A 57671-nucleotide genomic window follows, 5' to 3' on the forward strand; every position below is an offset into this window, starting at 1 on the left:
CGAAAAGCGGTAGAGCACACACGGACGCGTAGAAGGATCGTTGAAGTTCGCTCCCCGGCTTGGGTCCATGAATTTTTTCAATGCAGGGAAAATACCATTGTTCCACAGGCTCGGCGGCACTACAATGCCCTTGAAGGGCCTGCTGCCGATAAACTGCGGTGCGCCCGGCACTTCGTAATCAGGCAGCCATACGGCCGTGTCCCGGCCCACCACGGTCGTGTAGCCGATGCCCCGGGTGTTATTGGCAGCGTCGGCCGCATTGGTAATGGCGGTATTTGAAATGTAAACGGTGTAAAACGAATTGGCAAAACGGGAATCGACGTCACGCGTGGTAAAGGCCTGGTCGAGGAAATAGTTTTTGCCCGCGCGCGGCCCGGTAGGCCATTTGTCGGAGTTCGGGCGCATGCGGATGTACGGGCGGCCATAGTACGAATCGCGGATCATACCCGAAGTACCGTTGTTGACGAATGCACCGGCGGCGTTTTTGATGGAGTTGATACCGCTGTTATTGGGGTAATTCCAGTTGGTAAACCAGGGCGAAAGGTTCTGCGCCGCGCCACCGCCTGCTGCGGCACCCACGCTGTAATAGCCATATTTCGGATCGAGCACGTGATCGCTCACGAACATCGTTTCCTTACCATAATCATTCGCCGGTACGAATGCATCGCCGTAATCCTGCCACAGATCCAGCCCATGAGCCGACTTATTGGCGATAATATCGTCGCACAATGCGGCCGCCTGGGTAAAATCGGCCGCGGTATTGTTCAGCCAGCCGCGGGTAAGATAGGCTTTCGCGAGCAGGAATTGCGCCACCGGTTTGGTAGCCGCCTTGCCCAGGAAAGGAGCCGTCGGCTGGTTGGGCAGATCGGCCGCAGCTTCGGTTAAATCTTTAATAATCAACTCATAAACCTGCGCCGCAGGCTGCCGCGATGCTGCCTGCGAGGGCACGGTGATAAACTCGGTATGCAAAGGCACATCGCCCCAGGTTTGCACGAGGTAGAAATACCAGAACGCCCGCAGGAACTTCGCCTGCGCCAAATATTGCTTCCGGGTCGCATCGGGGAGATCGATGGTCTGGCCGTATTGCAGCACGCCATTCAAGGTATTAATGTCCTGAAATGCAATGCCCCAGGCCGAGCCGAAGTTACTGCCGTTCAACCCGTTGTAAGTGTAAGGAATGGGCGTGCCGGCGCTGAGGCCCTGGATAAACTCGTCGGTACCGGCCTGCATTTCCACGGTGAAGCCCTCGGTGCCCCATTGGCTGCGAATGTCGTTGTACACCCCGGCGATGCCGCCGAGCACACCCGACGGGCTGTTGAAATACGACGGAACGATCTGGGATTGAGGATGTTCTTCGAGTACTTTTTCACAACCGGAGCTTAGCAATGCGATAATACCGGCTGTCGCGAATATTTTGATGGATTTCATAGTCGGGTCAGAATTTAAGGTTTACGCCCACGGTGAATTGCCTTACCGGCGGGTTATTGAGGTTTACGGCGATCTGCCGCTCCGGCGCGCCGCGCTCGCTGGCCCCCTGCGGGTTGAGGGTCGACTGCCCGCTCGCGTAACTGTTCCCTTCAGGGTCCACAGCCAGGTTATCCCGCACCAGCGGCGAATAAATAATGAACGGGTTGGTCAGGTTCACGTAAATGCGGGCCGACGTGGCGCCGATTTTCGTAATAATGTCGCTCGCGAAGGTGTAACCGAGGTTAATGCTCCGGCATTTGATGAACGAGCCGTCGTAATACCCGAGCGTGGAGCCGAAGTTGGCGACTGCGCTGCTGGCGTCCGGTGCGGGGAATGCATTGGTCGGGTTGGTATCGGTCCAGTAATCCACTTTCACCTGGTTGACCCGGCTCTGGTTGAAGAATGCAAACCCGCCCGAACCGGTGGAATTGCCTGTCAGGTACGGCACAATCACCTTCATACCCATCCGTGCGTAAGTGACGATCGAGGCATCGAAGTTTTTGAAACTGAAACGGTTGGTAAGCCCTCCCTCCCATCTAGGCTGGAAATTACCCAGGATCTGCCGGTCGTTCGCATCGATTTTACCATCGGCATTCAAGTCCTCCACGCGGATCTGCCCCGGGTATTGCACCGGCGAAGTTTGTTTAGCCAAAGTACCATTCTCGGCGTCGCTCAACTGCCAGATACCCAGTTTTTTGTAATCATAAATCACCGAAAGCGGCTGCCCTACAAACCATCCCGCGCCGAGATTGGCCTTTTCCTGCGGGGTGGTCAGCTGGGTGATTTTCTCGCGGTTGAAGAAATAGGTCGCATCCACGCTCCAATTAAAGCCTTTTGGTTTACGCGCTATTTCAAAAGTGACAGCTACTTCCAGACCCTTACCCTCAGTTTTACCCAAGTTTTTCAATGTCGAACCGGCGCCATTGCTCGGCGGAAGCGGTACGGAGAGCAGAATGTCCTTGGTTTTCTGATGGTACCAGTCCACGGAACCGGTAATGCGGTTGTTGAGGAAGCCGAAATCGATACCGATGTCGATTTGCGAGGTGGATTGCCAGCTCAAATTGCTTGCCGGAAGGCTGGTAACAGTGTAAGCGAGCTGCTGCCCTGCCGTACCGGTGCCAAAATTGTAATAACCCGCCGACAATGCACCCAGCGTCGAGTACGCGCCCACGTTCCGGTTACCGGATATACCCCAGCCGCCGCGCAGTTTCAGGTTAGAAACAAAGGCAATGCTTTTCATAAAACCCTCCTCAATCGCATTCCAGCCGAGGCCGATGGCCGGGTAGTTGAAATACTGATTACCGGGCGACAAGGTCGAAGAACCGTCGCGGCGTAACGTCAAAGTGAGCAAATAGCGGTCGTCGTAGCTGTAATTGAGCCTTCCCATGTAGGACAGCAGGCCCAGTTCTGAAAATGAATTGCCAAAATCGGAGTTGGCGACGGGCTGGCCCGATGCGAGCGAGAAGTTCGAGGTCTTGATGTAGTCCGCCGGCACGCCCGTCACAGTGAAGCGGCTGCCCAGCGAATGGTTTTTGGTGTATTCATACAATGCCGTAAAACCCAGCTTGTGCTTGTCTGCAAATGTTTTGTCGTAGTAAAGCAAATGTTGCAGGTTCACGTCCCAGTACTCGGTATTGCTGATCTCGGCAGTGGACGAAGACTGTACCGTGGCCGAATTGAAGTACGTCAGCGGCCCGTTGTAACCATTGTAATTAGACTGGCTGAAATTCAAACCTGCATTAAAGCGGTATTTCAAGCCCGGCAGAATGTTCACCTCCGCGTACAGGCTGTTGAATGTGCGCACCGAGCGCGTACGTCCGAGGTACGAATCCTTTTTGGTCAGAATCGTGAGCGGGCTCACGCCGGCCGCATCGATAGAGCCTTCGGAGGGGAATATATTCACGCTGCCATCGGCATTGTAGGGCGACGCGAGCGGTGTCAGTCGCACCAGGCCACCCGGTACGCCGCCCCCGCCGGGCGTATTCTGATACGTAAGCGTATTCAGTGTGTTCAATCCTATTTTAATGTTCTTTCCAATGCGCTGATCGATCGTCGCGCGGAGGTTGAAGCGCTGGAAGTTCTGGTTCGGGATAATGCCGGTTTCATTAAAATACCCCAACCCGAGCGAATACTGCGTGTTTTCTACGCCGCCCTGCATGCCCAGCTGGTGGTTGGACATAAATCCGGGCTTGTAGATCAGATCCTGCCAGTCGGTGGAAACACCGTTGGCGAGCGCTTCCTGCTCTTTCGGCGTGAGCAGATAACCCGAAGTACCGGGGCTCGTGCGGTTGTATTTGGCGGCATCGGTTTTGAACTGGGCATATTCGGGGCCATTCATAACGTTGAATTTACCCATGATGCGGGTCTCGCCGTGGTAGCCGTCGTAGCTGAATACCGGCTTGCCGATTTTCCCCCTTTTCGTAGTCACGAGTATCACGCCGCCTGCACCGCGCGAACCGTAAATGGCCGTCGCCGAAGCGTCTTTGAGCACTTCCAGGCTGAGGATGTCGTCGGGGTTGATGTCGTTCAGGCCGCCGAACGGGATACCGTCCACGACTACTAGCGGGCCGTCGAGGCCGTCGCTCGACCCTGAACTGGTCGTGAGCGTGCGGTTACCCCGGATGCGGATCTGCCCTTGCGAGCCCGGCGTGCTGCCATTGCTGATAATGGATACCCCGGCTGCCCGGCCTTTGAGCTGGCTCACCAGGTTGGGCGCCGGTACTTCTTTGAGCGTCGACTCGCTCACCGACACCACCGAGCCGGTCACGTCGCGCTTGCGTTGTGTCCCGTACCCGACCACCACCACCTCTTCCAGCACCTTGTGATCCGGCGCCAGCGTTACATTGATGATCTTCTGATTGCCCACTACCACTTCTTTGGAAGCATAACCCACCAGCGAAAACACGAGTACCGTACTCTCGTTATCGGCGACAGAAATTTTGAAATTACCATTCTCATCGGCGCTCGTGCCGCGCGTGGTGCCTTTCACGAGGATACTCGCGCCGGGCAGCCCGTCACCGGTTTCTCCCGTAACCTTTCCGGTTACCTCCACATCGGCGGCGATGTGCCGTCCGTTCAAACGCGTTTCCGATGCACGGACGACGCCGGCGTGGCCCAGCGTCGTGATCAGCACGAGCGACCATCGCAACGCACCGAGCCGGGTTCTGTTGTTCAGTAAAAAGTAGCGCATAGGCTTGCAGGGTTTTTGTTGAAAATTTTTATTTGTCATTTTGACAATATATTTTTAGAACATAATGATTCCAATAATTTATGGTAACCTGACAATGGACAAAAGTAGCATAGCCGCCACGCCGACCGTGAGCACATTTGTTCAAACTATGGGAACAAATGTTCAAAAAGGCGCTAAAATGACGGATTCATGGACAAAGTTGCATTTAACCCATTCCTGACAGAGGAGAAAAACAGCTTTCCCTCGTCTTAGTAAATGACCGCATTGAAAACATTCGCATTGAAACCGTCCCGGCTGTTCCTGCTCTTCCAGATTTGCCTGCTGCTGCATTTTGCCGGCCCGGCAACGACGGCCTTTGCCCAAAACGAGCCGCCCCGGTTTACCGCCATTACTTCGATGGACGGGCTTTCTGCGAACACCGTAACTGCCATTCTGAAAGACCGGTACGGCCTGCTCTGGTTCGCGACCGACGACGGGCTCAACAAATTCGACGGAACGGGTTTCACCGTGTACAGGCACCAGAAAAAAGACTCGACTTCCCTCAAATCGAACGACGTGTCGGCATTGTATGAAGACCGCGCCGGCCGCATCTGGGTCGGGACGATCATCGGCTCCCTGCATTTGTACGACCGCCGGAAAGATTCATTTGTCAGGATCAAAACCCATCACAGTATCAACACGATCTGCGAGGACGGGCAGGGTAAAATGTGGGTCGGCACCACGCAGGGCCTTGTTATCGTCGATCCAAAGACATTGCATATCAGCACATTTGCCTCCATCGCAGGGAAGCACATTCACCGCGTATTCCGCGACCGGAAGCAGCAGATGTGGGTCGGTACGGGCAATGGTCTTTTCAAATATTTGGCTAAACAAAACCGGCTTCTCCCCGTCGATTACCGGGGCACATCAGGCTATCAGAATGGTTCCGAATTTGTAACGGCCATGGACGAGGACAGTTCGGGAAGCTTGTGGATCGGTACACAGAATGGGCTGTTCGTACTTTCCGCGACCGGCAAACCAATCCGGCATTACAGTTACCAGCCGGGCAGCGCCCAGTCAATCAGCAACAATATGATATTCGCGGTCCGCCCGCAAGGCCGCGACGAGGTATGGGTAGGAACCGACGGCGGCCTGAACATCGTACACACGCGCACGGGACGCATCACGCATCATGCGCCCGACCCGCGCATGCCGTTCAGCATTACCAACAAGTCTATACGCAGCATCCTTACCGACGCTTCGGGCATTACCTGGATGGGAACTTACAAAGGCGGCGTGAACAAATATGACCGGAACCTGACGCTTTTCGGCCTCAAACGCTGCGATCCTTACGACCCGTTCGGCCTCAGCGCACCATTCGTAACCTCTTTTGCAGAGCACCCCGACGGACGCATTTTCGTAGGTACCGACGATGGCGGCGTGAACCTCTACGACCGGAAGACCAACCTTTTCCGCAAATACCCCATTCAGCCGAAGCAAAAATCGGCCTCTGCCGGGCTGGCCGTATTATCGCTCAAACTGACGGCACCGGACGCGCTCTGGATCGGGACTTTCCAGGACGGGCTTTTCCGCCTGAACCCCGCTACCGGCCGGTACGAGCAGTTTTTGCAGGGCCCGGATGCCGGTTCGCTCGGCAACAACAACATTTTTGCGCTAACCCAGGACAAAAAGGGGCAGCTGTGGATCGGTACCAACGGCGGGGGCGTGAATGTGCTGGACCCCAAAACCGGGCATTTCGAAAGGCTTTTCAACCAGAACGTTACCCTGCTCAACCGCATTATTCCCCTGAATGCCTACATCCGCGACATTGTGGAAGACCGGCACGGAAAAATGTGGATCGCGTCGCACGGCACCGGCATCGCTATTTTTGACCCGGAAAAACGTACCTCCATCCTGCTCGACCGGGAAAGGTCCGCATTGCCAAGCAACAATGTGCTCTCGCTGCTGGAAGACAGCCGCGGCAACATCTGGGCCGGTACCGGTGGCGAAGGCCTCGCATTATACGACCCGAAAACGCAAAAGTTCGTCACTTTCGGGGTTAATGAAGGACTTGCGAGCGGGATGATCAATAAGGTTTTGGAGGATGCGCAGGGGCGTATCTGGGTGAGTACCAATGATGGGATCAGCTATTTTGATTTACACAAAAAGAAATTCACCAACTACACCACCCATAACGGCCTGCAAAACAACACTTTCGCATTGGGCGCGGGACTGCGGGCGTCCGACAATATGCTTTTTTTCGGCGGTATCGCGGGTTTTAACTACATCGATACCCGCAGCCTGAAACGCAACCAGGGGCATACGCCGGTGATCCTGCGGGAGCTGAAAGTGGGAAACCGCACCATTACCTCCGCCGATTCGGGCATGATCGATGCGGATATTTCCGTCGCCCGATCGATCCGGCTGGATTACAAGCAGAATTTTTCGATCGGCTACGGCGCGCTCAATTACACCAGTCCCGAACAAACGGCCTACCGGTACCGCCTCGTGGGCCTGCAACATGAGTGGCAGCAGGCAGGCAATGCCACCACGGCCAGTTACACCAACCTCAGCCCCGGTGATTACCGCTTCGAGGTGCAGGCCAGCAGCGACGATAGCGATTGGAGCTCTCCGCCCGCGACGGTCGCCGTAACCGTGAAACCGCCATTTTACCTCACCATTTACGCCTACATTTTTTACGTGCTCGCACCCATTGCGGTGGTGTTCCTCATGCGGCGGCGTGGTATCCGGCGGCTCCACCGCAAATTCAGGGAAGAACAAGCCCGCCGTGAAACCGAGCGCACGCAGGAGCTGAACCGGCTGAAAATCAAGTTTTTGACCAATCTCAGCCACGAATTCCGAACCCCTATTTCGCTCATTCTCGCACCCGTGGAAAACCTGCTCGGCCAGGAATACCAGCCGCAGATCGCGGCCATACGGCGCAATGCGAAACGCCTGCTGAACCTGGTGGACCAGCTGCTGGATTTCAAAAACTTGCAGGAACAGGAGCTCAAAGCCGATCTCCGCCGTGCCGACATCGTGCCGTTCATCCGCGACGCCTGCGATTCTTTCAGCGACCTTTCGCAGCGCAAACGCATTCGGTTCACCTTCGATAGCGCCATTGCGCATTTGCTGATCGATTTCGACGCAGGTAAAATGGAGCGCATTCTGTTCAATTTACTTTCCAACGCATTCAAATTCACACCCGAAGGCGGAGAAGTGGCATTGCAACTGACCTGCGGCACCGACGATGCGCAGCAAAACTGGCTGTACATCAAGGTATCCGACACGGGTATCGGCATTGCACCCGAACATTACGAAAGGATTTTCGACCGGTTCTTCCAGGACGAGGGCGATGCTTCGGTACTCAATCAGGGCAGCGGGATCGGCCTGTCAATCGTCCGGGAATTCGTGCAAATGCACGGCGGGTTCATTACCGTCGGCAGCAATGGCGGCAACGGCAGCATTTTCACGGTAGGGCTGCCTTGCGAAACACTGCTGTTCAACCCCGTTGAAATCGCGCCTTCACCCGCATTTGACGACATTCCGCAACGTGAAACCGTAAACACGAACCAGGCCAACGGCGACGCCTCGCCGGGTGACGATCTGCTGCGCAACGCCTCGCCGGGCAACGATTTGCCGGGTGACGCTTTGCCGCGCATACTGATCGTGGAGGACAATGCGGAGTTCAGACATTACCTCAAAGAAAACCTGGAAGCGCATTACCGCGTGCTGGAAGCAGCCGATGGCCGGGAAGGCTGGCAAAAGGTGTTGAGCTGCCACCCCGAGCTGATTGTGAGCGACATCGCGATGCCCGAAATGGATGGGCTTGCGATGAGCGAAAAGATCCGGTCCGACAAACGCACGAGCCACATCCCGATCATCCTCCTCACGGCGTCGAGCGGCGAAGAGCAGCAATTGAAGGGCCTGAGTTCCGGCGCGAACGACTACCTGACCAAACCCTTCAATTTTGAAATACTGAATGTTAAAATCAATAACCTGCTGCTGCTCAACCGGCTGCTTAAAGATGTGTATTCGAGGCAGATACAGATGACCGGCCGCGACGAGGCGATCGAATCCGGCGATGTGAAACTGCTCCGGGATATCCTTTCCTACATTGACGATAATCTCAATTCCACACAACTTAGCGTCGAAAACCTCGCGCGGCACGTGGGTATGAGCCGCGGGACGCTGTACACCCGGGTGCTGGAACTCAGCGGGCAGTCGCCCATTGAGTTCATCCGGTCGATCAAGCTGGAAAAGGCGGCATTACTGCTCGAAAAAAGCGATATGAACGTTTCGCAGATCTCCTATACCGCCGGTTTTGCCACGCCCAACTATTTCACGAAGTCGTTCAAGGCGAAGTTCAACATGCTGCCTTCGGAGTACAAGACGATGAAACGCAAGCCATTTTTACATACATCACATTGAATTACAATTATTTTAATATGATCGGATTGACCCGGATGAAGATTTCACATTTGCTAACCTTACTCTTCTTCTGCACCGCTATGCCGGCGGTCGCACAGATCCGCCTGCCGAAGCTGATTTCCGATCATATGGTGTTGCAGCGCGATCAGCCGCTCAAAATCTGTGGTTGGGCGTCGCCGAAAGAGCAGGTTACCCTTCAATTTGACCGCAAAACCCATAAAACAACAGCAACCGCCGCTGGAAAATGGGAACTCACCCTTCCCGCACATGCGGCAGGCACGGGTTATGAAATGGTTTTGAAGGGTAAAAATGAAATCCGCATTACCGACGTCGCGTTCGGCGACGTGTGGCTTTGCAGCGGGCAGAGCAATATGGTGATCAACATGGAGCGTGTGAAGGAGCGGTACCCGGCGGATATCGCATCGGCAAACTATCCTGATATCCGCAATTTTTTCATACCCACACGCACCAACCTTGGCGGGCCGACAGCCGATTTTCCCACGGGCGAATGGAAAACGGCCAGCCCCGGTAATGTGCTCGCTTTCGGCGCGGTAGCCTACTTTTTTGCCCGTGAAATTTATGAAAAGCACAAGATACCGATCGGCATTATCAACAGTTCCGTGGGTGGTACGCCTATCGAGGCGTGGATCAGCGAGGGTGGTTTCAGGGATTTTGAGCAAATCCGAAAGACCATCGCGCAAAACCAGGATACCAGCTATGTGAATGCATTCGCCCGCATACCCGCGGCCGTTCCGCAGGAGCGCACGGTAACCGATGCCGGCCGTACGGAAAATTGGGAGAGCAATGCTTACCAGCCAAAAGGATGGCGCAATATCAATATCCCCGGCTTCTGGGAAGATCAGGGATTGAAGGCGCTGGATGGGGTGGTGTGGTTCCGAAAAACGATTGAAATACCTCAGAATTGGGTAGGAAAGGCGGTGAAACTCTACATGGGACGCATTGTGGATGCCGATGAAATGTATGTCAATGGCCGGAAAATAGGGAACATCACCTATCAATATCCGCCGCGCAGGTACGAAATCCCCGCCGATCTGCTCAAACCGGGTCGGAATACTTTTGTGGTGAGGGTTACCAACTCATCGGGAAAAGGCGGTTTCGTGCCCGACAAGCCCTATTTCATGACCACCGGCGGCGATACCATCGATTTGAAAGGCACCTGGCAATACAAAGTAGGCGCAGTATTCCCGCCCATGCAAAATCCCGACCGTTCGCGCCTCGTACACCAGGACCAGCCGACGGCATTGTACAATGCGATGATCGCACCCGTTTTGCCACTAAATATCAAAGGTTTCCTCTGGTACCAGGGCGAATCCAACACCGGTAACCCGGAACCTTACAATGCATTGCTCCCCGCGCTCATCCGCGACTTGCGGACGCGCTGGCGCGACGACCGCCTGCCATTTCTCGTAGCGCAGCTGCCCAATTTCCAGGACATCGATTACACGCCGGCCGAAAGCAATATCGCATTACTCCGCGAGGCGCAGAACAAGGCGCTTACCCTACCCAACACTGCCGTGGCCGTCACCATCGACCTCGGTGAATGGAACGACATTCACCCGCTCAACAAGAAGGATATCGGCAAACGGCTCGCACTGGCGGCGCGAAACCTGGCCTATGGCGAGAAAGACATTACTTACTCCGGCCCTGCCCTCAAATCACAAATCACTGACAATGAAAAGATTATTTTAACCTTCGATCACGTCGCCGACGGCATTGTCGCTTCCGATAGCGAGGCATTGCGCTGGTTTGCGTTGGCCGGCGACGATGGAAAGTTCTATTGGGCCAAAGCGGAAATTCTCGGGAAAGACCGGGTTGCATTGCACAGCGAACAGGTCAAATCGCCCAGATACGTGCGCTACGCCTGGCAGGATAATCCCGAGGGCGTCAATTTTTACAATTCGGCCGGGTTGCCGGCGTCGCCATTCCGGACGGATGGGCAGAAGCCCGGCAGCCTGGAAGCGGAAAAACGCTAAACTCAGCTATCAGACATTTTTTAACCATTGAAATAAATGAAAACCTTGCCCCTGCTTTTACTCTTCATCGCCTTTTCCCTTACCTCCGCCGCCGACGACGGTTACCGCCTCTGGCTCCGCTACGAACGCATCACCGACCCGGCCGTGCGCACGGCTTACAACAAGACATTCAGCTTTATAGCCGTTTCCGACACAAGCGATATCAGTCATAATGCGGCGAAAGAACTGCAAGCCGGCATTGGTGCGATGACGGGCAAGCACATTCCGATCGTCAAAACTATGCCGAAAAGCGGCCGGGGTATCCGGCTCAGCCTGTCCGGTGCCACCGATGTCACAGCGGTCAAGGCCGATAGCTACGTCATCAGCCTCGAGGGCGGGAATGTGGTCATCAAAAGCGCCGGAAACACGGGGTTGCTGTACGGCAGTTTTGCATTACTAAGGCATTTGCAGCAGCATTTGCCGATCGAAAAAGCCGTTTCGCAAAGCAAACCGAAGATCCAGCTGCGGATGCTCAACCATTGGGATAACCCCGAGGGCACCATCGAGCGCGGGTATGCGGGCTCGTCGTTGTGGAAATGGTATGAGTTGCCCGAGACCGTCGATCCGCGGTATACCGATTATGCCCGTGCGAATGCTTCGATCGGGATTAATGGTACGGTGGTCAATAATGTGAATGCGAGCGCGCGCTTTCTGACGGCGGAATATTTGCACAAAGTGGCCGCATTGGCAGGTGTTTTCAGGAAATATGGTATTAAAACCTATCTATCCATTCACTTCGCCGCACCCAAAACGCTGGGCGGGCTGAAAACTTCCGACCCGCTCGACCCGGAGGTCCGGAAATGGTGGATGGAAAAAACAAAGGAGGTTTACAGCATCATCCCCGACTTCGGAGGTTTTCTCGTGAAAGCCAATTCCGAAGGCGAACCGGGTCCGCAGGATTACGGCCGTACCCACGCCGACGGCGCCAATATGCTTGCCGAAGCACTCGCCCCTTTCAACGGCGTGGTAATCTGGCGGGCATTCGTGTACAAAGCCGATCCCAATGCCGACCGTTTCAAAGCGGCTTACGATGAATTTGCGAGCCTCGACGGAAAGTTTGCGAAAAATGTGATTGTACAGGTCAAAAACGGCCCGATCGATTTCCAGCCCCGCGAGCCATTTTCGCCGCTGTTCGGTAATATGCCCAAAACGCCGCTTGGAATGGAATTTCAGCTCACGCAGGAATACCTGGGCTTTGCCACACACTGGGTTTACGAAGCCCCGATTTTCAAGGAATGCCTCGATGCCGATACTTATGTGAAAGGCAAAGGCTCCACCGTCGCCAGCATTGTGGACGGTTCACTGCACAATTACCCGCTCACCTGCATGGCCGGCGTGGCCAATACCGGCTCCGACCGCAGCTGGACAGGCCATCCGATGGCGCAGGCCAACTGGTACGCATTCGGCCGCCTGGCCTGGGACCATACGCTGAGCGCCCAAGCCATCGCACGCGAGTGGGCGCAACTCACATTGACCACCCAGCCAAAGCCCGTAGCGGCCATTACCGACATTATGCTGCGTTCACGGGATATTTACGTGGATTACAACACGCCGCTCGGCCTCTCGCGCCCGTGGACAGGTGCCCATTACGCACCCGAGCCCTGGCAAAACCGCAGCTCCCGCCCCGACTGGACCGCCATCTACTACCACCGCGCCGACAGCCTCGGCCTGGGCTTCGACCGGACCGCTACCGGCAGCAACGCATTACAGCAGTACCGCCCCGAAGTAACCCGCGCCTGGGCCAACCCCGAAACCTGCCCGCTCCCCTACCTGCTTTGGTTCCATCACATTTCGTGGTCTCAAAAACTCAGCTCGGGCAGAACGCTATGGGACGAACTCTGCCACCGCTTCTACACCGGCGCCGAGTCGGTAGTATGGATGCAAAAACAATGGGCAAGCGTGCAATCGTCCATCGATCCAACGCTTCACGCAGATGTGACAGGACGGCTTTTGAAGCAGCACAAGGAAGCAATTTGGTGGCGTGATGCCTGGATGTTGTATTTGCAGACGTTTTCCAAACAGGCCATTCCAGCTATTTACCGGAGACCGGAAAGGACTTTGGAGGAGGTTAAGGAGGGTGTTAACGTTTATTTGATGCGGTAAGGCTAACCGGAAGTGCCGAGTTTTTTCAGCATTTTACACCAGTTGATCCGATCTTTCGTAAATTTATCGTAGGTTCTTACTATCTACTATAAATATTTAGCAATAAGTGAGAAGGCACGAACTATGGTTACCATTGAGCAAATATCAGACTATGTTATATTCAGATGCAAGTCTGAGGGGAACACCGACCTGAGTGTCTTGAAACATCAAAAATTGCTGTACTATATTCAAGCCTGGTATCTGGCGTTCTACCATGTTCCACTTTTTAATGGAAGTTTTGAAGCGTGGATACATGGGCCTGTCAACCGAACTATTTATGACAGATATAAGGACAGCAAATATATTTATAGCGAAATGGATTTGGCAGATATTACGGATCTGACCATTGTCAATCGTCTGGATCACCATGTAAAACTTCATGTGGATGCTGTGCTAGATGCTTATGCCGGATTTTCGGCCACTCAATTAGAGGTTATGACTCATCAAGAGCAGCCTTGGGTTGAGGCAAGGAAGGGATATGCACCTTACGAAAGGTGTGAAACAGTGATTGACAACTATACGATGCAAGATTATTACTCCGCTCGACTATCGTCATGAAAAAATCGCCTGTAGTCGGGCAAAACGTACCGATTAATAAGCCAAAACTAGCAAACATTCCAGACCAACACCGTTGGTCTTTTTCTTTTCAATATTTTCAGCAAATCGAATTCTTTGGTTTAGGAGATTTGGGTGGAAATTGGTTTGTGTCCCTGCTTGAAAAGCTCCGTGATTTGTCGAAAATGAGCATAGACAGTTTCATAAAGGATCGAGTTACAACCAACAGGCATCGATATCATCGGATAAATTGGGAAGCAACAAATATTCCCATTCAAAGAAAGGATGTTAGTTGGGTTGATAGACGATATTTAGATAATGAAGATGAATATCCGTTTGTACAGTTTCAAATTTCAAAAGCATTGGGTAGAGTCATTGGCTTTTGGGACGAAACCCATCAACATTTCTACATAGTTTTACTCGATCCAAAGCATAATATGCAACCATCGAAGGACTATGAATACAAAGTTGATGAAACATCAATTGAGCATTGTGAATTTTTGTCGTTATTGGCTGATATAGACCGCATAAAAGGGATCAAATGTACTGACGAAAATTGCGTATGTAAAGCAAAACTAAATGAGCTCCCAACCAATCTCAATCGAGGTAGATTTGTCTATTTTCAACTTGATGATGAATACTACGATGACTTTCTTGAAAAAACCCAAAGCAAGAGCGTCAAACAAATTATCGAACTGGGCCTGCTAAGCCACTAGAATCAACCATTTTAGTGCAAATTTCTACAACTTGCCTAGTATTTAGCCCGCATCCCCATACTTCAACAAACTCTTATCCGGCACCAGCGGGCCCATGAGGAACAGCATAATCAGCAACCCCACGAGCGCCACCAGCCCGAAACCCAGGAACAGAATATTGTAGGCATAATGGTAGCCCATTTCTGCGGCATTGTTTTTAAGTATAATCCCTGAAACCGACTGAAAAACGGCGCCGCCCAGCCCTGTACCCACGCACGCCATGCCCCAGACGGACGCAGCCGAGTTTTTAGGCACCACATCGGCCGGAAATGTGAGCGTGTTGGCGGTGTATGCGGTGTAGCCAAAACCCGCCAATCCGAATACGATCAATGCGGAAAGCGGCGTCGAGATCACAAATGGCCCGATTAGCAGCGGTAATATCATAATGAGGCTGGCAATGGTGACAGCCACTTTCCGCGCTCTTGGAATGGGCATTCCTCTTTTGATAATGTATTGGGTAAAATACCCGCCGGCAATGTTACCGACGTCGGCGATGATGAACGGGATCATGGCCAGCCAGCCGATCTGCTTCATTTCCAAATGGTGTACATCCACGAGGTAACGGCCGATCCAGAACGTGACGAAGTACCAAACGGGGTCCATGAAGGTTTTGGATAAGGTAAACATCCGCACAAACCTTGTTTTCAGCAGCGCCGTTACCGGTACACGCATTACCTCCTTTTTTTCTTCTTTGTTTTCTTTCGGTGTGTAATAAATAAACCAGAATATCGCCAGCCACAAATAGCCGCACAATGCGAGGATCACGAACGTGGCCTGCCAGCCGTAGTTGACGCCCAGTAATGCCACCAATGGCGGCACGATCACCGCGCCCAGCGCCGAGCCGCTGTTGAAAATACCCGACGCCGTCGACCGCTCGTGCGGCGGAAACCATTCCGTGGTAAGACGGATGGCCGCGGGCCAGTTACCAGCTTCGCCGATACCGAGCATAAACCTGCATATGCCGAATTGTAAAGGCGTGGCGGCGAACGCGTGGACGAGCCCCGCGGTGGTCCAGAATGCCATGCAAAGGGAGTAGCCTATCCGGGTACCGAGGCGGTCGATCACAAAACCCGAAAATGCATTCGAGATCATGTAGGCGGCGAAGAATGCGGTACCGATGTAGCCAAATGCATCGTCCGGGATCAGCCTCCGCAGCTCGCCCTCGGCGCTCAGGTAGTTGAACGACAGCCTGTGTACGTAGTTGAGCACCGTCGCCAGGAAGGCCATACCGACCATGACCCATCGCATCCCCGACATTTTGATCGCCGGGGACACGGGTATTTGATTTTCTACCATTCAAATGCAGGTTTTAAGAATGTAAATGGAATCTCAGAGCTGGGAGAGCGGCGTAAGCCTCGGGGTATCTGCTGAAACCGAAAGCCGGTTTTGCAGCGGCCTGCCTTGCCCTTCCCAATGCACGGTCATGAGGTCGTCGTTTTCGAGCAGCAGCTTGCTGCCGAAACTGAATGCGTCGGCGCCGAAGAAATGCACGTGGGCTTGGAGCGGCAGCCGGTGGCCGGGGTATTTGAAATGGTGGTATTCGAGGTTTTCGAGGCTTTGGGCCATGTTCTGCTCACCGGTGCGGATGTCGGCGCTCCATTTGACGTGCGCACCTTTCGATACTTTTACATTTCCACGAATGTCCCTGAAATCACCCCCTACTACAAGTTCCGGGCCGATGGCGCATTGCCTGAGCTTGGACGGCGCGAGGTAGAGGTAATTCTTTTTCTCCATCACATGGTCCGAAAACTCGTTGCCGGTGGCGAAGCCGATGCGGTAAGGCACGCCTTGCCGGTCGACAATGTAAATGCCCGCGATTTCCGGTTCTTCTCCCCCGTCGTCGCCAAAGTCGGGTACTTCGAGCGTCTCGCCGTGCGCCCGCAGGACGGAGCCGTTGCCTTTGTAAAACCATTCCGGCTGCACACCGATTTCGCCGGCTGCCGGAAAGCCGTTTGCTACGCCCCATTCATACATGATAATGCTGTCGGTGGGCTTGGTACCTTCCGTGGCGGCGTGCATGGCCTGGCGGTTGAGGGCGCTGTTTTTGTGGGTGAGCCCGGTACCGGCTACAAGGCAGCGGAACGGGTCGCCGGGGCAGTCGAATGCCGGGAGCAGCGTCCATTCGCTGCTACCATTGTAGACGTCGTCATAATGCAGCTTCGTGTCCGTACGCGCGGCCAGAAGCAGGTCCGCGAGCGGCTTTTTTTGATCGATGGCTGCCAACGCGGCTTCGTAAACCGATTTCGGTCCATTTAAAAGCACCAAAGAAGGCTCTTCCACGATGGCCACGGCCCTACCCTGCTGCGGGTGTGCGATCTGTACGACTCTTGTCATGTTTTGCATTAATATCATTTAAAAATCACACATCCTACTGCGTCACCCAGCCGCCGTCGATCGAAAAGCAGCCGCCGGTGGAATAGCTCGAAGCCTTGCTGGCCAAATACAATGCAATGCCGCCAATCTCGTGCAGTTCGCCCCATCGGCCCATCGGGATCTTGGAAATGAACGCTTTGTATTTTTCGGGATCGTTGATGAGCGGCAAGTTAAGGTCCGTCGCGAACGGGCCGGGCAGGATCGCATTCACGGTAATGCCGTCGAGCGCTACTTCCATGGCCAGCGAGCGGGTAAGCTGCAAAATGGCACCTTTGCTCGTCGCGTAGGGCGTGCGCTCGGGGATAGCCGTGAGCGCTAGCATGGAGCCGATGTTGATGATCCGGCCGTAACCGTTTTCCTTCATCACGGGCACCACTTCGCGGCAAGCGAGCCAGGTACCGGTCACATTCACGCTTTGTACTTTGTTGAAATCGTCCAGCGAAAGCGCCTCGATAGGCCCGCGGATATTGATACCGGCCGAATTGACCAGGATATCTATTTTTCCAAAAGCCGCGACGGCCGTTTTGACCGTTGATTGAATACTGGCCTCGGACGTCACGTCGCACCCGACACTAATGCAGCTGACGTCGTAAGTATCTTTGAGCAGCTGCTCCGATTCCCTGTTCACGGCCTCGTCGCGCGCCGCGATGACGATATTGGCACCAGCTTCGGCCAGGGCTTTGGCCATTGCCAGTCCCAGCCCGCGGTTACCGCCTACCACGAGCGCGGTTTGCCCGTGCAGTTTGAAAAGGTCCAGAATGCTCTGTTGCATAGTTAGCGTTTCCATATTGCCTATTCAGTAATGATGAAATGTTCGAGACCTTCGGTTTTCAGGGTTAAACCTACCCCCGGCAATGTGTCGCTCAGCTGCACCCGCCCGTTTTCGGCAATCGCCTCGCCGTCGAAAATGTACCAGAACATTTCATTGCCCACCTCGATCTCCGTTTGCGGGAAATATTCGGCCATCGGGCTCGCGAACGAGCTCAGTACCACGTGCAGGTTATGCATTTGCCCGCCGTGCGGGATCACCTCTATGCCGTGTGCGAGGGCCATATTACAGATTTTCTGTGCCTCGGTGAAGCCGCCCACCCGGTTGGTATCAAACTGGAAAATATCCAGGGCACCGGTTTGAAGCAGGTCGTGGAAGCCGTAGCGGGTGTATTCGTGCTCGCCGCCGGAGAGCGGGATGTCGGTGTACTGCCGGAGTTTGGCAAAATTGTGGATCTCGTCCGGCAGGAGCAGTTCCTCGGCCCAGCGGAGGTTGTACGGTTCCAGCGCTTTCAAGAACTGCTTCGCATAGGCGAGGTTGAAACCCATATAACCTTCCAGCATTACGTTAATGTCGTCACCAACGGCTTCGCGCACCACTTTCGCCATTTCTACATTCTTCCGCATGCCCGCTACGCCTTCGGTCAATGGATAGCCGCAGCGCAGTTTCATACCCGAAAAACCCTGCTCCTTGTAATGCACGGCCTCTGCTTGGAGGCTGTCGAGGTCGCGGGTGTAGAGGCGGCTGTAATAGGTTTCGATGTCGGGGGTCGTACGCCCGCCCATGAGCATGAACACGGGCTGGTTCATCACCTTTCCTTTGATATCCCAAAGGGCAATATCGATGGCGCTGATGGCCGCGATAACGGTGCCTTTCCTGCCGAATGCGACCGTGGAGCGGTACATTTTTTCGAACAGATACTCGGTATTCAAAGGATTTTCCCCTAGCAGGATCGGCGTCAGTTTACTGTCTATCACAGCCTTGGTCACGTCCGGGCTCAGCCCCGCATTGCCGTAGCCGATATGCCCCTCGTCGGTTTCCACTTCCACCACCAGCCAGCTGAAAAACCGGAAGGCCGCCTGTGAATCGGTTTGGGAATGAATAGGACTGAGCGGCGTGGCAAACACTGTATTGGTCGTCAGCACGGGCCCTGTCCATTTATATAATTTCGCTGTTACTCTTTTGATTTTCATTGAAATGTATTTTAAAACAATATCACTTTTCAACCGGGGCGATCGCCTTGCCTACCACTTGAAATGCAGGAATGAAACACCCTGGCGTGGCAACTGCATTTCGATGGTCGTATTGCCGTTTTTAGGTTCGATCCATTGCGGCGAGGTCAGTAATGCTAGCTGGCCGGCCTTTTCGAGCTGCTTAATCTGCTCGGCGGTGGGCTGTTTGGGCGAGCCCATTGCTTTCCACACTTCGTAGGAGTTGCTGTTTTCCTTATCGATGCGGTAGTGGTACAGCATCATTTTCTGCTGCGGCAAGCCTTGCACATTCACTTTTACGGTCGCGTCGGGCTCGGGCACATTGTCGTCGTGGTAGTTCCACACCATCACCGCCGCCGAATTGGCGCTTTTGGAAGCAATACCATTGATATCCGCCTCCTTACGCACGCTTTCATCCCTTACCCTTTTGAAATCGTATGCCAGATCCTGCTTCACTTCCACGCGGTTGCCTTCCATCATGCCAAACATCCGGAACACGTTCAGTACCGGCTTGTCGACCCCGTTGGTAGCCAGGTCTCGGAAGCCGCGGAACCAGGCCTGGTCCTCGAACTCGAACGACCAGCTCACCGCCCCGAGCAAATTCACGCCCCTCGCCTCGGCCAGTTCATATTTCCGCGCAAATGAAGCCGCTGTATAGCTCGAATACATGGTACCATTGCGGTACGCGTTCTGCGGGCTCACATCTTCCGAGCATGCCGCGCAGCCCTCGGGATCGGATTCACCGATGATGATCGGCAGCTTTTTGAGTGCCGGGTAAGAAGCCACTATCTCGAAACCTTTGTCCAGGTCGCGCAGCTGCGTACCCATGTTCATCTGTACGTGCCCGTCCACGATCTTGGGCGCGCCTTTGGCATGGTAGGTAATGAAATCGATGGGCGTGCCGGTTTTGCCGGTGACGTAGTTTTTGCCGGCGGTGACGTGGTCGAGGAATTTCGTCATAAACACCTGGGACTTGTCCCACGATGGCCCCGTTACTTCCGGGCCGCCTATTTTAGCAGTAGGCAATGCGCGTTTTACCGCATCCGCCGTATAATCATACAGTTTAATATATTCATCCACAGTGCCTTTCCAGTAGCTGATATTCGGTTCGTTCCAAAGCTCCCAGTACCAGCTTTCCACTTCCTTCTTGCCATAGCGGGCCACCGAATGCTTCACCCACTGAAATACCAGTTCCGCCCATTTGTTGTAGTCGTTGGGCGGGTAAGCCCAGCCGAGGTAAATATCATTGTAATTATCCCCCGGCTTCCAGTGGTGACGGTACGGCTCGGGTTTTGAAGAAAGCGCCTGCGGCATGAAGCCGATCTGGGCAATGGGTTTCATGCCCCTTTCGATATAAGTATCGAAAATCCTGTCGACGATCTTCCAGTCGTACACCGGTTTACCCTGTGCGTCTTCGGTATAGGCATTGGTGGAACCCCATTTGAGCGCCGCCTCGCCATCGCCCGTCACGAGCAGGCTGTGCGCCCTTACGTACACGGGAACTTTGCTGAACTGCGCGATTTCGGTCAGCAGTTTTTTACCGTCCTTCATATAGGTGTAATTCGGCTCGTCGTAGCCAAAAAACGCCCAGATCGGCTGCATAGGGGCTTTTACCTTCGCCAGGTTGACCTCGATACTGACAGGCTGCTGCTGACTGAAAACAGGAGTGGACAATGCCGCGCCCAGGGTGGCTGCGTGGAGCAGGGCAAGTTTGGTTTTTTTGAAAAACATGAGACTCTGGTTAAGCGTAAAAATTAATATCCGGGATTCTGTTTGATCTGACTGTTCCGGCTGATCTGCTGGGTCGGTATGGGAAAAAGGTTATGCTTTTCGGCTGCGGCCGTCACGCCGTTGGCCTGCGCGGTACTGACCAGGCGGTTGTGCCGGATCAGGTCCCAGCGGAAATGCCCCTCTCCCACAAACTCCTGCGCACGTTCTTTGAGCACGGCATCACGGAACTGTTCCTTCGTCAACCCTTTCAGATCGGGGTAAACCGTCGCGGGCTGCTCGAATGCGGTACCTGCTGCCCTGGCACGCCGGCGCACCTGGTTGAGCGCCTCGAAAGCGGCAGCGGTGGGTCCGTCGGTTTCGTTGATGGCCTCGGCGTAGGTTAGCAGCATATCGGCGTAGCGGATCAGCGGATAGTTTACGCCTTCTTTAAGGTAGCCGGTGGCAAAATCTATCCGGTGAAACTTGGTCAAAAATGGCGCGTACATCGTAACGGTGTCGCGGACGAGCTCTTTCGTGCCGTTTTTGTAATAATAAGGCATCTTTTGGCGCACCGACTGCCACTTTCGGTAGGTGTCGGGGGTTTCGGCAAAAAATGCTTTGCGTGCCTGAAAAATGACCAGGTCTTTGAGTACGTGAAACTGCACATTCGTCCCGTTGATCGTCTGCGCGGGCGGCCCGAAAAGATAGATCATCCGCGTCTGGTACATTTGCGAGGTGCTGTTGGCATTCCCCCCGTGCTGAATGGAGAAAATGTGCTCCTTCGTGTTCTGGAAGTCGGGGTTATTGATGTTTTCATAATCTTCGAAAAGATTGAAAACCCCGCTATCCATTACTTTTTTGGCCTCGGCAGCAGCCTCTTTCCATTTCCGCTGCTGCAAGTAAACCTTGGAAAGCAATGCGGTAGCCGAAATGGCGGTAGCCCTGCCGGCGGTAATATCGGCGCGATTAAGCGGGCTCAGCAATTCCACCGACGCATTGAGGTCGGCCACGATCTGCGCATATACTTCCTCCTCCGAACTTCTCGGCTTCTCCACCTCGCTCAGGTCGGTGGTGGCTTTGATGTGCAGCGGCACGCCGCCGAACATTCTCACGAGGTTGAAGTAAAAGAATGCACGCAGGAATTTCGCTTCGCCGAGCACTTTATCTTTCCCCTGAAATTCAGCCGCTTCCATCTTGTCGATCAGCGTGTTGGCGCGGTTGATCACCTGGTAGAAGTAATCCCAGGCCGTTACAAGCTCCACGGCATCGGGTGTCCACGAGTAGGTATTCCATTCGTTCTGAATGCCGGAGCGGTCGCCGGAGCCATTGGCGGAGCCGCCGCCGATGAGCGTAAATGCGGTGACGTCGCCCAGGGTAACCCATTGTCCGTCACGGTAGTTGTCGTTCCAGAGATAGTTATAAACCCCGTTGAGCCCCAGTTGCGCCTGGTCGAGGGTTTTGTAAAAATCATCGGTTGCCACCTGGCTGTACACTTTCTCTTGCAGGGAGTTTTCGCAACCGCTTCCACCAAGCAGCGCCAATGCGGCCATGGCTGCGGAAAAAGCCTTTTGTTTAGTTATTTTAATAGATCGGATCATGTCGATTCAAATGATTTGCATTAAAACCCTAGCTTGATTTCCACCCGGTAGGTCCGCGACGACGGGTACCCGAACCGGTCCATTCCTTTGGTAGTATTGCTGCTGCCGAACGAGTTCACTTCCGGATCATACCCCGAATATTTCGTGATCAGCGCCAGGTTATCGACGCCGATACCCACCCGCGCATTCTTGACAAAACTTACAAAACCGGGGATTTTGCAGCTCAGCGACACATTCTGCACGCGCAGGAACGAGCCGTCTTCCACCAGGAACGAGCTTACGCGCTGCGGGTGCGATGCGCTCGCGGCGGGAAGCGTACCATTCGGGTTCTCGGGCGACCAGCGGTCCAGCCGCTTCGCCGATACGCCGATGCCGTCCTGCACATATTGCTGCGCCGCGAGGTTGAGCACCTTGTTGCCCTGCATACCGTACACGAACACGTGCAAACTCAGCGGGCCGAACGACAGGTCGTTCGTAAGCCCGTAACTGAACTTGGGCAACGGGCTGCCGAGGAATACATCGTCCTTTTCGGTATCGTAAATGCCGTCGCCGTTCACGTCCTTGTACCGGATATCGCCCGGCTTGGCCGCCGGCATGGTTCCAACTTCCTTGATCTCTTCCTTAGAACGCCAGATTCCTTCCGATACCGAGCCATAAAACTCACCTACGCTGTGCCCTGGTTGGAGCCGGACCGTGTTTTTGGCATGCGGGTTCACATTCGCCCCGCCTACCCAGCCCGAGTACAGGTATTCGGCGCCTCCGAGCGAGAGGATTTCGTTTTTGTTGAATGAAATATTAAAATTCGTCGTCCAGTTAAGCTTACCCTGCGTGTTCACCGTATTGATACCGAACTCCCAGCCTTTGTTGAGCATCGCCCCCGTATTTTTGAGCACGCTTCCGTAGCCCGTTTGAGAGGGAATCGGCACGTCGAGGAGCAGGTCGGTCGTCTTTTTGTGGTAATAATCCACCGAGAAACTGAGGCGGCCATTCAGTACCGCGGCGTCCAGCCCTACATTGAACTCGCCGGTCTTTTCCCAGCTCAGGTCGGGGTTCGCGATGTTCGACGGGAACGCTATCGGGAAGCGGGCACCGCCGAAAATGTACGAACTGCGCGTGCCAAACGAAGTACCGAGCAACGAAAGCGACCGGTACACGCCAATAGCCTCGTTACCCGTTTTGCCGTAACTCGCCCGGAATTTCAGCTGATCGAACACATCCAGGTCGCGGATGAATTTCTCCTCACCGAGCTGCCAGCCGAACGCGACCGCCGGAAATACGCCGTACTTGTTGTTGACGCCGAATTTGGAAGAACCATCCGCCCGCACCGAGGCGGTAAAGAGGTATTTGTCCTTCAAGGAGTAGTTCAACCGCCCCAGGTACGAAATGAGCGTCCATTCACTCATATTACTGCCCGGCGCCTGCGGACTGCTGCCGAGGCCGAGGTTATAGTATTCAAAAATATCACTCGGAAACCCGAACGACGACGCGTCCATGGTTTCGCTGGTTTCTTTCTGGTAGGTAAAGCCGCCCAGAATCTTCACATTATGGATGTCCGCGAAAGTTTTGGAATAGGTCAATGTGTTCGCATTGGTGAAATTGAGGTTGCGCACACCGATCTGCCGGGCCTTTCCATTCGCGCCGGCGGCGGCCTCCGAGCCGATCGGGAAGTATTGATGAAACTTCCAGTCGCGGATGTCAGCACCGAAGCGGATGTTCAGGTCCAGGCCGGGGATAATGCTGTAATCGGCGTAAATGTTGCCGAGGATACGCATGGTGTTGCTGAGCTGCCGGTATTTTTCGGTCATAGTCAGCGGATTTTCGAGCCCGCCGCCCATCGGGAAATTCCGCAGGTTGACCGGCTGTCCGAACTCGTCGCGCGCCGGAATGGTGGGCGGCGCTTCATACACAGCATCGACTACATTGGAAATGCCTTCATAGCCTTTTGTATCCGTCGGCACCACGTTTTCGTCGGTCAATGTAAAGAGCAGGCTCTGCCCTACGCGGAGTTTTTTGCTGATATCCGCATCGATATTGATCGACGTGCCATACCGCTTGAAATTCGAACCGGGGATAATCCCGTCCTGCAATGTCACATTCTCGGCCAGCATGTAGCGAACGTTCAGCCCGCCGCCCGAGAACGACAACTTGAAGTTCTGCCGCGGCGCGGAATTGTAAATTTCGCTCTGCCAGTCGGTACCCTTGCCGAATCCGGCGATCTGGTCGGGCGTGTACACCTGCGACTGCCCGAGCAGGCTCGCGCGTTCGTTCACCTGCGTGGCCCATTGGGTAGCATTCATGAAATCGAGCTTTTTGCGAATGGTCTGCAATCCGAATGCATATTCGAAATCGACCCGCTGCTGGCCTGCCTTGCCCCGTCGGGTGGTGATCAGTACCACGCCGTTCGCGGCGCGGGAGCCGTAAATGGCGGATGCCGAAGCATCTTTCAGGATTTGAATCGATTCAATGTCCGACGGATCGATCGAGTTCATCGGGTTGGCATTACCGCCGAACGAACCCGCATCGCTGCTGGCGCCGGTCTGGAAACCATTGCTGATCGGCACGCCGTCGATCACATACAGCGGCGAACCGCTCGCCGAAAGCGAAGCCGTGCCCCGTACCTGCACCGAAATGCCCCCACCGGGTGCGTGCGAGTTGGTATTCACCTGCACACCCGCGATTTTGCCCTGCAATGCCTTGTCGGGCGTGTTGATCGAACCTTGTTCGATGTCCTTGCCGGCAATGGTCGCGACGGCGCCGGTGAGGTCCTTCTTGTTGACCGTACCATAACCCACCACAACCACTTCGCTCAATTGCTCCGCATTGGGAGCCAGCTGAATGTCGATGGTAGTCTGGTTGCGCACTGCGATTTCCTGCTGGACATAACCAATGAAAGAAAATACAAGCATTTGACTTTCAACCACATTACTCAATTCATATTTTCCGTCACCGTCGGAAGTGGTGCCCACGGATGTTCCTTTCACCACAATATTGACGCCTACGAGCGGCTGGCCTTTTTCGTCGGTTACCCGGCCTTTCACCGCCTTGTCGACAGGCCTTGTGTAATTGTCGGGCTGGTACCTGTTCCCTCCGATAGCCACAGTGCCGATCAGGAGGAGGGCCGCGATCCAAAGGGATGCCGCCCAGCGGGGTGCCGCCCAGCGGGATGCCGCCCAAAGGGGAAAGCGCGGCCATTTACCCCCGCGGGGGTATGGTATAGGTTTTCTCATGATTTTATTAAAGCTAAGGTGCAGGCAGTATCATACCAGGCCCAGCGACTACCGGAAAGTCGGGACAAAGCATGCTCCGCCAGTTTTTTAAACACTGTTCGGAATTAAGATTCTGAAAAACAATACTTTCCTGATAACCCCGGGACACGGGGCAGGCAACGTTGCTGACGGGGTCAGCGGACAAAAAACAGGCAAATGGATTAGCTTACCGCTTTCGGCGAAAGCGCGTCAAAGTGTGCGTATCGGGCAATTCAAATTAAACGATAATGACTATACGAAAATATCCAGGTACTTCACTTCATCGGAAACCGGCATGATCCCGTGTTTTTGAAGACAGTTGAAATACATGCTGTCGCCTGCCTTCAAAAGGTATTCGGCATCGCCCAGCGTCATTTTCATTTCACCTTCAATCACATAAATGAATTCCTCGCCCTCGTGCGAAAGCTCGTGCTGCTTCACCTCTCCTTTTTTCGCCACGAAAAGCATCGGCTGCATTTTCTTCTGATGGTACTCGGTACCGAACGGGTAAATGAAATATCCCTTATCCGTTTTCGTCAGGTTCTGCTCCGCCGTAAGCCTCGCCGTGAAAATGGCGTTGAGCCACTCCTCGGTTTCCAGCAAACTGGAAATGTTGGTCCCCAGCACCTGCGCGATTTTCACCAATGCAGCCACCGACGGTACGGTCTTGTTGTTCTCGATTTTGGAGATCATGCTTTTGGATAAATCGCTTCCATCGGCCACCTCCTGCAATGTTCTTTTCTGGCTCGTTCTCAATATCCTGATCCGGTCTCCGATATTGAGCGTGTTCCCTTCGGCTATTAACATATTTTTCAACCCTGTTTACTTATTTGGCACTTTGTTTCATATCATTCAACAAGGTTGAATGCAAATATAGATGGAAAATACGACGAAGCAAGGAAAACTCTAAATATTTTATGCTTTTGTGCAATTCTTGCAGAGCCGCCGTTTTCGTTCCATGTTACGGAGCGAAAATAGAGTAGTGAATGCGATTTTCAAATGATTGGGGTGCCCCTTCCGTAGCAGCTCCGTGCGGAATTTGAGTTTACCCGAACAAAAAGTACAAACACCCCATCACCACTGCAATGCACGCCCAGCCAACCCATACCTTGCTGCGGTCGTAATGCGGCTGCGACGCGTAAGTTTCGGCCAGGGTTGGTAGCGAGGAGGCAGATTGCCTTTCGGGGAAGAGCAGGGAAATGACGGCCATGAAAATCATCAGGAAGGCCGTCAGCAGGAAGGTAAGCAGCATGAAGTGCGGCCAGAATGCTTTGTGGGGAAAATCGGTGAGCTGCATGGTGCCAATGCAGATGCAGAGCGGCGAACCGAGGTACAATGTGAGGTTGGCAGCGCGGCTGGTAGCCTTTTTCCAGATCACGCCCATCAGAAATACCGTCGTAAGCGGTGGCGCGAGGTAAGTACCGACAGCCTGCGAAAGGTCAAACAGCCCTTTATCGACCGTCGACAGCAGGATCGACATCAGCATCGCGATGAACGACGAGCCGATGATCACCAGCCGTCCCACAGTCCGCAGCTTTTGTGGCGAGGCGTTGGGTTCAATGATTTTGGAATAAACGTTCAAAGAAAAAACGGCACTGAATGCATTGATACCGACAGCGACATCGTATATCAATGCCGCAATGAGCGCCGCCAGCGTAATGCCCACCAGCCCGACGGGCAGCAAATTGGCCGTCATCACCAGGTAGGCGTGATCGGGATGGGCGAGGTTCGGGAACAGAATGTAGCAATAAATGCCGGGGAGCAGGAAAATGAAGGGTACCAGGGCTTTGAGGGCCGCCATGAGCATGGTTCCGTACTGCCCGTGCTGAATGCTTCGGGCGGCGAGGGTTTGCTGGACGATCGTCTGGTCGGTACACCAGTACCATATCCCTACCACCGGATAACCGAGCAGTACCGCATGCCAGGGATACACCGGGTCGTCCGACGGGCGGAAAATCGTCCAGAATTCCTTCGGCGACCGGCTGATCACTTCGCCAACGCCGCCGATGCGGTCGATAGCGATCAGACCCACGATCACCGCCGCCAGCGTCACCACCACGGATTGCAATGCGCCCGTTCGGGCGATTGCCCCGAGGCCTCCGGTAGCCGTAAAGCTCGTTGCAAGCACGGTAGCGCCCACCGCAGCCATCCAGAACGGCACATCGAGGAGTTGCGCGATCACCAGCCCGCCCGTGAGCAACACGAAACTCACCGAAACGATGAGCGTCGAAATCATGGAATAATAAGTGAGAAATGTAAAAGAGCGCTGCCCGTAGCGCCGCAGGAGGAATTCGGGCATGGTGCTCACTTTCGTGGCAAAGTAATGCGGCACGAATACCATCGCCAGCAGCAGCAGGAACCACCAGGCCAGCCAATCGAAATTAGCGGCGACCATGCCGGTGGTGTAAGCCATGCCGCCGTAGCCTACGAGCATGACGGGGCTCACATTGCTGCTGAAAATCGACAGGCCTACATTGTACCATTTCAGCGACCGGCCGCCCAGGAAGAGGTCGCTGGCGGTTTCGATGCGGCGCTTGCGGGAAAAATAGAGCCCTACCCCGACCAGAATGGCCAGGTAAAGCACGATAATGCCGGCATCGATGCCGCTGAGGGCCACTTTTTCGCGCATGGAATCACAACGTTTTTCGGCGGATCAGCACATTGGGCAGGATCACCTGGATACGCTGCTTCTGCATGATCGACTGCCCGGCGAGCTTGCCCATCAGCGCGAAATCGGTGGAGTAAGTGGTAATGTCGACAAACTCCTTGGCCGGCTCGTCGTTAGCCGAAAGCAGGCCCACGTCCACGCCCATGACGAGCTTCTGGGACTTGCATTCTTTCAGGATCGCCCACATCGTGTAGTTATCGAGCGTGAAATAAGCCTTACCCTTTTCGACCGACCCGGGTACGAATTCGCTCACGATCCGGCCCCTGATGGAAAAGTCATGCAGGAACCGCTTGAACGATGAGACGATTTCTTTCGGGTCGAGGGATTTGGGCGAATGGTAAAAAATAATCTCGTCGAACAACCTGATCTTTTCCGCCAGCGCTTCGAGCGCCGCGTATGTGGATCGTTCGAATTCCTGCGCGATGTAGCTCACCTCGCCGTCGAGCTGCTCGAACCGGTCGAATATGAGCAGGTTACTGCGCGGAATGGCTTCCAGGATCTCTTTCGTTTTGCGGTGCGGAATCGGCGCTACCACGTACATCCCGTATTTCCCTTTGATCTGGAACAATGTACTTTCGAGCACATCCACACTGCCGTGATGAAAAAACACGTCCAGATGCACTTTGCTGCCGAGCTCTTTCCGGAAATTCCGGTAAAAAAGTTCTTCGAATGTATCGAGATTATACATGATCAGCGCCACTTTCATGAACTGGTCGGTCTGCGCGTTGGTCACGTAATACCCGATCCTGTTTTTGGACTCCACCACTCCCCTGTCCACCAGCTCGCCGTACCCTTTGCGGATGGTCTCGCGGGAGAAGCTGAGCTCCTGGATCATCTGGTTTACCGACGGCAGCAGGTCGTTCGGTGAAACAATCTTCTGGTCAATCGCATTGATGATCCCTACTACGATCTGGTCGTGTTTGGAATAGGATGTCACTTCCCGCAATTCCTTTATTTTATCAAATATGCTCTCCATTCGGCGGTCATTACTTCGTAAAGCTAAAAAACTTATTATTGACTAATGAGGTTGCATCAAAATGAGTGGGGGCGCACTTTTGATACAACCTCAAAGATTACTCTACCCGTGCGGAAACTTCCTGCCTGCCAGCCACCTGCACATCCGCGAACGACACCGCACGCGAGCCTTTCACCACCGCCTGACTGGCCTTTTGCCGCTTGCCATTCACGATGATGAACGGATGCTTCCCGGCGAAACTCACCCGCCATTGCACGGCTGAGGTACCCGCATTGCGGAGCGAAGCCATTTTGGCAGATTCGGTAACCGAAATGCTCCGCTGTAAAACCGGCAGGTTTTCGAGGGCATGCGTATCCCCGGCCCGTCCATTGAACAAAGTCGTGACGCGGTTCACCCTGGCATCTGCCTCAATGCCCATAATGCCTTGTACCACGCCCTGCACTGCTCCGTAGGAAACCTCGGGATACTCGCGGCGCTTGGTGGCCGGGTCGGTCAGATGCAGGATTTGCTTGCGGATCTGCTCCGGATAGCCGTACTGGCCCAGCACATAGGGAAAATACGACTGGTTTTCCATGTTCCAGTCCCGCGCAAGGATCTGGTCGATCGTCTTGCGGGTACGCGTGGTATCCTTCAACACATCGAACCAGAGCAGGAAAGTTTCGCCTTCGGTATAGCCGAATGCGCCTTTGGAAGAATAGTAGGTAAAATATTTGTCCTCTTTCTCGCTCCACCATTTGTTCTCGATATGCTGGCGGTATTGGTCCGCTTTTTTGTCAAAAGCGGTCGCTTCGGAGGTTTTGCCCTCTACGCGGAGCATATCGGCATAAGTTTGCATTCCCCGCGAAAGCGCGGCGATCAGGTCAACGCCCATTTTCAGGTCGTGCACACCTTCGGAATAGGAAGCCAGCCCGCGGCAGCGGTGAAACGAATCGTCATCATTGTAGGCGGCGTGCGCATTCGGGTGGAGCGGCCTCGAAAGCAGCGAATCCGGCTGTAATACCCAGCGTTCCACATATTCGCGGACCGATTTGCGGTGGAAACTGGCAAATTCGGGGCCATTGATGTACCGCTTGTCGCCCGTCCACAAATAGAGCTTCCATGCCGCATGCAGCACATCGAAATTCGCATTGAGGTTATACCAGAACTCATCGTCGTTCCGGTAATCTTCCGGCGCGGGTTTGCCCTGTTTGTTAATTTCCCAATACGAGCACCAATCCTTTCCATCGGAAATGTTTTTGGCAAAATGCGAAAACATATTGGCATTCGCTTTACCCAATCCGAGCATTTCGGCGGCCATGCTCTGGTGCGCCACGTCGCGCATGCAGAACGCGAAACGCGAGGGTAATGCGGCTTCGTACCAGTCGCCCACCGGGTCGGCCGGGTTGCCCTTGTGGCTCAGGGCCATTTCCTTTGCACGGTCGAATGCGGTTTGCAATGCCGCGTCCGTCGAGCGGAACTTTAACGTTTCGCTTTGCGCCATGCAGCCGGACTGAAAGCCCAGCCACAGGGAAGCAGCGGCGATGAATCTGATCATTCTTGTTGTTTTTGAATTAAAATACAATGTCCTGATAAATATCCTCTATCAATTATAGTCCGGGTTCTGAACCAATGCGGGGTTCCGCTGCAATTCCGTCCGCGGTATCGGGTAGAAATACAGCGCTGTCTGCCACACCCGTTTCTGCACAACGGTGGACTGATAGGCGAATGTGCCGTCGGCCTGTTTAGTAATGATCACGCCCAATGCATCCTTTGAACCCGTATCGGCAATGCCCCAGCGCCGGATATCGAAATACCGGTGGCCTTCGAAGCACAATTCGATGCGGCGTTCCTGGCGGATTTTGTCCATTAATGCGGTACCGGATGCATTCACGGCCGGCATTCCCGCTTTTTGGGCGCGCAGTTTGTTCAGGTAGGTAAGCGCTTCGCCGTCCTCACCCAGTGCGGCGCAGGCTTCCATGTAGTTCAGGTAAATTTCAGATAATCTGAAACCGACCCATTGCGAGGCGGCATAATCCTGCTTCTGCCAGTCCACCGATTCATCCACCATTTTGCGGATCACATAACGCGTTTTGGAGGCATTCCAGGGCGAGTAAGGGCTTTGCGGCGAATCGTCCCCGCCTTCGAAAAACTGCGTCGTGCGGCCTTTGAAGGGCTGATTATTGGCTAAAATCGTCGCGTAAAAGCGGGGATCACGGTTCGCGTAAGGGTTCTTAGCATGCGCCGGGTTCGTCCAGCTGAATGCCGTCCCGTCGGCCATTTCGAATGCGTCCACCATTTGCTGGATCACATTGTAGGCACTGTAACCTTCATAGCCATTCGGACTGAGGTCGCGGCTGACGGTATTGTACCGGTCGGCTTTAACCAGGCCGCTGTAAACGCGGGCGAAAATCACTTCCGGGTTGAAAAAATCGAGGTACGTTTTATTATAGGTACCATTGGCGGCATTGCCATACAATGCATATGAAGCGCCCTGGAAATCGATCACGGCTTTGGCGGCTGCCTTGGCTTGCTGCCAGAGCGTCTTATCGCCCGAAGTATTGAAATACGGGCTCGCCGCGTACAACAGCAACCGTGATTTGAGGGCCAATGCCGCTCCTATCGTCGCCCGGCCTTTGTCGAGGTCGGCGGAGTAAGCGGCAGGTAAGAGCTGGGCAGCCTGCGCGATGTCGGCCAGAATAAAGTCCTTCGTTTCCGTCCATGTCGCACGCTTCTCGTTGAAATCCTTGTCGTTCACGTCGTACACCTTGGTAATCAGCGGCACGCCACCGAAGCGTTTCAGTAGCTCGAAATAGGCCAATGCCCGCAGAAAATGCACTTCCCCGCGCATTGTACGCACGGCCTGGCCGTTGGAGACGGTGTCGAGCTGGCCCACGTTTTTGAGGAACACATTACAATTGCGGACGGATGAATACAAATCTCCCCAGCGGTTGAGCGAGGAAGAACTCTGGTTATCCGGCGTGGCTTCGCCCTGTACGTAGCTGTTTTCGTTGGTCCAGTTGAAGTTACCGTACAGTTCGTCGGTCTGCGCGCCCCAACCGAAGCCGCCATCCTTGTAAGCGAGCACAGTCTGGTCGTAAATGCCGTTTACAAACACCTGTGCCAGGTTCGGGTCGGTCCATACGTCGGATTCGGAATAGGCGTTCAGCGGTTTGAGGTCGAGTACGTCCTTGCAGGAATTCATGGCCAGCATTCCGGCTCCGAGGGCAATGCCCGCGAACAGTTTTTTTATTTGAATTTTCATCGGTTAAATGCTTAGGTTTAGAAGCTGATGTTGGCGCCCAGGTTCACGACGCGCTGTTGCGGATAGTAATAACCCGGGTTGTTCGGGATTTCAGGGTCAAATGACGGCCCGAATTTGTCGATCGAAAACAGGTTGCTGCCATTGATATAGATCCTCGCGCTATGCATTTTGGCCTTCTTCAACAAGCCGGAAGGCACCGTGAAGCCCAGCTCCACGTTTTTCAGCCGCACGAATGCCGCATTGCGCAGCCAGAAATCGGAAGTCAATGTATTCACCCCTCTCGAAGCGCCGGTAGGGCCGTTGAAATTGCGGGGAAACTGGTTATCGCCCTCCTTCTGCCAGCGACCGTCGAAAAACTCTCGCGCCATGTTCAGCCCCGCGGGTGCGAGGTACGACTGCGCCCGCGCCTGCCCCTGCACGAAGAGCGAAAGGTCGAGGTTCTTCCAGGAAAGCCCCAGCGAGGTGCCGTAGATCAGCTCCGGCGTCCGCACCGATGACTGCCGCACCTGGTCGAGCCCGTTAATGGCCCCGTCGCCATTGATATCCTTGTAGCGGATGTCGCCGGGCGCCGTATTGGCCGGGTGCGGGCTGGCGTCGATCTCGGCCTGGTTCTGGTAGAGGCCGTCGGATTCGTACACGAGCCAGGAGTCGATCGGAATATCGGTCTTGCGCTGGTAGGATGGTACGCTGGCGGCCTCGTCCATGAATATCACCTTGTTGCGGGCAAAAGTAAGGTTACCCCGGATGTTGTAGCCGAAGCTCGTGCCGATGGTACCATTGTAATAGGCTTCGAGCTCGATACCGCGGTTGAGCACCTTTCCGAGGTTCTGGTTCGGCAAGGTCACCCCTGTGTATGCGGGCACGGACTCGCTGCGCGTGATGAGGATACCCGTGCGCATGGAGCGGAAATAGTCGATGGTAACGCCCAGCTTGCCTTTGAGGAACTGCGCGTCGAGCGCCACGTCGGTGGTGGTGGCTACTTCCCAGGTAATGTCGCGGTTCGGCGTCGGGCCGGGCACGAGCGAACTTACCTGCGAGGCGTTCGGGCCGAGCGAGTAACCGAAACCGGTTCCCAAAAGGTAGGTTTGGATGTAGTTGAATGCCGAAACATTGTCGTTACCCGTCTTACCCCACGAGCCGCGCAATTTCAGCTCGGTAATGCTTTTGGAATTGAAAAAATCCTCCTGCGAAATGCGCCATGCCGCCGAAACTGCCGGGAAGAAGCCGTAGCGCTTTCCTTCGGGGAAGTTCTGCGAGCCGTCGTAGCGCATGTTGTAGTCGAAAAGGTATTTATTCTTGAAACCATAAGAAGCGCGGGCGATGAAGTTGTTGCGGCCCGTTTGCGCTGCGGTGGAATTGTTCTGCTGGCCTATCAGGCTACCGGCATAAAGCTGGTCGAGCGAGTTGCTGAGGAAGTTCGACCGGAATGCGCTGATCTCGTCGGCATTGCCTTCGAAGCGCTCATAGGCGGCAAATCCTTCGACGGAATGGTCGCCGAACCGGTTGTTATAGCCGAGCCGGATGTTCATCAGGCTCTGTTTCAGCGTACCGCGTAGCTCCGACAAGCTGGGTTTAATGGCCGAATTGATCTGAATATAGTCGCCGGTAGCACCGTCGTAACGGAATGCGGGCGGCGGTGTTTTGGTAAATGCTTTTGTTTTGGAAAAAGTGAGGTCATAGGCATAGTAGCCATCCACGAACAGGCCATCGACTGCTTTGGACAGGTCCCATTTGAAATAGGTCTTGGTTTGCAAAAAATCGTTGGTAACCCGGTTGTAGCCCGCCTCGCCGCCGGTAATGTACACCATGCTGTTGTTAGGCCCGCCGCCGATGCCCGGTCCCACGAGGCCGTTGGGATACACCGGCACAAGGTAAGGGTATGCCAGCCACAGCTCCCGGAAGATCGCGCCGGCATTGTAATTGCCCACGGCCGAATTCCGGAACTCGTTGCGGTACAGCAAGTCCACCCCGATTTTCAGGTTGTCGGTAACGGCGATATCCACATTGGCACGCGCCTGCGCCTGCTTGTAATAGGCCGCGTCCCTTTTATAAATGCCGTCCTGCTTCTGGTACTGGCCCGAAAGGAAATAGGTAACCTTGTCGGTGCCGCCGCGGAGGGAAATGACCTGGTTGTGCTGCAATGCCTGCTTTTTCATGGTCGCGTCCCACCAGTCGGTGCTCGGGAAAGAGAGCGGGTCGGAGCCGTCGCGAAACTTCTGCAACGACGCGTCGGGCCAGGTTACGTTCTGGCCGATCATCCGGTCGTACTCGTTGGTAGCCAATGCGTATTCGTACGAATTCAACATTTGCGGCACGCGCGTCGCCTGCGTGAGCGACCAGTTGGTACCGATGGACAGCACCGGCTTGCCAGCCTGCCCGCGCTTGGTGGTGATGAGGATCACGCCGTTAGCCGAGCGCGCCCCGTAAATCGCCGCGGTGGCATCTTTGATCACCGTAAACGACTCGATATCCGCCGGATTGAGCCGCGCAAAGCCGCCCGAACGGTCGGGAATGCCGTCGATCACGACCAGCGCACCGGTGCTGCCGAGCGTTGCCTTTCCACGGACGAATATCTCCGCATTGTCGTTACCCGGCTCGCCGCTGCGGGTGTTGGCGATCAGGCCCGGCACGCGGCCGGCGATCGAGTTGGTGAGGTTGCTCGCAGGTGATTTTTCCAGCTCGCTGCCTTTGATCGTCGACACCGAGCCGGTGAGGTCCGCGCGGGTTTTGGTGCCATAGCCCACTACCACCACTTCGTCGAGCGCCTTGGTATCGGCTTCAAGCAACACATCGAGCTTGCTTTGCTTGCCGACCTGGATTTCGCGGGGAATGTAGCCTATGTAGGAAAAGACGAGCACCGCGTCGGCCGAAGGCACATTGATCGTAAAATTTCCATCGGTATTGGTGGACGTGCCGCCATTGGCACCCTTGATGATCACACTCACGCCGACGAGCGGGCCGGACGCATCCGTGACCCTGCCCGTAACCGGAACCTGGGCCCTGACCGCCGCGCATAACAGCAGCAGCACAGCCAGAAGCAGTGAAGAAAAGCGGGTATAAAAAACCATGTTCGAAAGGGTTATTAAGTGAAACACGCGCTGCGCAGGCAAGCCTCCGGATGCCGCCCGACACAATCGCACTGTCTAATTTTTTATCAAAAGAACACAATTTTTAATTAATCTATACTATTCTATACTATTTTAAGAAAAAATATTTTTTGAATTAGTTAAAACATGGCCAGGAAAGCTATTTTACAACAAATGGCTATAAATAAGTATCATAAAGACACTTTATCGACATTGCCGAGCAGCTATATTTATAACTATACTATTCTATACTTATCTCAATAACCGATTCCGTTAAAACTTCTATGATCGAGTCGTAGCAATATTGAAGATCGGCATCACTAATGCAGTAGGGAGGAACGAGGTACAATACATTTCCAAGCGGGCGGAGCAGAATGCCCTTTTGCAGCAATGCCCCGAACACGGGTTTGCATTGATTCCGGAAGTAGGAATCCGCTCCGTCGTCGCCGAGGTTCATCGCAAGAATGACCCCGCACTGGCGGACGGAATGGATGATCGCATGCGTGGCCACACGTGCGCGGAACTGCGCGTGCTGGTGGGCAATACGGGCGATGGCGGCTTGCGTTTCCGCACTTTTGAGCAAATGCAGACTCGCCAGCGCGGCACGGCACGCGAGTGGATTGGCCGTGAAGGAATGGCCGTGAAACAATGTCCCGTATACGTTATCCGTGCGGAATGCTTCGTGAATATCAGCCGTGCAGGTGGTAACGCCCAGCGGCATGGTACCTCCTGTGAGGCCTTTGGAAAGGCACATGATGTCGGGCTTTTCGGTCAGATGATCGGCGGCGAACATGCGCCCCGTGCGCCCGAAGCCTACAAATATCTCGTCCTGCACGAGGAGCATGCCCTTCGAACGGCAGTAGCGCAACAAGGTATCGAGGTGCGCGGCCTCGTACATGCGCATACCGCCCGCCCCCTGTACCAGCGGCTCATACACGAAACAGGCGATCTGATCGGCGTGGTGGTCGATAAATGCCTGGATTTCGGGCAGGTTAGCCTCCGTCGGGAGATCGATATGGATGACGTCGAAGAGGAGATCGGCGAAGGGTTCCGTCCAGCCGCTGCGGCCGCTTACCGCCATTGCCCCGAAGGTATCGCCGTGGTACCCGTGCCTGAATGCCAGCACTGTGGATTTGGGCTGGTCACGGTTGTAAGCATACTGAAAACTCATTTTGAGTGCTACTTCTATGGCTGTGGAGCCATTATCGGAATAGAAGACCTTACTTTGGTTCCCGGGCAGCACTTCCAGCAATGCCTCCGAAAGCGCTACCGCCGACGGATGCGTAAAACCTGCGAAAATGACGTGTTCAAGCGTACGCAGCTGGTCGGAAACCTGCTCGGCAATGTAGGGATGGGCATGGCCGTGCAGGTTCACCCACCACGAAGCAATGGCGTCGATGTAGCGCTTGCCGTTCTCATCATATAAATAAGCTCCCTCACCGCGTACGATGGCGATTGCTTCGCCTGCCGTTTTAAGAGGTGTAAAAGGGTGCCAGTTCACCGCACTGTCGCGCTGGCCCCAGGTCTGGTTTTGAATATGCATTAGGGAATGTGTTTTGGACTAACTAAATGGAGGTCGGCGGTCCGGCGATCAGTCAACTGTAATCAGCCGCCTATGCACGGTCGTTCGGATTGACCTGCTTGCGTATCCGTATGGCCACACGTATAATGCTTCGCGCATTTAATGTTTTGAAATCGGGAATATCGAGAATAGTAGCCTGAATATCCGGGTAGGAAAGTATCACACGGCGGGTATCTTCATCGAACGGGCCATTGAAGACCAGGTATTTCAATGGAATGTGCCGCTGTTTAAGGGCTTGAATAGACATCAGGGTGTGATTGATACACCCCAGGTAGTTCCGAACAACCAACGCAACTTCCACGCCCAGCTGTTCGATCCAGTCGATCATACAAAACTGCTCGTTGATAGGCACATATAACCCGCCGGCACCTTCGATGATCAGTTTATTCTTTGTTTCAGGAAGAATTAAATCCTCTGCCATAATGCATTTCTGCTCCTTCTGCGCGGCCTTGTGCGGGGAGGCAGCCAGTTTGAGACGAACGGCTTCCAGGTGTGTGATAGTGCCCGGGCTGGTCAATTGGGTAACAGTTTTGCGATCAGTATTGTCCAGCCCTCCCGCTTGCACGGGCTTCCAGTAGTCGGCTTTCAGCGATTCGGTCAGCACGGCGGCGCAGACGGTTTTGCCCACGTCGGTGCCAATGCCGGTCACAAACAGGATTTTCCTATTCGGTATCATGAAGTTCTTTTAAAATAGTGGTGAGTTGCCGTATCTCGGCATCGGTATTAAATGCGTGGAGACTGATCCGCAGGCGTTCGGAACCGCTCTGCACCGTCGGCGGCCTTACCGCGAACGTGAACAGCGACTGGCTTTCGAGCATTTCCCGTACTGCCATCAACCGCGCGACACCGGGGAAAGGAACCGATTGCACCGGGCTGCTGGCGCCGGAGAATGTCGGTAGTCCGGCCGACGTAAAGCAGGTAATCCGGCTTTGCAAATCCTCCCGTAGCCGGGGATTCATTTTCAGAAATTCATAACTGTTTCGGATCGTCGCCGCAAACCAATCAGGTTGGCCTGTTGTGTAAATGAATGGCGCCGCGAAATTGACCAGGTAGTCGATCACTGTATTGTTCCCCAGCACCGCGGCCCCGTGGGCACCCATGGCCTTGCCATACGTTACGACGGTCGCGCATACGCGCTCCTGCAATGCCTGCGTATACACGAGCCCGTACCCGAATACACCCATCGCGTGCGCCTCGTCCACGATCAGCGAAGCGCCATAACGCTCCGCCAGCAGCACCAGATCGTGAAGCGGCGCAAAATCGCCTTCCATCGAATACAGGCTCTCGACAGCGATCCAGCATTTTCCCGGCGTTTTGGCCAGCCGGCTTTCGAGGTGGTCCAGGTCGTTGTGCAAAAACCGCATTTTCTTCGCAAACGACAACCGGCAGCCGTCGATGACCGAGCGGTGTACAAACTCGTCCAGCAGGATCGTATCGTTTCTCTTCGGCAGGCAGGAGAATAGCGCCAGGTTAGCCATGTACCCCGACGGGAATAGCAACGCCCGCTCGGTCTCGTGCTGTTTGGCAATAAAGTCTTCGACAGATAACACAAATGCCGAGTTCCCGCTCACCAGCCGGGAGCCGGTAGCGCCGCGCAGCCATTGCGGGTTATGCTGCAAGGCAGCTGTCAGCATTTCGTGGCAGGCATTATTCGATGCAAGGCCCAGATAATCATTGGAATAAAAATCAACACCCTGCCCCTTTACCCGGAGCTCCCGAAGTATCCCCTGCTCCTCCCGGCGGGCAAGGTCCTGCGAGAGTTGGGCCAGTACACCGTCACGCATGGGCCAGTTCGCTTTCCAGGGAACCCAGCCATTGATGGAACAGTACCTGTTCCATTTCCTGCAATACTTCGGCGTGCGCCTCCCAATCGTCCGAAAACCGGCTGAGCTGCGCGGTCATTTCTTCTAAATGCCCCTCCTCTTCCGCGATAATGGATTTCACGGTTACCGAATGCGACGCCTCCGAAAGCGCGCGCTGGTAAACCGGATACAATTCATCTGCCCGTACTTCAATGAGATAGGTAACGAACAGGTACGCCGCGTAACGCAGCTGCGCCCCATTCAGTCCGAAAACCTTTTTGAGGTACCTGCTGCATCGAATGTCCAGCATAGCGAGGTATTGCCTTGTGGACACCGGGGCAAAGAGGTGGGCATTGGAGTAGTCCGGACAGGCGGCGGGGGCGAGTTTGGAGATTTGTTTCTTTAAAATATAAGCATGCCGGTGCTCCTCGGCGGCGTGTTTCAGCTGTATGATTTCCACCAGCGTATTATCTTCACAAGCGGAGATTTTCCGTGCGCCGGCATTTTCCAGAAACGACAGGGTATTCAGCCATCGGGCATGCAGTTGGTCCTGCTGTACAATTCGTTGGATCAGGTGGTACATATTTGGATTTTTCTCCAAAAGTATACCCCGACCGGACGCCCCGGATGTACCGGTTTGCATTTTGACGATAGTCCGGTCGGGATGTCCCCTACTCCATCACCAGCCAGGTGTACCCCTCGGCCGGTATCTCCACTTTATAGTCGACTTCGTAGTTCCGGCCCACTTTATACGATTGCGCCGCGCCTTCCTTCACGCGGATTTTCACGGATTGATCTTTGCCCGTGTAATACACCGGCAGCTTCACATTCCGCACCATTTTCTCGCCCGTCGGGTTGTAGAGCATCACCAGCCCTTTCACCGGCAATTCGGGGTTGACGTGCATAATACCGTCCCAATCGCGGCCATCGGCGCGGCGGAGGTGGATGATGTCGGAATTGAGAATGTCGCGGTATTTTTTGTACCAGCTCACCACATTCCTGACAGTCTTCTTCGTCACGTCGGTATCGTACAGGCGCGGGCCGCGGTAGCATGCCTGCACGCCGGCGCCGTAGTACTGCATCATGAGCTGCTCGTAAGCGTCCAAATGCTCCGAAAGCGGTTCGAGCACAGCCTCCGGCCCGCCGCCCTGGTATTTGGTAAGCGGCACGAAGCCCCATACCATCGACGGCGTTTCGTTCCAGGTGGCGTCGTAGATATTCTGGCGGTTCAGGATCTTTTGCTGCTCGCGCGGTAGCGAAAAGTTCACTTCCCGGTAGCCCAGGCCCACTTTATTGGTACCATCGAGAAAATACCAGTCGGGTGCATTGACATACACCCCATTCTCGGCGCACCAGTGATAGAGGCCTTTTTGCAGCGCCATTTGCTTCCATTGCGAGTCGGCCAGGCCTTCATGGCCGGGGTGCGAGGTGGATGCGCATACGTCGCCAGGGTAAGGCCCGTCGTTTTCGAAAATGTCGAAACCTGTGTGGCTCATGAATTTTTTGAGTTTATCCAGGTATGCCAGCCCCCATTTGCTCCCGAGGCAGGGTGCATTACCGAAGAATGCACCGCCGGTTTTGCCGGTTTTAGGGTTGATCACATCGTCCTCCTCACTGATCTTCCTCGAACTGAACAGCGAATAGCTACCGATCATCACCTTTTTACTGTGGGCATAGTCGGCCAGCTCTTTCCATTTTTTGAGGTTTTCGGGTGAAATGTCTTCCATATTGCAATGGCTTCCAAAGCTGAGGATCAATGCCTCGTAGCCCGTCGCCGCACATTGATCGATCGCCGTGCGTACCTGCTCGTCGTCTTTGCTGACGAGGTGCATAAAGATCGGGTTAACCGTCGTCCAGGGTGCGATGGTCCGGTACATTTTGCGGACGGCCATCCCCTTCCGCTCCCGGTCGTAGCTGTCGATCAGGAGTTCGTAGGTACGGATCGATTCCAGCTTATCGCCCGCTTTCAGGCGCGTTCCCATGGCAACTTTCGGATGCACTTCCAGCAAACAGGGCGTCTGGTAGTCGTAATTAACCTGCGAAGTGTAGGCTTTATCTACCTTCCAGTGCGTCGCCTGGTCGCTGAGGCCGTAGCGCATGGCGTTGTTGAATGCGAAGTTGTTTTCAATGTACAATCCATTGGGCTTCGCCATTTCTTCCGGCTTGCCCACCACCGCGCTCTCCTCTTCGGTCACGGCCAGTATTTCGTTCACCACCTGGTCGATGGTAACATCGTTCTCGCTTTTGTTTTCAATGGTTACCCATTTGGAAACCAACGGAATACCGTCGAAGATCGCGTAATGCACGTATACATCCACGCCCGTGAGCGCGGGAAGCGACGAGCGGAACCGGAATGCAATCTCGCTTCCGGTCGCGTCCTTCTTGCTGCCCGCCCACATGGCGGTTTTCCATTGCAGGTAAGGGGTTATGGGGGAAATTTTATGGTCGATGTAGTGAAACGCGCTGTCCGACACTTTCAGCTGATCGACCCATTGCGGCAGCAGGTACGCGTTCTCTTTTTGTCCATACAATCCTCCCACATGATAAGCGACGCCATTCAGTACCACCCGCGCCTCGGGCTTCACGGCACGAAGCAACTGCTGGCCATTGGTGAGGTTCTTGTACTCAATGCAGGCCAGGTCCGGTTTGAGGCGGAATGTGCGTTTCACCAGGCCGTTGGATAGTATAATGTCCTTGCCGTTGGGTGATTGATCGATATGCGCTTGGGCGGCTCCGGGTTTGACGAGCCAATCGCCAGGCGCCGGATCGCCAGCCGCCGGGCCGCCGGGCGTTTGGGCCTGCGCGGTAAAACTGAGCAGGCCGAGTGCTAAAAAAAGGTATTTCATAAAAGGTAATCGGGTATTGGTTAAGGGTGGTTTAGATGTTTTTTGCCAAAAAGAATACAAATACTTCAAATTCAAAAATTCCAGCGCCCGGTAACACAAATACACGAAAGTTGTATCCTTTTCGACGGTCTGCGCCGCGGTACGATTTTTGTACAAAAAGCTGTCTTGCACGCTCCCCAGAAACCCGTCTAAACAGTTTTTAATCAGACAATTATGAAAACACTATTCACATTACTGGCATCAGTTAGCTTCTTGATGCCCCCCTCCGCCATGTGCCAGGTCGCTCAGAATTTGCTGGTTTCCGCGGCCGAAGAAAAACCTGCCAAACCGTTAGCAGGCTATTTCTTCTCGCTCAAAGAAGTCCCGCTATCCCAGAAACACTACATTTTCCATGCAGATCCGCTTAAAAAGGCCATTCTGACGGACGGCGATAAGGACGTCGTCCTCAGCCATACCATGACCGTCAAAAGCGCGAGGGGGTTCGATATGTATTTTTCCTCAGGCCAATACAATGTGACGCTGGCCGTCAAGGACGCCAGGGAAGTCGATGGCGGCACGACCGAGTACAAGGGTACTTTGTTCGTCAAGCGGGGGTCGGAAAAGCACAAGTACACCGTGCATGGTTTTCAGAACCGATGAGGGCCTGTATCCAGAATGTTGAATAAATACCTCATTCAGTCGGGCCGGCGCAGTTCCACCCTGGCTCCCGCCGGCGCATTGAATGTGATAATTTGCTCATTCTCTTTCACTTTTCGCACACCTTTCGACATCGTTATCTTCCAATCAGGGGAAGGCTTTTTCACTGAAAACTCCCCTGCTTGTTCCGTCACAAGGCTCACCTCAACGACTTTTCCCGCTTCCCTTTTCGCACTCACCAGCACCGCGCCCTCCGCACGGAGATTGCTGAATGCGGCATCTTTCCAGTCCGCCGGCAGCGCGGGCATGACGTCGATCATGCCTGCATAACTTTGCAGCATCATTTCCTGCAAGCCGGCGGCGAATGCGAAGTTGCCTTCGAGGGTGAATGGGCGGTAGGTAAATTTGGAAAGACCGGATTTCGTCTGATCGCCATTCGCGTGGAAGCTGTTGGGCAGGCAAAATGCCTTCGCAAATGTCGCCAATGCATCCCTGGCACCAGCACCGTCTTTGGCACGCGCTTTCAGATTGGCGAGCCAGGAATAGGAATATCCGCACCACCAGTCGGGACCTACTTTATCCAGTAAAGCAATGGTGTTGGTGATGGTCTTTTGTGACTGCTCGCCGTCCTCCCATTTAATCAGCCCGAGCGGGTGAATGGCCATTGCATGCGAGAAATGCCGGTGCGATTCGTTGTAGGGCAAGGTCCGGGCGAACATCAGCTCGTTTTCTTCTGTCTGAGCAAAATCCGGGAATTCGCCGAGCAGTTTACGCCATTTTTCGGCCTGCGGCTTGTCGTCCAGCGCCTCCGCCAGCTCGATACCCGCTTTGAATGTAAACCGGATAATTGCCAGATCGTAGTTAGTCGTCTCGGGAAACCAGGCTTCCAGGCGGTTATCCCGGATTTCCGGGCTCGAACTGATCGGCAGATGCCGCTCGCCCTGCCCGTTTTTCACGGTAATATTTTCAAACAATGCACACGCCTGCCTGAACCACGGGTACGCACGGGCTTTCAGGAAGGCCTTGTCCATCCCGTACCGCCATTGCAGGTAATAATGGTGCGCCAGCCAGCCCGAAACCGTCGGAGAGAGCGAGTACTGAATCCAGCCACCCATTTCGGTACCATCGAGGGTAGTCACGCCGGGAACGGCGAGGCCGTCGGTGCCGAAGTATAGTTTGGTGTACCGGAGGTAGTTATCCTTGTTTTCGTCCAGGTGATCGAGGTAACCCAATGCTTCTTCCAAATGGTTGCCGCTGTATGCGGGCCAGTAGCTCAGCTGGGTGTTCAGGTCGTGGTGGTAATCGCCTTTCCACGGTGGAATGCGGCCGTTATCGGCTGTCCACACGGCCTGCAAAGAAATAGGCGGTGCACCGCGCCGGGCGGCCGAACCGAATTTGTATTGCTCGAGGTACCATTGTTTTTCAATGAGCGGATCAGGGACCGAAACGGACGACATGCTCCAAAACCGCTTCCACCAGGCCTGATGCGACGAGGCAGCGGCGACATAAGTCTGTTTCAATGCATTTCGGGCAAGTACATTGGCAACGGTGGCAGGCTTGGCCGCCGCTTTCGGGTAATGCGACGACACGCTCCACACGCCCTCCACGACCCCGTTTTGCAGCGGTTTCCAACGCACCGCTACTTCGTACGTAAAGCCTCCCCAGCCCTCCTGCCGATAGGTAATGCTGCCCGCGCCGGGCGTAATGGTGCCCTGCTTGTAGCCCAGGCGCGCCAGGTCGTCGCCTACCAGCGAGTTCACCGGCCCGCCTTCCTGTATGGCACCGCTATACCGCGGCGCCACGATGGTCGGCGACATTTCACTCCGCACATTTTCGAACCGGAACCAGCCCACCGGCTCGGTAGCATGCACGAATGTTTTCAGCACCGCGCCATTGTCCCATTCCACTTCGGCGGTGGCCGATGCGAGCATTACTTCGGCACGTTTTACCTTCCAGTCCGCCGGTAATGTAAATTCCAGTGCGCCGGCGGGGATTTTGGACGGCGCCGGCTCGCGGTCGTAAGGCGCATCGAAATACTGCTGAACCGGTTTGTAATCCTTTTTACGGACCTGCTCCTGCACCCATTTGTAACGGAATTCGTCCCGGTGCAGGCCGGCCATCGGGCGCATATCCCAGATATCGGCGCGGTCGAGCGAGAAGCGCAGCTTGCCTTCCCGTTCCCAGATCAGCGCACCGACGGTACCATTGCCGAGCGGAAGCGCCTCGTCCCAGACATTGGCCAGTTTCTCAAAATGAAGGTTATGCTTTGCCGCCGGTTGGGCGCGTGCCGCCGGGGTTACCAGCGGCCACACGCATACCAGCAGGATTTGAAAGAAAATACACCTTTTAATATCCCTCATTTTGTTTCAATGCTGTGTTAATATCGATTTCGCTCTGGGAGAACGGCCAAACGTAGAACTTATCGTCCCATTTCAGCCGTATGTTACTGTGTATCAGCTTGTCGTTGATATCCTTGCCAATGCGCCAGCGCATCACATCGAACAGCCGCAGGCCCTCGAATGCGAGCTCCCGCCTGCGCTCCTTACGTACGAGCACACGGGTGAGCGTGGTGAGGGCGGGCACGCCTGCGCGGGTGCGGATCGCGTTCACGTAGGAGAGCGCTTTCGCGTCGGAAGTGGTACCGCCCGCTTTCTCCATTTGCGCTTCTGCATTCATGAGGTAAATGTCGGCGAGGCGGAAAAGCACGATGTCGTGACCGGTAAGGATATCGCGCTCGCTCGGAATGAAGCGGCCCGGGTCCCAGATCGCCGCGAACTTGATGAGCCCGTAATTCGTGGCGGTAAACTCCGTCTGGAATTTAAAACCGTCCTCACGCTCGAAAGTGGTTTTGTTGGGTGCAAAATAATACCACTTTTTCAGGCGCAGGTCGCCGGTTTCGTACTCGTCGATCAAGTCCTTGGTCGGTGCGAGGCCTCCCCAGCGGAAGAATTCCACTTCCTGGCCGCCGTCGTTCGACTGGCGACCGTCGCGGGTTTCGATGTATTTAATCGAGAAAATATTTTCCGGGCACGCGGCCTGGCCTTTTCCTTTGATAAACGGCGATTCGAGATCGGCAGCGAGCGAGTATTTGTTCGAAGAAATAATGGAGGACGTCAGCGAAATCACCTCATCCCATTTACCCTGAAACAATGCAATGCGTGCCTGCAATGCCTGGACGCTGGTTTTCACCGCGTGTCCCGATTTGTAGGCGTCGTCCGGCAGGTTCGCCACCGCAAAAGCCAGGTCTTCTTCAATGAATTTGTAAACATCCTCCTTACTCGATTTGGCGATTTTCAACTCCTCGATATCGGCAGGCACCTCCCGGTAAACCACCACCCCTCCCCAACGCTGCACCAGCTCGAAATAGAACATCGCCCGCAGGAAACGCGCCTCGGCTTCGTAAGCTTTTGCAGCCGCGTCGGGTAATGCGACTTTGGTGAAATTTTTGAGAAAAATATTTACACCCGCAATGCCATTATAGCAAGATGTGTACAACGACCGGGGCGCACCCGAGTTGGCGGGATCGAGCGTACCCGACTGCATGAGGCGGATGTCGCCGTAATGCTGCGCCCAGCCGTTGTCGACAGCGGCGTCCCAATAGCTGCGGTGCCAGGTAACGTAAGTGCCTTTCAACCGGGCATAGCATCCAGCGAGGCCCATCTGCACATCGCCTTCCGACGTCCAGAACTGCTCCGCAGCTATTTCCTGCGGCGGGTTTTTATCCAGAAAATCACTATCGCAGCCCGGCAATGCAGCTACGAGCATGGCTGGCAAAAGAATACGGTTCAGAAAAGTTTTCATATGAAGTATATCTTTTAAATCATCTTTATACCAATCAGAATCTCAGGTTCAACCCCACGGAATACACTTTCAGCTGCGGGTATTGGGCGTGCCATCCGTCGCCCGCACGCTCGGGATCGAGGTCGGGATACTTGGTGAATGTGAGGATGTTATCACCGGTGAGGAATACTTTCAAATGGCTGATACCCACTTTTTTCGTAATCGAGGTCGGAATGGTGTAGCCGATCTGCAAGTTTTTCAGGCGCAGGTACGAGGCGTCTTTGAGGAAATAGGTCGAGTTCTGGGCCGTTCCGCCGGTCATCGGCGCGTATCCCCAGCCGTAAATGGCCGGTACTTCCGAGTCGGGGTTGGTTACGGGGTCGTAGGCGTCGAGGAATTTGGGATGTGGGGACGAACCTTGCGAGAATGGGTCTTCGCCGAAGAAATAGGTCCTAACCTTTTGCCCCTGCACACCCTGGAAGAACAGCGCCAGGTCGAAATTATTCCACCTTACATTACCTCCAAAAGAGTAAATAAAGCCCGGGTAAGCACCTTTCACGCGAATGCGGTCGTCGCCGTCGATCTTGCCGTCGTTGTTCTGATCTTTGAATTTAATATCCCCTAATTGCGGGTTACCGGGCGTTACCACGGCTTTCAGCTCTTCCTCGGATTTGAAGAGGCCGGTGTATTCGTACAGATAATAATCGCGGTAGGGCAATCCTTCCTGGATAATGCGGTCGCTGTAAGCCGGCGCGGGGAACTTCACCACCTTGTTACGGTTGATGGAAAGTTGCCCGTTCAGCCCATATTCCACGGAACCAAACTTGCCTTTGTGCCCGAGCTCGAATTCGATACCATAATTTCTGAGCGTGCCGTAGTTGATCACCGGGGCGGACATACCCGCGCTGGCCGGAATAATCGCACCAGCAAGAATACCCGTGGTCAGCTTGTTATACCAGTCGATGGTACCGTAAATGCGGTCACTTTTGAGGTTGAAATCCAGGCCAATGTCGGCGACGGTAGTCTTTTCCCATCTAAGCCCGCGATTTCGGAACGCCGTTTGCTGCACGCCCTGCATTAGCGCTTCATTGAATGCATAGGTTGTAGAAACATAGGTATCCTGCCAGGGATACTCGCCCAGATTGGTATTCCCGACTTTGTACTCGCTGATATTCGCATTCCCCAGCAACCCGTACGAGGCCCTGATTTTCAGGTTGTCGATCCAGTTTGCACCGTCGCGGACAAACGCTTCCTCGCTGATCCTCCACGCGGCCGAAGCGGACGGGAAGAAGCCCCAGCGGCTGTCCTTGTAAATGCGCGAAGTTCCGTCATACCTGAAATTGGCTTCCAGGAGGTATTTCGAGGCTAATGCATAGGTAGCGCGCCCGAAAATCGACTGAAACGCCCATTCGGTCAACCCGCCGGTGGTAGTCTGGTTCAGCGGCCCCATACCGTCGAGCTCGTACATGTTTTTGACAGGAAACACATTGCGGGTGCCACCGAGCCAGCGGTATTTCTGCTCTTCCTGGCTGTAACCTACCATGAATGAAATGTCCTGCCGCTCGGGATTCCAGTTCCAGTTCAGCGATGAATAGAAGGTATTCAGCAGTGTACGGAAATTGCCCTGGTTCACACCCAATGCCTCCGGCCCGAACGGCGTGCCTTTCTGGTACACATTGGCCCCTCCGGCAGTGTATTCGTTTTCGGGAAGATAATAGTACGCGTCGGCGCCGTAGTGGTAAATATTGCGGAACTGTTCGGCGAACCGGCTGGCGTATTTGGAACTCCATTTCAACCCCATTTTCTCGGTTTGGAGGAAATTCACATCGAGCCAGCCTTGTACGTTGGCCTGCCAGTCTTCATAGTCGCGGTAGGTTTCATTGGCGATCCAGAACGGGTTACGGTTGTTCTGCGTGCCGCCGACGCCGGTCGGAACGGCTTTATCGGTGTAGCGGCCGCTGCCGTCGGGCAGGTAGGGTTTCACCAGGGGCGACTGGGTCATGGTCATGAGCACGAAATTCTGGTTTTCATAGTAGGGTGAAACCGAATTGCCTTTCATGTAACTCACGTTGGTACCCACTGTAATGTACTTGTTGATGGTCGTGGACAAATTGGCCAACCCGTTGAAACGTTTGTACTTATGACCCATCAGCACACCTTTCTGATCGATGATACCGGCGGATATATTGTATTTGAAAGCATCCGAGCCCCCATTCACGCCCACATTGTGCTCCTGCATCGGCGCCGACTGCCATACGGCATCCGCCCAGTTGTAATCCGGGAACTGGTTCTTGTCGCGGTTCGGATTTTTGTATTTGTCGATCAGCGCCTGCGGAAAGGGCACCGCGCTTACGGCATTCCGCGCCACGGCCCGGTTGAAAAGCTCCATATACTGTCCCGAATTCCAGATTTGGTTGGGCACGCCCGTGGGCGACTGCGTGCGAAGCGACATATTGTAGGTCAATGCGGGCTTGCCCTTCTTGCCCTGCTTTGTAGTCACCAATATTACCCCATTCGCAGCCCTAGCACCATAAATCGATGCGGATGCAGCATCTTTCAGCACCGAAATGCTTTCAATATCCGACATCGGCAATACATCCAGCGATCCTACCACGCCGTCTACCAGCACCAGCGGGCTCGTGTTGGTCCCCCACGAACTCGCTCCGCGGAGTTGCAGCGAAACGCTCTCGCGCCCAGGCATACCCGTGCCCTGGCTGATGCGCAAGCCTGTGACCTGCCCCTGCAATGCGGCGAGGCTGTTGCTCACCTGGCGGCTCTGCATATTGTCTACATTCACCGTCGATACCGAGCCGGTGAGGTTCACCTTCTTCTGCGTTCCGTAGCCTACGACCACCACTTCTTCGAGCGCTTTCTCGTCCACTTTGAGGGAAACATCCAGCGCGGTACGGTCCGGCGCGACGACGATTTCCTGCGAAATATAGCCTACCGATGAGAAAACGACCGTTTGGGGACCGTCGGGTACGAGCAGGCTGTAACTGCCGTCGGCATTGGTGACGGCGCCGCGCTGGCTGCCTTTGATCACGATATTGACGCCCGGCAGGCCTTCCCCCTTGTCGGAAGATACTTTGCCTACCAGCGACCTGTCTTCCACGACCGTCGCGAATTTCTCCGCATTCGGCTCCACGGCAGGCTCTACGGCATTGATCGTTTCCGGCTGGTTCCGGAGCACAATGCGGTTGCTTACCTGTTTGTAACTGATCTTGTTGGGCAATAAAAGCTTGTCGAGCACGGCGGCAAGCGGTTCGTTCTGGGCATTCACACTCACCGTGAATTTCAACGGCAGCATGCGCGAGTTGTAAGAGAATTTGATCTCAGCTGTTTTTTCCAGCTGCTGCAAGGCGGTGCCCAGCGAGGTGCGGTTGAGGCTTAGGGTAACTCTTTTGTCCAGCAGGTTCTGACCGGCCAGCGGTGCGGCCATGGCCAGCTGGGCGGCGACAATCAAAAGGACGATTTGTTGTAACGACTTCATCAAGAGTTGACACAATAAGCGTTTGGCTGTCAAAGATTTCTTCATAGATTTGACGGTTTATTGTTTCGATTCGACAGAAAAATTGGGCAATAACACCCCACTCCCAGGGCGCAATGCAATCGGAGTTGTGGATTTCGGGAGCCGGCCTGCTGCAACCAGTCCGGCTCTTTTTTATGTACAGGTTAGTTAATGCATAGGCGGCTAGTTACATCCGGTTGATTCTACAATGACATGGTTCCCTTCCATGCGGAACTGCGTACCGGAGCTGATACTTTCGCAGACGATTTTCAGTTTCGACAAAAGCGGTTCATCGGACAGCGACGTAGAAAGATAGCAGTCGCGCAGGGCGTCGTGCGGGTATTCGATCGTGACGCCATAGGCATTTTCCAGGGTCGAGAAAATCGTCCCGACCGGTGCATCGGAGAAGTCAAAATTCAGGTACTCGATCGCCCTTTTAGGAATATCCTTGTTCTCAGGCTTTTCGAAAAGGCTGCGGGATTTTACATAACTGACTGATTGATTCGGCAATAACACCACATTCTCGGCTGCATCCTTCGCCTGGATCTGCCGTACATGCACCTCCCCCGTTTTTACAAAAACCTCCACTTCGGGCTGGTCGTCCGCGGCTTTGATGCGGAAGCTCGTGCCCACCACTTCCGTCACAATGTCGTTGGTGTAGACCAAAAATGGCCGTTTGCGGTTTTTACTTACCTCAAAAAACGCCTCTCCGGACAGATGTACCTCCCGCCTTTCCGCTTCAAACTTCACGGGATAGCTCAGCTTGCCGTTGGGTTGGAGGATAATGGTGCTGCCATCTTCGAGGTTGACCAGCCGGGCCACTTTGGAATCATTGAAAACCTCGATATCGCGGCCCGCAGGCAATGCGGGTTTTTGCATGGCTACTTCTGTTTGCCCGAAATGCTGGCGTGAAAGGTACCATCCCAGCCCCATCGCAAATACCAGCACCGCCGCGGCCACGCGCCACCAGGTCGTGAGCGATCGGATCGCGGTTGGGCGATCTCGGTCCGACCGACCGCCGCCCGGCGGAACGCGACGCTCCTGCTCGTGGATGCGCCACCAGGTTTCTTCGAGAGCCTGTTCGGTTTCGCCGGTCGTGGCGCGGGCCGCATCGTCGCCGATCGCCAGGATCAGGTAACGGGCTTCCTGTACCAGCCGCTGTTTATCGGCATTTGCTTCGAGCCATTGTACCCATTCGGCATTATCACGGCCAGTGATAACCCATTCGCGGAACAATGCATCGTCGCAGAATTGCGTGACGGTCGTATAGCTTTCTCGCTGCATGAAGTATCGGTTTTTCAGGCAGGAGAGGACAGTACCGCCGGGCGATACTCACTATTTTGTAATTTTTTTGATAAAATTTTTAAAAATACACACAGAGCAGCAACGCAAAGGTGTGCAGCTCCCCTACCCACACCTCCCGGATGTGCTTGATGCCACGGTGAAGCAGGTTGGAAGCCGATTGCGGGTTGATCTGCATCAGGCGGGCTATCTCTTCGATGTCGAGCTGCTGATGGTAGCGGTGATACAGCGCCTCGCGCTGGCGGGCTGGGAGCTGGTTGAGGTGGGTATTGAGCTGATGTACCTGCCGGCGCGTCTCCTCGTCGGAGATCATCGCATCGAGCGGGGTAAACTGGAAGGAAAATTCCCCTTCACCGATGTCCCGTGAATGCCTGAAAATCCGGTCGCGTTCGAGCCGGCGCGCGATACGCCTCCGTACACCAGCGAGCAGGTACGCCCGCACGGAATCGGGTACGGTGAGGTTTCGGCGATAGAGCCAAATTTCCATAAAGGTTTCCTGCACACAATCTCCCGCCAGGCCGTGGTGGTCGGTCAGCGACTTGCCGTAGCCTAGCAGGGCGGGATAATATTTCCGGAAAAGCGCGGTGAAGGCGGCCTGGTCATCGTCTTTGATCAAGCACCAAAGTTGTGAATCCGGAAGCGTAGCGTCTGACATTTACCTGGCCGTGGGTTTGGACAATAAGAGAATATTTGTGCATTTTACTCATTTTGCGAGGAATTCAAAAATAGCTTCCAATTTTCTTGCGTGGAGCAATTTTGCTATTTTCATATAACTTTCGGGCACAAATATCCTTCCCTTGTCCGATAACCCTCCGCTCAGTTTTCGCTGGCGCGCCGGTGCAGATCTGCAACGAGTTTCGACGATCGGTAACCAAAATCAGCCCCGAAGCTGTTGATAACCAGGCCTTGCAAATCGTGCTGCGACGATGAGATTGCGAACACAATGCTTTCGTCGGCCGGGTCGGTCATCCCTTCGAACCGGTGTATTTCGTCGATCACAAATTCCTCCGGCGACAGTTCCAGCGAACGCTGCTTGCAGTAGAGGCATTCCTTTTCGTCTTCAATCAGGAAATCGTGGGTATATCCTCTTTTTTGCAGATCATTTACAGCTTCACTCAGTGTATCGTAACGGTATTCTTCCGGGTTTTCCATTGGATTTAAAAGATTAGGGCTTGATAAAATTGCAGTCCAAATTCACTTGATCGTTCAAGTTACTGCACGATTTCCGCACCCCATAGAAATCCGAGCACTTTTTTGACATCCGCAAGCGGGAGTTGCCGGCACCAGGTTTCAATGGCGGTACCGTAGGTTGCCTCTTCGCCCAATGCATTCAGGAGCGGCGGGATTTCGATATGATTGATATAAACCATAGGCCGCGACAGGTTCGGGTGTACCAGCGCACGCCGGATTTCGACGCGGTCGCCCGTGACGGCAAACTCGGAACTGAATGCCAGCTCGGCCGACAAGCGGACGGGTTTGTCCCAGAGGAACCGGATGAGCGGATCGATGGGAATGGCGGCGGGTTCCTTTGCCTGGTGGGTTGGGGATTCGCGGGTTAGCCGTTGTTTAATTTGTTCAGTGAATGCATTGATAACCGGTAATGCATCTGCGTGGAAGCTTCTTCGTTTTTCCCAAAAAGGGAAATTCGCACTAGCCTTCCCCGACTGCGCGTAATATTCAGAAGTCCAGCGTTGGTGGCTGGTTACCGCTTCGGCCAGTTTGTTTTCGTAGAATGCCTTTGCCACGGCCTCGTCGCCGTCGATCAGCATGGTATGCACGGCAATGGCCGTTTGCAGCGAAAACCGCATGGCCACTTCCACGCCGGTGGAGGATAATGGATCGAGCGTAAATGCCGCTTCGCCGATTTTGATGAAGTACTGCTCCCACGGCTGCGTATGCACGTAGGCGTTCACGAGGCAGGTTTGTATTTCAAAATGCAAACTATCCATAGCTGCGAAGTGGAATAGCCTGGATTTGGAAACCATTTGCTGCATTACCTGCGCCGGGCTTTGTCCTTTGAGCGATTCCGGATCGGTGAAAGCCATGATCCGGTATTCGTTACCGGGCACCGGTGCGCCCCATATCCAGCCTTCGTCCACTGTTTCGATACGGGCGGCATCCGGTCGGAACGTCCGTGGCGTCGCATTCGCGGGAACATGCGTCCACAACGCGACGGACGCGGGCGCGAGCTGCATGCACCCGCGGGTGTGTGCGCCCTTACGCCCACGGGCGTCCAGCACAATGCGGCTGGTAATGTGAAAATCACCAGCCGCCGATTGTATTTTCAATTCACACTGGTCATTTTGAAAGGAAGTTGCAACCATTTTAGCCGGCTGGAATACATGCAGCCCCTTACTGACAGCGAATGCCAGCATTTGCGCATCCAGGTGTGCCCTGTCGACCATCAAGCCCGCGCCCCGTTGCCCGGCTTCGAGCAAGGTAGGTTCTCCCCCGTCCCAGGCAATGGCGGCAGGCAGGTTGTGGAGATACCCGGGATCGTCCAGCAGGTAACCCGCACCGATATACGCGAAAATCGGCCGCACGCCCGGCGAAAGCGATTCACCGATCTGCGGGCGGGGAAATGCCTCCTGCTCGATCAGCGCCACCGAATGCCCCATTTCCAGCAAACGGATAGCAGCCGTGAGCCCCGCCGGTCCGGCACCGATGATTACAATTTCAAAATACTGAACCATAGGCTATTACATATTCCATCCGGGTTTGAGGCGGGAAAGCCTTTCGTGCGCCTGTATCGTATAATGCAGCCACGAACGGATGTAATCGCAGGCTGTGCGGCCCTTGGCAATTACCTCGTGGTGGCAGCCGCCTCCGCAGAGGTACCGCGCCCAGCATTGCGTGCACGGGCTTTGGCTGCTCACATGACGCGAGGATAGCCAGCCATTTTGCAACGCGGGGTCGATACCGGTAGTCAGGTTGCCCATTTTACCTTCCTCCTCATTCACGAACCGGTGACAGGCAAAGAGCTCCTCGTCCGCCGAAACGCCCATGTAGCCTGCTCCCGCACCGCAGGGATACGGGCGGTGCGTGCCTTTCGAAATTTCTTTCAATGCATTCACCATATTCAAAAACGGGTAACGTCTGCCTGCCAGGACATTTTTTTCGAAGTTCAGCCCGCAGGCGATCATGTTTTCGAGCAGTACGGCGAGTTCCTCCTGCCCCATTTCATCCCGGCCGTTCATCGACCGCAGCAACGGCGAAAAACCGACGCTGTGGAAGCCCATCCGGATGAATTCATCGAGCATTACAGGTAAATCAAGGTTACGCGGCGTGACGGTAACACGGGCGGAAACCTGCATTTTACCCTGCATGGTCAGCAGCGGGCCGAGGTTTTTCAGGATCAGATCAAAACTTCCTTTGCCGCCTTTCATAGGCCTAAGCGCGTCGTGGCTTTGGCCGAGGCCGTCTAAGCTCACGGTTACTGCAAAGCCGTATTCCTCAAAAAACCGGGCATCGGCTTCGGTAACCATCGTGCCGTTGGTGGTGATCGAAAAGCCGACGCTAATGTTCTTTTCCTTCGCTTTGGCGACGGCATACGCGGTGGCTTCGGTCAAAGCTTTCCGGTTTGCGAGCGGCTCCCCGCCCAGGAATGTGAGCTGCACTTTTTCGCCTTCCGGGCATTGTTCCATCAGCATATCAATGGCGCGAAGGGCCGTGTCGAGCGACATGCTCTTCGCCTTCCCGCCAAAACTGCCCTGATCGGCATAACAATACGTGCAGCCCATGTTGCATTTCTGGGCAATGGCCAGCGAAAGTGCGTACAGCCGGGGGCTTTCCAGCGGCGTGTTATCGACATATTCGGGCGCGGAAAGGCCACATCTGACCAATAGATCCTGTAATTCCGCTTCATCGCCCGCGTCCAGTGCGCGCGCGATCCTTTGCTCTACGTCACCTGCCACGGCGTACAGCCTGCTGCCGTTCGGGATGAAAAGCTGCGTTTGCCTGCCGCCTTTGATCAGGTGTGCCAATGGCGATCTTGGCCGGGACTGTGTGGCAATCGTCCCGGCCAGTCTTGAAACCGCCACAGCCGGTTCCATGTCAGCTGTTAAGTGCATCTTTTCCTTCCACGATAAAGTTGAGCTCTCCCTGCCAGTTGAGGAACAGGTCGTCGTACGAAAGCAATCGGGTATTCACGCGGTCGTCGGGAATGTATTTGCCGGTGCGCTTTTTGGCCATCCAGCTGTCGCCGGTACTGAGCCCTTTTTCGTCGGGCACTACATTCACGTAATCGGGGCGGCTGGCTGCCCAGTAGTAGCAGGCGCATTCGCGGTAATCGTTCTGCCACGGTGCACAAAGCCCTTGCGTGAGTTCGCCGGGCCGGATAATCTGCTCGGAAAGCGTGGCGCTGTCGCCGTCGAAAACGTGGTTGACGGTAAGCATTACCTTGATGTATCTGGCGGGATCTTCGAGTTTGTCCAGATCCACGACCACTTCATGCGTGCTGGTTTCGGCTGTAAAATAGCAGGCCACCTGCTGTCCCTGTTTTTGCAGCACATTCACCATCGAATTGGACCATTCCATAAACGACACGCCGTTGGGATTGGCTTCCGTGCGGAGCGGCACGCTGTCGCCGTCGGGGAACACGGGTCCCGAGGTGGCCACCATTGTGGGCTTGCCGTCGATCGCCACGAGGCGGTGGTGTATCAAATGCTGGTTGGCATCGTCGGCGTCGATCACGTAGTTGTTGTTCTCGATGAGTACAATGCCCTGGAATGCCCTGCGCCACAGGTTCCGGAAGTCGAATTCGAGGCCCGGGAAGCAGTTGGAGATTGCGGTGCGGGGCAACACGCTCATGGGGTTCCCTTTCCCCCGGTAATGCAGCTGCGCGGTGCGGTTCGACGGCACCAGCGGATCATCGCCGGAAACCGCCTCCCCGCCGGGCATGAGCGACCGGGCCGCAGCTTTGATCACCATATTGATCTGCCGGCGGGTAAATGTGAGCGACCGGCCGTCCGCGCCACGCATCAACGCGGGCATTTTGCGGAGTGCCTTGGCCGAAAGGTCGCCGATTTCCTCCGGTTTGCGTAGCAAATCTTCGAACCAGGGCGAAGCACCGGTGCTCAGACCTGCAAAAACGCGCTCGTGCAGTACCTGCAACGCCATATTATCGACCAGAGACGTCGCCATGATCGGTTCGTAGAGGCGTCCGAAGTCGTTGGTATTTTGCCTAACCATCGTACTGGCGACATTCAGCTTGCCTTCGTAGGCATTGCCGTTCATGATGGCGGTATTCATCAGCCGGATCGTTTCGAATGCGCGGCGGATAATGTCCTCGGCTTCGTCGATGGTAACCTCGGCGTCGACTTCGATGCCTTCCAGAATCTGTTCCAGCTCGTCGGACACCACGCGGATGGGCAATGTGTCGGGTGCATACGCGGGCGGACCTGCGCTGATGTGCGCGTTCGCGGAGAGCGGCTTGCCGTCGGCCCCACCGAGCCTCACCGTCACGAAACCATCGCATTCGTCATCGAGATAGCCCCAGCTGATCTGATTGCCGTCGGCATCGGAATAGCCCGCAAATATCTGCGCCGGGTTGGTATACAGTGGATTAGGCGTACTGGTTTCGGAATAGCCGTGCCATTTCCCTTTTTTAACATCATACAAAATAGGGTCCTCGCGCCGCCCGGCAAATACGGGGTCGATCTGCTCCTTTCCATTGTTGAACCGCGTCAGGCTCGACCCGTAAACCTTGCCGGCGGCAGGGGTAAACCGGAAACGGATTTCGGGAAAATCAGGCGTTGGCTTGATAAACTGTACGAATCCGAGCGGCAGCGTTTTGCCGTCGATAAAATTATTGCATTCGCCCAGCAGCGGTTTCAGTTCGTGGGAACGGATGTCGTTGATCGTGGCGTACATCTTGTCGTTCTCGTCATTGGTCCGCCGGAATATTTTGATATTACCCACCTGCACATCCCAGCTAAGGTCGTCGAGCTGATGCCCTGCCTTTTGCAGCAAATCGACCGTGAGCGGCACCAGTTTGCCCGGTTCCTCGTCGGTAATGGCGAACACTTCCAGGAATGGCGCCACGGGATGCGCTTTCCCGGTTTTATCGTCGAGGTTTTCGGCGTCTTTGAACGCTACCGTTTTGGGTTTGTAAGCGGTTATCTCCCCTGTCGAGGGGTGTACATTAAAGCTTTTTTCCGGCACGATTTTGCGGAAATCCAGGGGTTTGTCTTTGGATAATTCCAGGTCGTAAGCGGCCATCGGCTTGTCCGATTCGCCCAGACGTCCGATCGCAATGGGGGGTAGTATTCTTAATGCTAGAATTTTCATATCCGGCAATGGTTTTTGGCTTTGATGGGTTGAAAAACTCAGGCGAGCTCGGCCTGCATAAGTTGGGCAATCGCTTCCAGCAGCTTGCGGTCGATCTCCTGCAACGCATTCAGGTACTGGCTGTGCTGCGTTTTCAATGCTTTCAGGCTTTCGATGAGCTGAGCCGACGCATCGAGCAGGTCGCGGTGGAGGCGCCAGCGGTTATGCTCCCCGAAAGGCAGATCGATGCTGTACGGCGAGGTGAACGGCGGGCCGGCCATGAGCTTGCTTTTCTTCGCGATCGGCGTTTGCACGAGAATGGTCGCCAGGCTCCGGAGATTGTACATTTCTCCGAATGTAGAGTTGATAATCAGCCCACGCGGCGTAAACGAGCCGACATTGTTATTGCCATTATCCAACAAAAAACTGTGGTTGAGGAAGTTGAGCAATAAGCGATAGCGAATATCGAAGAGATTGGCCCACAAAATAGCTTCCTCGCTGGTGATAACATTCTGCTCC

Annotated in this window: 36 protein-coding genes (2 of these 36 running past the window's edge); 6 read left to right on the plus strand and 30 right to left on the minus strand. The window is 54.6% G+C overall.

Annotation, left to right across the window (positions count from 1 at the left end; all coding sequences use genetic code 11):
* Window positions 1-1428 carry the 5' portion of a RagB/SusD family nutrient uptake outer membrane protein gene (locus BLQ88_RS12915; protein WP_090150231.1) on the minus strand. Its footprint begins 387 nt before the window's first position, so the window shows 1428 of its 1815 coding nt (coding positions 1-1428); it begins with the start codon at window positions 1426-1428; its stop codon lies off the left edge, out of view.
* 7 nt (window positions 1429-1435) lie between these two features.
* Window positions 1436-4657, minus strand: coding sequence for a SusC/RagA family TonB-linked outer membrane protein (locus BLQ88_RS12920; protein WP_090150234.1), 3222 nt, complete (start codon window positions 4655-4657; stop codon window positions 1436-1438).
* Between the two features lie 255 nt (window positions 4658-4912).
* Between BLQ88_RS12920 and BLQ88_RS12925 the strand changes: the two genes are divergently transcribed.
* The 5 genes from BLQ88_RS12925 (at window position 4913) to BLQ88_RS12945 (ending at window position 14513) form a co-directional block, all read left to right on the plus strand.
* On the plus strand, window positions 4913-9067 hold the full coding sequence (locus tag BLQ88_RS12925) for a hybrid sensor histidine kinase/response regulator transcription factor (RefSeq protein WP_090150237.1): 4155 nt from the start codon (window positions 4913-4915) through the stop codon (window positions 9065-9067).
* A 17-nt stretch (window positions 9068-9084) separates the two neighbouring features.
* Window positions 9085-11061 carry a sialate O-acetylesterase gene (locus tag BLQ88_RS12930; protein ID WP_229212684.1) on the plus strand — a complete coding sequence of 659 codons (1977 nt, stop codon included), beginning with the start codon at window positions 9085-9087 and terminating at the stop codon, window positions 11059-11061.
* A gap of 36 nt (window positions 11062-11097) precedes the next feature.
* Window positions 11098-13203: an alpha-glucuronidase family glycosyl hydrolase gene (locus tag BLQ88_RS12935; RefSeq protein ID WP_090150240.1), complete on the plus strand. Its 2106-nt coding sequence runs from the start codon at window positions 11098-11100 to the stop codon at window positions 13201-13203.
* 198 nt (window positions 13204-13401) lie between these two features.
* Window positions 13402-13800, plus strand: a complete 399-nt coding sequence (locus BLQ88_RS12940; RefSeq protein WP_218132908.1) for a Panacea domain-containing protein — start codon at window positions 13402-13404, stop codon at window positions 13798-13800.
* Window positions 13797-14513 (plus strand): UU032 domain-containing protein, encoded by a 717-nt coding sequence (locus BLQ88_RS12945; protein WP_090150248.1) that lies wholly within the window; start codon window positions 13797-13799, stop codon window positions 14511-14513. The genes BLQ88_RS12940 and BLQ88_RS12945 overlap by 4 nt, the downstream gene beginning before the upstream one ends.
* A gap of 42 nt (window positions 14514-14555) precedes the next feature.
* Here BLQ88_RS12945 and BLQ88_RS12950 read toward each other — a convergent pair whose 3' ends face one another.
* The 18 genes from BLQ88_RS12950 to BLQ88_RS13035 all read right to left on the minus strand — a co-directional run bounded on the left by BLQ88_RS12950 (window position 14556) and on the right by BLQ88_RS13035 (window position 41659).
* Complete coding sequence (locus tag BLQ88_RS12950; RefSeq protein ID WP_090150251.1) at window positions 14556-15848, minus strand: MFS transporter; 1293 nt, start codon at window positions 15846-15848, stop codon at window positions 14556-14558.
* Between the two features lie 33 nt (window positions 15849-15881).
* Entirely contained in the window at window positions 15882-16886 is a 1005-nt protein-coding gene (gene araD1, locus BLQ88_RS12955) for an AraD1 family protein (RefSeq protein ID WP_176884984.1), read from the minus strand.
* A 34-nt stretch (window positions 16887-16920) separates the two neighbouring features.
* Window positions 16921-17712 carry an SDR family NAD(P)-dependent oxidoreductase gene (locus tag BLQ88_RS12960; RefSeq protein WP_218132909.1) on the minus strand — a complete coding sequence of 264 codons (792 nt, stop codon included), beginning with the start codon at window positions 17710-17712 and terminating at the stop codon, window positions 16921-16923.
* A 5-nt stretch (window positions 17713-17717) separates the two neighbouring features.
* Complete coding sequence (locus BLQ88_RS12965; RefSeq protein WP_090150259.1) at window positions 17718-18887, minus strand: enolase C-terminal domain-like protein; 1170 nt, start codon at window positions 18885-18887, stop codon at window positions 17718-17720.
* Window positions 18888-18938: 51 nt separating this feature from the next.
* Window positions 18939-20636, minus strand: a complete 1698-nt coding sequence (locus BLQ88_RS12970; RefSeq protein WP_090150262.1) for a GH39 family glycosyl hydrolase — start codon at window positions 20634-20636, stop codon at window positions 18939-18941.
* A 23-nt stretch (window positions 20637-20659) separates the two neighbouring features.
* On the minus strand, window positions 20660-22213 hold the full coding sequence (locus BLQ88_RS12975; protein ID WP_090150265.1) for a RagB/SusD family nutrient uptake outer membrane protein: 1554 nt from the start codon (window positions 22211-22213) through the stop codon (window positions 20660-20662).
* A 20-nt stretch (window positions 22214-22233) separates the two neighbouring features.
* Window positions 22234-25440: a SusC/RagA family TonB-linked outer membrane protein gene (locus BLQ88_RS12980; protein WP_090150268.1), complete on the minus strand. Its 3207-nt coding sequence runs from the start codon at window positions 25438-25440 to the stop codon at window positions 22234-22236.
* A gap of 270 nt (window positions 25441-25710) precedes the next feature.
* A complete protein-coding gene (locus BLQ88_RS12985; RefSeq protein ID WP_090150271.1) occupies window positions 25711-26265 on the minus strand; it encodes a helix-turn-helix domain-containing protein in 555 nt (184 codons plus the stop codon).
* A 238-nt stretch (window positions 26266-26503) separates the two neighbouring features.
* Window positions 26504-28087, minus strand: a complete 1584-nt coding sequence (locus BLQ88_RS12990; protein ID WP_090150274.1) for an SLC5 family protein — start codon at window positions 28085-28087, stop codon at window positions 26504-26506.
* A gap of 4 nt (window positions 28088-28091) precedes the next feature.
* Window positions 28092-29102: a GntR family transcriptional regulator gene (locus BLQ88_RS12995; protein ID WP_090150277.1), complete on the minus strand. Its 1011-nt coding sequence runs from the start codon at window positions 29100-29102 to the stop codon at window positions 28092-28094.
* Window positions 29103-29199: 97 nt separating this feature from the next.
* Window positions 29200-30636: a trehalase family glycosidase gene (locus BLQ88_RS13000; protein WP_090150280.1), complete on the minus strand. Its 1437-nt coding sequence runs from the start codon at window positions 30634-30636 to the stop codon at window positions 29200-29202.
* A gap of 48 nt (window positions 30637-30684) precedes the next feature.
* Window positions 30685-32343: a RagB/SusD family nutrient uptake outer membrane protein gene (locus BLQ88_RS13005; RefSeq protein WP_090150283.1), complete on the minus strand. Its 1659-nt coding sequence runs from the start codon at window positions 32341-32343 to the stop codon at window positions 30685-30687.
* Between the two features lie 17 nt (window positions 32344-32360).
* The gene (locus tag BLQ88_RS13010) at window positions 32361-35411 is read right to left on the minus strand and encodes a SusC/RagA family TonB-linked outer membrane protein (RefSeq protein WP_090150285.1); all 3051 of its coding nucleotides are present in this window, start codon (window positions 35409-35411) and stop codon (window positions 32361-32363) included.
* A 259-nt stretch (window positions 35412-35670) separates the two neighbouring features.
* Complete coding sequence (gene bioA / locus BLQ88_RS13015) at window positions 35671-36972, minus strand: adenosylmethionine--8-amino-7-oxononanoate transaminase (protein WP_090150287.1); 1302 nt, start codon at window positions 36970-36972, stop codon at window positions 35671-35673.
* 70 nt (window positions 36973-37042) lie between these two features.
* Window positions 37043-37687 (minus strand): dethiobiotin synthase, encoded by a 645-nt coding sequence (bioD, locus tag BLQ88_RS13020; protein WP_090150290.1) that lies wholly within the window; start codon window positions 37685-37687, stop codon window positions 37043-37045.
* Entirely contained in the window at window positions 37674-38795 is a 1122-nt protein-coding gene (locus BLQ88_RS13025) for an aminotransferase class I/II-fold pyridoxal phosphate-dependent enzyme (protein ID WP_090150293.1), read from the minus strand. The genes bioD and BLQ88_RS13025 overlap by 14 nt, the downstream gene beginning before the upstream one ends.
* On the minus strand, window positions 38788-39396 hold the full coding sequence (locus BLQ88_RS13030; RefSeq protein ID WP_090150296.1) for a hypothetical protein: 609 nt from the start codon (window positions 39394-39396) through the stop codon (window positions 38788-38790). The genes BLQ88_RS13025 and BLQ88_RS13030 overlap by 8 nt, the downstream gene beginning before the upstream one ends.
* 88 nt (window positions 39397-39484) lie before the next feature.
* Window positions 39485-41659 (minus strand): alpha-galactosidase, encoded by a 2175-nt coding sequence (locus tag BLQ88_RS13035; protein ID WP_090150689.1) that lies wholly within the window; start codon window positions 41657-41659, stop codon window positions 39485-39487.
* Between the two features lie 213 nt (window positions 41660-41872).
* Between BLQ88_RS13035 and BLQ88_RS13040 the strand changes: the two genes are divergently transcribed.
* Window positions 41873-42298 carry a hypothetical protein gene (locus tag BLQ88_RS13040; RefSeq protein ID WP_090150299.1) on the plus strand — a complete coding sequence of 142 codons (426 nt, stop codon included), beginning with the start codon at window positions 41873-41875 and terminating at the stop codon, window positions 42296-42298.
* 35 nt (window positions 42299-42333) lie between these two features.
* On the opposite strand, the gene BLQ88_RS13045 is transcribed toward BLQ88_RS13040, so the two are convergent.
* From BLQ88_RS13045 to BLQ88_RS13090, 10 genes are all read right to left on the minus strand, one after another.
* Complete coding sequence (locus BLQ88_RS13045; protein WP_090150302.1) at window positions 42334-44655, minus strand: glycosyl hydrolase family 95 catalytic domain-containing protein; 2322 nt, start codon at window positions 44653-44655, stop codon at window positions 42334-42336.
* Window positions 44642-46096: a RagB/SusD family nutrient uptake outer membrane protein gene (locus BLQ88_RS13050; RefSeq protein ID WP_090150304.1), complete on the minus strand. Its 1455-nt coding sequence runs from the start codon at window positions 46094-46096 to the stop codon at window positions 44642-44644. Before BLQ88_RS13050 ends, BLQ88_RS13045 begins: the two co-directional genes overlap by 14 nt.
* Window positions 46097-46130: 34 nt before the next feature.
* Window positions 46131-49610 (minus strand): TonB-dependent receptor, encoded by a 3480-nt coding sequence (locus BLQ88_RS13055; RefSeq protein WP_090150306.1) that lies wholly within the window; start codon window positions 49608-49610, stop codon window positions 46131-46133.
* 156 nt (window positions 49611-49766) lie between these two features.
* Window positions 49767-50867: a FecR family protein gene (locus tag BLQ88_RS13060; RefSeq protein WP_090150308.1), complete on the minus strand. Its 1101-nt coding sequence runs from the start codon at window positions 50865-50867 to the stop codon at window positions 49767-49769.
* Window positions 50868-50946: 79 nt separating this feature from the next.
* The gene (locus BLQ88_RS13065) at window positions 50947-51540 is read right to left on the minus strand and encodes an RNA polymerase sigma factor (protein ID WP_090150311.1); all 594 of its coding nucleotides are present in this window, start codon (window positions 51538-51540) and stop codon (window positions 50947-50949) included.
* Window positions 51541-51701: 161 nt separating this feature from the next.
* The gene (locus tag BLQ88_RS13070; protein WP_090150314.1) at window positions 51702-52037 is read right to left on the minus strand and encodes a phosphoribosylpyrophosphate synthetase; all 336 of its coding nucleotides are present in this window, start codon (window positions 52035-52037) and stop codon (window positions 51702-51704) included.
* A 59-nt stretch (window positions 52038-52096) separates the two neighbouring features.
* A complete protein-coding gene (gene qhpG, locus BLQ88_RS13075) occupies window positions 52097-53578 on the minus strand; it encodes a flavin-dependent monooxygenase QhpG (RefSeq protein ID WP_090150317.1) in 1482 nt (493 codons plus the stop codon).
* A gap of 6 nt (window positions 53579-53584) precedes the next feature.
* Complete coding sequence (locus BLQ88_RS13080) at window positions 53585-54955, minus strand: radical SAM/SPASM domain-containing protein (RefSeq protein WP_090150320.1); 1371 nt, start codon at window positions 54953-54955, stop codon at window positions 53585-53587.
* Complete coding sequence (locus tag BLQ88_RS13085) at window positions 54939-57173, minus strand: hypothetical protein (RefSeq protein WP_090150323.1); 2235 nt, start codon at window positions 57171-57173, stop codon at window positions 54939-54941. The genes BLQ88_RS13080 and BLQ88_RS13085 overlap by 17 nt, the downstream gene beginning before the upstream one ends.
* Window positions 57174-57211: 38 nt before the next feature.
* Window positions 57212-57671 carry the end of a ferritin-like domain-containing protein gene (locus BLQ88_RS13090; protein ID WP_090150691.1) on the minus strand. 1052 nt of this gene lie beyond the right edge of the window, so only the last 460 of its 1512 coding nucleotides appear in the window; the start codon falls outside the window, past its right edge; its stop codon occupies window positions 57212-57214.

It is taken from the genome of Dyadobacter soli (assembly GCF_900101885.1).
Lineage (GTDB): Bacteria > Bacteroidota > Bacteroidia > Cytophagales > Spirosomataceae > Dyadobacter > Dyadobacter soli.

Bases quoted from the DNA above. Each gene is read 5' to 3' on its own strand.
- araD1 (WP_176884984.1), bottom strand. From the start codon at position 16,886: ATGACAAGAGTCGTACAGATCGCACACCCGCAGCAGGGTAGGGCCGTG.
- bioD (WP_090150290.1), bottom strand. From the start codon at position 37,687: ATGATACCGAATAGGAAAATCCTGTTTGTGACCGGCATTGGCACCGAC.
- BLQ88_RS12950 (WP_090150251.1), bottom strand. From the start codon at position 15,848: ATGGTAGAAAATCAAATACCCGTGTCCCCGGCGATCAAAATGTCGGGG.
- bioA (WP_090150287.1), bottom strand. From the start codon at position 36,972: ATGCATATTCAAAACCAGACCTGGGGCCAGCGCGACAGTGCGGTGAAC.
- BLQ88_RS13070 (WP_090150314.1), bottom strand. From the start codon at position 52,037: ATGGAAAACCCGGAAGAATACCGTTACGATACACTGAGTGAAGCTGTA.
- BLQ88_RS12925 (WP_090150237.1), top strand. From the start codon at position 4,913: ATGACCGCATTGAAAACATTCGCATTGAAACCGTCCCGGCTGTTCCTG.
- BLQ88_RS13045 (WP_090150302.1), bottom strand. From the start codon at position 44,655: ATGAGGGATATTAAAAGGTGTATTTTCTTTCAAATCCTGCTGGTATGC.
- BLQ88_RS12980 (WP_090150268.1), bottom strand. From the start codon at position 25,440: ATGAGAAAACCTATACCATACCCCCGCGGGGGTAAATGGCCGCGCTTT.
- BLQ88_RS13040 (WP_090150299.1), top strand. From the start codon at position 41,873: ATGAAAACACTATTCACATTACTGGCATCAGTTAGCTTCTTGATGCCC.
- BLQ88_RS12960 (WP_218132909.1), bottom strand. From the start codon at position 17,712: ATGGAAACGCTAACTATGCAACAGAGCATTCTGGACCTTTTCAAACTG.
- BLQ88_RS12945 (WP_090150248.1), top strand. From the start codon at position 13,797: ATGAAAAAATCGCCTGTAGTCGGGCAAAACGTACCGATTAATAAGCCA.
- BLQ88_RS12935 (WP_090150240.1), top strand. From the start codon at position 11,098: ATGAAAACCTTGCCCCTGCTTTTACTCTTCATCGCCTTTTCCCTTACC.
- BLQ88_RS12995 (WP_090150277.1), bottom strand. From the start codon at position 29,102: ATGGAGAGCATATTTGATAAAATAAAGGAATTGCGGGAAGTGACATCC.
- BLQ88_RS13050 (WP_090150304.1), bottom strand. From the start codon at position 46,096: ATGAAAACTTTTCTGAACCGTATTCTTTTGCCAGCCATGCTCGTAGCT.
- BLQ88_RS13080 (WP_090150320.1), bottom strand. From the start codon at position 54,955: ATGCACTTAACAGCTGACATGGAACCGGCTGTGGCGGTTTCAAGACTG.
- BLQ88_RS13030 (WP_090150296.1), bottom strand. From the start codon at position 39,396: ATGTACCACCTGATCCAACGAATTGTACAGCAGGACCAACTGCATGCC.
- BLQ88_RS13025 (WP_090150293.1), bottom strand. From the start codon at position 38,795: ATGCGTGACGGTGTACTGGCCCAACTCTCGCAGGACCTTGCCCGCCGG.
- BLQ88_RS12975 (WP_090150265.1), bottom strand. From the start codon at position 22,213: ATGATCCGATCTATTAAAATAACTAAACAAAAGGCTTTTTCCGCAGCC.
- BLQ88_RS13000 (WP_090150280.1), bottom strand. From the start codon at position 30,636: ATGATCAGATTCATCGCCGCTGCTTCCCTGTGGCTGGGCTTTCAGTCC.
- BLQ88_RS13055 (WP_090150306.1), bottom strand. From the start codon at position 49,610: ATGAAGAAATCTTTGACAGCCAAACGCTTATTGTGTCAACTCTTGATG.
- BLQ88_RS13085 (WP_090150323.1), bottom strand. From the start codon at position 57,173: ATGAAAATTCTAGCATTAAGAATACTACCCCCCATTGCGATCGGACGT.
- BLQ88_RS12920 (WP_090150234.1), bottom strand. From the start codon at position 4,657: ATGCGCTACTTTTTACTGAACAACAGAACCCGGCTCGGTGCGTTGCGA.
- BLQ88_RS12990 (WP_090150274.1), bottom strand. From the start codon at position 28,087: ATGCGCGAAAAAGTGGCCCTCAGCGGCATCGATGCCGGCATTATCGTG.
- BLQ88_RS13035 (WP_090150689.1), bottom strand. From the start codon at position 41,659: ATGAAATACCTTTTTTTAGCACTCGGCCTGCTCAGTTTTACCGCGCAG.
- BLQ88_RS12985 (WP_090150271.1), bottom strand. From the start codon at position 26,265: ATGTTAATAGCCGAAGGGAACACGCTCAATATCGGAGACCGGATCAGG.
- BLQ88_RS12965 (WP_090150259.1), bottom strand. From the start codon at position 18,887: ATGAAAATCAAAAGAGTAACAGCGAAATTATATAAATGGACAGGGCCC.
- BLQ88_RS12970 (WP_090150262.1), bottom strand. From the start codon at position 20,636: ATGTTTTTCAAAAAAACCAAACTTGCCCTGCTCCACGCAGCCACCCTG.
- qhpG (WP_090150317.1), bottom strand. From the start codon at position 53,578: ATGGTTCAGTATTTTGAAATTGTAATCATCGGTGCCGGACCGGCGGGG.
- BLQ88_RS13010 (WP_090150285.1), bottom strand. From the start codon at position 35,411: ATGGTTTTTTATACCCGCTTTTCTTCACTGCTTCTGGCTGTGCTGCTG.
- BLQ88_RS13060 (WP_090150308.1), bottom strand. From the start codon at position 50,867: ATGCAGCGAGAAAGCTATACGACCGTCACGCAATTCTGCGACGATGCA.
- BLQ88_RS13065 (WP_090150311.1), bottom strand. From the start codon at position 51,540: ATGTCAGACGCTACGCTTCCGGATTCACAACTTTGGTGCTTGATCAAA.
- BLQ88_RS12930 (WP_229212684.1), top strand. From the start codon at position 9,085: ATGATCGGATTGACCCGGATGAAGATTTCACATTTGCTAACCTTACTC.
- BLQ88_RS13005 (WP_090150283.1), bottom strand. From the start codon at position 32,343: ATGAAAATTCAAATAAAAAAACTGTTCGCGGGCATTGCCCTCGGAGCC.